Raw genomic sequence first — 53501 nt, 5'->3', positions numbered from 1 at the left:
CCCGTCAACGCAATGCCTTGCAATATTGGCTGAGCCAGCGCACCCGTTTGCCCGACACGCGGCATTGGGCTGGCTGGGCAGACCTGCGCGATGCCGGCGCCGATGCCCAGCCAGTCTGGTCGCTTGCCGATGGGCGGTTGCTGCGTAGCCAAGGGCGCGTCTGGTGGTTGAGTGGCGATTGGCTGAAGACACCCACCGGCCAGCTGGCTTGGGCTGATCCTGACGAGCCGTTGCTGTTGCCGGGCAATGGTAGTGTGCGTCTTGTTGGCGCAGGCCAGCTCGATGGGTTGCGCATCGCCTACCGCCTGGGTGGTGAAATGCTGGAGATCCCCGGCCGTGGACGGCGCGACCTCAAGCGCCTGCTCAACGAGCAGCAAGTGCCGCATTTCCTGCGTTCGCGCCTGCCGCTGCTGTATCGGGGCGAACGCCTGCTGGCAGTGGCCAACTTGCCCAGGCAGGTGCAGGCGGATTGCCAGCTGCATTGGCAGTTACCGACGAACGCGCAAGGTTTGAGCTGAAGGGTACATTCCGGTAGACTACCCTCCCTTCTTGATACAACTTCTGTGGGTTCCGCGAAAACACAGGGGTTGCCGATTACCAAGCAGTTTTTTGCTGGGCTGATTCTGGAAATGACGAGCGAGCTCCATGCCGGGGATACCCCTGGTCTGTACAGACGCGGCAGTTTTTCGAGATGCACTGTGATTGACGCAGGTGATCGGGGGCTTCGGCCTTCCTTCGCTTTCTCCGGCGGCGCTGGCCGCCTTAACGCAGACTTCTAGGGTTTTTCATGACGCGCTACATATTCGTCACGGGCGGTGTTGTTTCTTCATTGGGGAAAGGCATTGCCTCGGCTTCCCTGGCGGCCATCCTGGAAGCGCGGGGCCTGAAGGTCACCATGCTCAAGCTGGATCCGTACATCAACGTCGATCCGGGCACCATGAGCCCGTTCCAGCATGGTGAAGTGTTCGTCACCCACGATGGCGCCGAGACCGACCTCGACCTGGGCCACTACGAGCGGTTCATCCGCACCACCATGACCCAGAACAACAACTTCACCACCGGCCGTATCTACGAGCACGTTCTGCGCAAGGAGCGCCGTGGTGATTACCTGGGCGCGACCATCCAGGTCATCCCGCACATCACCGACGAAATCAAGCGTCGCATCATCAAGGGCGCCGGCGATGCCGACGTGGCCCTGGTGGAAATCGGCGGTACCGTGGGTGACATCGAGTCGCAGCCGTTCCTCGAGGCCATTCGCCAGCTGCGCGTCGAAGTGGGCTCCAAGCGTGCCATGCTGATGCACCTGACCCTGGTCCCGTACATCGCCACCGCTGGCGAAACCAAGACCAAGCCGACCCAGCACTCGGTCAAGGAGCTGCGCTCCATCGGCCTGCAGCCTGATGTGCTGATCTGCCGCTCCGACCACCCGGTCGATGCCTCGTCGCGTCGCAAGATCGCGCTGTTCACCAACGTTGAAGAGCGTGCGGTGATTTCGCTGGAAGACGTCGACACCATCTACAAGATCCCGGGCGTACTGCACGCACAGGGCCTGGACGACTTCGTCGTCGAGCGCTTCGGCCTGCAGTGCAACGGCGCCGACCTGTCCGAGTGGGACAAAGTGGTCGATGCCAAGCTCAACCCAGAGCACGAAGTGACCATTGCCATGGTCGGCAAGTACATGGAACTGCTGGATGCGTACAAGTCGCTGATCGAGGCAATGAGCCACGCCGGCATCACCAACCGCACCAAGGTCAACCTGCGCTACATCGACTCGGAAGACATCGAGAACCAGGGCACCAGCCTGCTCGAAGGCGCCGATGCCATCCTGGTGCCTGGCGGTTTCGGCCTGCGCGGCGTGGAAGGCAAGATTACCGCGGTGCAATACGCCCGTGAGAACAAGGTGCCGTACCTGGGTATCTGCCTGGGCATGCAAGTGGCGGTGATTGAGTTCGCCCGTAACGTGATGGGTTGGAAAGACGCCAACTCCACCGAATTCGACCGTAACAGCGGCCACCCTGTGGTCGGCCTGATCACCGAGTGGGCCGATGCCACCGGTGCCGTCGAGACCCGCGACGAGGCTTCCGACCTGGGCGGTACCATGCGCCTGGGTGCTCAGGACTGCCAGCTGGCTGCCGGTTCCAAGGTGCACGACTGCTACGGCAAGGACGTGATCACCGAGCGTCACCGTCACCGCTACGAAGTGAACAACAACCTGCTGCCGCAGCTGGTCGACGCAGGCCTGGTGGTTTCCGGTCGTTCCGAAGACGGCGCGCTGGTGGAAGTGGTCGAGTCCAAGGACCACCCATGGTTCGTCGCTTGCCAGTTCCACCCGGAATTCACTTCGACCCCACGTGACGGCCACCCGCTGTTCAGTGGTTTCGTCAAGGCAGCTCTGGCTCAGAAGAACAAGGCCTGATCAATGACCCAGAAGATCATTCGCGTCGGTAACATCGAGATCGCCAACGACAAGCCGTTCGTCCTGTTCGGCGGCATGAACGTCCTGGAATCCCGTGACCTGGCAATGAAGGTCTGCGAAGAGTATGTGCGGGTTACCGAAAAGCTCGGTATCCCGTATGTGTTCAAGGCCAGCTTCGACAAGGCCAACCGTTCGTCGGTGACGTCCTACCGTGGCCCAGGCATGGAAGAGGGGCTGAAGATCTTCGAAGAGATCAAGCGCACCTTCAACGTGCCGGTGATTACCGACGTACACGAGCCTTACCAGGCCGAGCCCGTCGCCAAGGTGTGCGACATCATCCAGTTGCCGGCTTTCCTGTCGCGGCAGACTGACCTGGTGGTGGCCATGGCCAAGACCGGCGCGGTGATCAACATCAAGAAGGCCCAGTTCCTCGCCCCCCAGGAAATGAAACACATCCTGGCCAAGTGCGAAGAGGCCGGTAATGACCAGTTGATCCTCTGCGAGCGTGGTTCGAGCTTCGGCTACAACAACTTGGTGGTGGACATGCTCGGCTTCGGCATCATGAAGCAGTTCGAGTACCCGGTGTTCTTCGACGTGACCCACGCCCTGCAAATGCCGGGTGGCCGCAGCGATTCGGCGGGTGGCCGCCGTGCCCAGGTCACCGACCTGGCCAAGGCCGGCATGAGTCAGGGCCTGGCCGGGCTGTTCCTCGAGGCCCACCCCGACCCGGACAACGCCAAGTGCGATGGCCCATGCGCCCTGCGCCTGGACAAACTGGAGCCGTTCCTGGCCCAGCTCAAGCAATTGGACGACCTGGTGAAAAGTTTTCCGACGGTAGAAACCGCGTAAAGCTCATTTCTCGGGTAAAGTACCGCCCGATCCACCCCTGACCAGTCGGTCAGGGGCTCCCTTCACCTGGCCTGCCCAAAGCAAGTCCGCCCGGTGAACGGCAAGAATTTCCTAAGCTAAGTTGTTTTCGTCAAATTCTGGAGTGCTTACAACAATGGCAAAAATCGTCGACATCAAAGGTCGTGAAGTTCTCGATTCGCGTGGCAACCCCACCGTGGAAGCCGATGTACTGCTCGACAACGGCATCATCGGCAGCGCTTGCGCGCCGTCCGGTGCTTCCACCGGCTCGCGCGAAGCGCTGGAGCTGCGTGATGGCGACAAGAGCCGTTACCTGGGCAAGGGCGTGCTGAAGGCCGTCGCCAACATCAACGGCCCGATCCGTGAGCTGCTGCTGGGCAAGGACCCTTCCGACCAGAAGGCCCTGGACCGCGCCATGATCGAACTGGACGGTACCGAGAACAAGGCCAAGCTGGGCGCCAACGCCATCCTGGCTGTTTCCCTGGCTGCCGCCAAAGCTGCCGCCCAGGACCAGGACCTGCCGCTGTACGCGCACATCGCCAACCTGAACGGCACTCCTGGCCAGTACTCGATGCCGGTGCCGATGATGAACATCATCAACGGTGGCGAGCACGCCGACAACAACGTCGACATCCAGGAGTTCATGGTTCAGCCGGTTGGCGCCAAGACCTTCTCCGACGGCCTGCGCATGGGTACCGAAATCTTCCACCACCTCAAAGCCGTGCTCAAGGCCCGCGGCCTGAACACCGCCGTAGGTGATGAAGGTGGTTTCGCGCCTAACCTGGCTTCCAACGAAGACGCCCTGGGCGCCATCGCCGAAGCGGTCGAAAAAGCCGGCTACAAGCTGGGCACCGACGTGACCCTGGCCCTGGACTGCGCGGCTTCCGAATTCTACGAAGACGGCAAGTACAACCTGTCCGGCGAAGGCAAGTCGTTCGACGCCGAAGGCTTCGCCGAGTACCTGAAAGGCCTGACCGAGCGCTTCCCGATCATCTCGATCGAAGACGGCCTGGACGAGTCCGACTGGGCTGGCTGGAAAATCCTCACCGACAAGATCGGTGAAAAAGTCCAGCTGGTCGGTGACGACCTGTTCGTGACCAACACCAAGATCCTCAAGGAAGGCATCGAGAAGGGTATCGGTAACTCGATCCTGATCAAGTTCAACCAGATCGGCTCGCTGACCGAAACCCTGGAAGCGATCCAGATGGCCAAGGCTGCTGGCTACACTGCAGTGATCTCGCACCGTTCCGGTGAAACCGAAGACTCGACCATTGCCGACCTGGCCGTGGGTACTGCCGCGGGTCAGATCAAGACCGGTTCGCTGTGCCGTTCCGACCGCGTTTCCAAGTACAACCAGCTGCTGCGCATCGAAGAGCAACTGGGCGCCAAAGCGGTTTACCGTGGTCGTGCCGAGTTTCGCGGCTAAGCAAGAGATGGTAAAAAGACAGCAGCCGGAGCGGTAGGAACGTTCGTACTGAACTTAACTACGTTCCAACGGGTTTCTGTCAACGAAGCCTGGCCTCGGCCAGGCTTCGTGCTATTCGAGGCCCCGTAAAAAAGTATGCGGCAGCCTTTTTAACCTGGATAACGTGATGCGCAGTCCCTATTGGGTGTTCCTCGTTCTGCTCCTGCTGCTGGGTGGCCTGCAGTACCGCCTGTGGGTGGGTAACGGCAGCCTGGCGCAAGTGACCGAGCTGAAGCAGCAGATTGCCGACCAGCATGCCGAAAACGAGCGCTTGCTTGAGCGTAACCGCGTGCTCGATGCCGAAGTGCTGGAGCTGAAAAAAGGCATGGAGACCGTTGAAGAACGGGCTCGCCATGAATTGGGGATGGTCAAAGAGGGCGAAACCCTCTTCCAGTTGCCACAGAAATGATCAATACCTTGCCGGCCTTCTGGGCCGTGATTCCTGCTGCGGGCGTTGGTGCCCGCATGGCTGCCGACCGCCCCAAGCAATACCTGGAGCTGGCTGGGCAGACCCTTCTCGAGCACAGCCTCGATTGTTTTCTTGGCCACCCGGCGCTTGCAGGGGTGGTAGTCAGCATTGCCGATGACGACCCGTATTGGCCTGGCCTGCGCTACGCCAGCGACCCGCGCATCCAGCGCGCGGCAGGTGGGCGTGAGCGCGCTGACTCGGTGCTCAACGCCTTGCTGGTGCTGCATGCCCAAGGGGCCTCGGACAGCGATTGGGTACTGGTGCACGATGCCGCGCGGCCAAACCTGGCGCGCAGCGACCTGGACAAGCTGTTGTCGGAATTGGCAGACGACCCGGTGGGTGGCCTGCTGGCGGTGCCGGCGCGCGATACCCTCAAGCGTGCCGATGGCAATGGCCGGGTGAGCGCTACCGTGGACCGCAGCACCATCTGGCAGGCGTATACGCCGCAGATGTTCCGCCTGGGTGCGTTGCACCGTGCGTTGGCCGAGTGCCTGGTGTCGGATGTCGTGGTGACCGATGAGGCTTCGGCCATCGAGTGGTCCGGTCAAGCGCCGCGGCTGGTTGAAGGGCGAAGTGACAACATCAAGGTGACCCGGCCGGAAGACTTGGAGTGGTTGCGCCAGCGTTGGGCAGGGCGTCGCTAAGGCTTTGGACCAGTGCTGGCTTCTTCACGGGCATGCCCGCGAAAGGGCCAGTACAAGCAGCGCACTCCTTCAGCCGAGACGATATTCCGGCAACCCCGCCAACCCTTCCTTCAGGTAATCCACCAACCGCCGTACCTTCGGCGAAAGGTGCCGCTGCTGCGGATATAGCGCCCATACCGCTGTATTTGGTGGCTGGTGCGCCTCTAGCAGTGACACCAGCGCACCGTTGTTCAGGTGTTCCAGCACGTAATAATCCGGCAGTTGGCACAACCCTATCCCTTGCAACGCCGCATCCAGCACCGCCTGCCCACTGTTGCAGCGCCAATTGCCCTGCACCCGCTGGCTGATTTCACGGCCATCCTGCTGCAGCGCCCACAAATCCGAACTGCCCACCAGGCAATTGTGCCGCGCCAGCTCCGAAAGGCTGTGTGGTCGGCCATAGCGCTCGAGATAGGCCGGCGAGGCGCACAGGTACATGCGCCTGGGTGCCAGGCGGGTGGCCACCAGCCGAGAGTCGGCCAGCCTGCCCAGGCGGATGGCCAGGTCCATGCCTTCATGCAGCAGGTCGAGGGTATGGTTGCTTAGTTCCACATCCACCCGCAGTTGCGGATACAGCGCCATGAACCGCGTTACCAGTGGCACGATGAAGCGCTCGCCATAGGCTACCGCGCAGGTCATGCGCAGCAAACCCTTGGGCTCGCTGGCCAGGTCGCCCATGGCGCGCAGGGCTTCCTCGCGGCCATCCTGCAGGCGCTGGCAATGCTGCAGAAAGGTTTGCCCGGCCTCGCTCAGGGTTACCCGGCGGGTGCTGCGGTACAGCAGGCGCGTCTGCAGGCGCTCCTCCAGGCGAGCGATCTGCCGGCTGATATGTGACGAAGATACTCCCAGCCGTTCAGCGGCCGCGGTGAACTGGCCTGATTCGGCTACGGCGACGAATTCGTCGATGCCTTCCCAGCGGCTGCTCATTGATTATCCCTGTATGGCAATAATGTTTTGTCTTTGCCCGGATTATTCATCAAAAGCGGCTGAATTACACTGCAAGTCTGAATCGACCCTCTGTCTGGAGACCTTTGATGATCAAGTCCCGTGCTGCCGTAGCCTTCGAGGCCAAGAAACCCCTGGAAATCGTCGAAGTCGACGTGGCCATGCCCAAGGCCGGTGAAGTGCTGCTGCGCGTGGTCGCCAGCGGTGTTTGCCATACCGACGCCTACACCCTGTCCGGGGCGGACCCGGAGGGTATCTTCCCGTCGATTCTCGGCCACGAAGGCGGCGCGATCGTCGAAGCGGTAGGCGAGGGCGTGACCTCGGTTGCCGTGGGTGACCACGTGATCCCGCTGTATACCCCGGAATGCGGCAAGTGCAAGTTCTGCCTCTCGGGCAAGACCAACCTGTGTCAGGCCATTCGTGCCACCCAGGGCAAAGGCCTGATGCCGGACGGCACCACGCGTTTCTCGTACAAGGGCCAGCAGCTGTTCCACTACATGGGCACGTCGACCTTCTCCGAGTACACCGTGCTGCCGGAAATCTCCGTAGCCAAAATCCAGAAGGAAGCCCCCCTGGAAAAGGTCTGCCTGCTGGGCTGTGGCGTCACCACCGGTATCGGCGCGGTGCTCAACACCGCCAAGGTCAAGCCGGGTGACACCGTGGCCATCTTCGGCCTCGGCGGTATCGGCCTGTCGGCGGTGATCGGTGCGGTCAAGGCCAACGCCTCGCGTATCATCGCCATCGACATCAACCCGGCCAAGTTCGAAATCGCCCGTCAACTGGGTGCCACCGACTGCGTCAACCCGAAAGACTACGACCGCCCGATCCAGGAAGTGATTGTCGACCTCACCGACGGTGGCGTGGACTTCTCCTTCGAGTGCATCGGCAACGTACAACTGATGCGCGCGGCCCTGGAATGCTGCCACAAGGGCTGGGGCGAGTCGGTGATCATTGGTGTGGCGGGTGCCGGCCAGGAAATCGCCACCCGTCCGTTCCAGCTGGTTACCGGCCGGGTATGGCGCGGTTCGGCGTTCGGCGGCGTGCGAGGCCGCAGCGAGCTGCCAAGCTACGTGGAAATGTCCGAGAAGGGCGAAATCCCGCTGGACACCTTCATCACCCACACCATGGGCCTGGAAGACATCAACAAGGCCTTCGACCTGATGCATGAAGGTAAGAGCATCCGTAGCGTGATCCACTTCTGAGGTACGCCATGAGCCTGGATAACATCTCCTGCCAGAAGAGCTTCGGCGGCTGGCACAAGCGTTACCGGCATCACTCCAAGGTGCTGGGTTGCGACATGGTGTTCGCCGTGTACCTGCCGCCGCAGGCTGAACAGGGTGAGAAGCTGCCGGTGCTGTACTGGCTCAGTGGCCTCACCTGTACCGACGAGAACTTCATGCAGAAGGCCGGCGCTCAGCGCCTGGCCGCCGAGCTTGGGCTGATCATCGTCGCCCCCGACACCAGCCCGCGTGGCGAGCAGGTGCCGGGCGACCCGGATGGCGCGTGGGACTTCGGCCTTGGGGCCGGCTTCTACCTCAACGCCACCCAGCAGCCCTGGGCCCAGCATTACCGCATGCATGACTATGTGGTACAGGAGTTGCCAGCCCTGATCGAAGCGCACTTCCCGGCGTCGGGCGAGCGCAGCATCAGCGGCCACTCCATGGGCGGGCATGGCGCGCTGGTGTGCGCCTTGCGCAACCCAGGGCGCTACCGTTCGGTGTCGGCGTTTTCCCCCATCAGCAACCCGATGGATTGCCCGTGGGGCGAGAAAGCTTTCAGCCGCTACCTGGGTGAAGATCGGGCGCGCTGGCGCGAGTGGGATGCCAGCGTGTTGCTGGCCGAAACCCCTGCTGGCGAGTGCCCGCCGTTGCTGGTTGACCAGGGCGACCGTGACGACTTTCTCGAGAAACAGCTCAAGCCCGAAGCGCTGGAGCAGGCCGCACGCAAAGGGGGCCATGCACTGACCCTGCGCCTGCAGCCGGGCTATGACCATAGCTACTACTTCATTGCCAGCTTCATCGAGGAGCACCTGCGCCATCATGCGGTGGCACTGGGGCGGGTGTAGCACCCTGGGCCAAAAGCCGCCAAACCCGCTGCAAAGCAGGTAGAATCACGCCCTGACTCATTCAGGGCGTTTTTCTATGCGTATTGGCCATGGCTACGATGTGCACCGTTTCTGCGACGGTGATTTCATTACCTTGGGCGGGGTGCGTATCCCCCACAAATACGGCCTGCTGGCCCACTCCGACGGCGACGTGCTGCTGCACGCCCTGAGCGATGCCTTGCTGGGCGCCGCGGCGCTGGGCGACATCGGCAAGCACTTCCCCGACACAGACCCGCAGTTCAAGGGGGCCGACAGCCGAGCGCTGCTGCGCCATGTGGTCGGCATCGTCAGGGCCAAGGGCTGGAAGGTCGGCAATGTTGACGCCACCATCGTCGCGCAGGTGCCGAAGATGGCCCCGCACATCGAGACCATGCGCCAGCTGATCGCCGAAGACCTGCAGGTCGAGCTCGACCAGGTCAACGTCAAGGCCACCACGACTGAAAAGCTGGGCTTCACCGGCCGCGAGGAGGGGATTGCCGTGCATTCGGTCGCCCTGCTGCTGCCAGCATGACCGAACTGGAACTGCTGGGCCCGCGCGCATCGGGCGAACCGTTGGGCACCGCCGTACTCAAGGCGGTGGCCGAGGATTTCCAGGTCGACGAAGTGCTGGATATCCCCCTGTCGGGGCAGGGCGAGCACCTGTGGCTGTGGGTCGAGAAGCGTGACCTGAACACTGAAGAGGCCGCCCGCCGCCTGGCCCGTGCCGCAGGCGTGCCCGTGCGCAGCATCAGCTATGCCGGCCTGAAGGACCGCCAGGCGCTGACCCGCCAGTGGTTCAGCCTGCACCTGCCGGGCAAGGCCGACCCGGACCTGTCGCGGGCCGAGGATGCCAGCCTGCGTGTGCTCAAGCAGGTGCGCCACCTGCGCAAGCTCCAGCGCGGCGCGCATTCGGCCAACGGTTTTACCCTGCGCCTGACGGCTCTGGCAGCCGATCACCAGGCGCTGGACACGCGCCTGGAACAGCTGAAGCAGAACGGTGTGCCCAACTATTTTGGCACCCAGCGCTTCGGCCACGGCGGTGGTAACGTGCATGACGCCCTCGAGTGGGCTGCCCGCAAGGCTTTGCCTGAGCAGCGCAACGTGCGTTCGCGGCTGCTTTCGGCTGGGCGCAGCTTCCTGTTCAATCAACTGCTGGCTGCGCGTGTCGCTGACGGCAGCTGGGCTCGCGCCCAGGTCGGCGACCTGCTGGCGTTCACTGACAGCCGTAGTTTTTTCCCGGCCGGTGAGGCGGAATGTGCCGACCCGCGCCTGGCGATTCTCGATCTGCACCCGACTGGCCCTATGTGGGGCGAGGGCGCCTCGCCTGCTGGCGCAGCCACTGCCCAGCTGGAAAACGCCGTTGGCGCACGGCAGCCGGCACTTTGCCAGTGGTTGGCCCAGGCGGGCATGGATCACGAACGGCGAATTCTGCGGCTCCCTATTAGCGGCCTGACGTGGCATTATCCCGAGCCTGATATCCTGCAACTGGAATTCGTCCTGCCGGCCGGATGCTTCGCCACCGTGGTGGTGCGTGAAGTCGTGGATCTGGTGTCGGCAGGGCAGACGGACAGCCCATGCGTATTCTGATTTCGAACGACGACGGTGTTACCGCACCCGGCATCGCCGCGTTGCACGCTGCGCTGGCGGATTACGCCGAGTGCGCGGTGATCGCCCCGGATCAAGACAAGAGCGGCGCCAGCAGTTCGCTGACGCTGGACCGGCCACTGCACCCGCAGACCCTGGCCAACGGCTTCATCAGCCTCAACGGCACGCCAACCGACTGTGTGCACCTGGGGCTCAATGGGTTGTTGCCACAGGCGCCAGACATGGTCGTGTCGGGGATCAACCTCGGTGCCAACCTGGGCGACGACGTGCTGTATTCGGGTACGGTCGCTGCGGCGTTGGAAGGCCGTTTCCTCGGCGGTACCTCGCTGGCGTTCTCGCTGTTGTCGCGCCAGCCGGACAACCTGCCGACCGCTGCCTATATCGCCCGTCGATTGGTCGAGGCACAGTCGCGCCTGGCGTTGCCGCCCCGCACCGTACTCAACGTCAATATCCCCAACTTGCCGCTGGAGCACATCCGTGGCATCCAGCTCACCCGCCTCGGTCATCGGGCGCGGGCGGCGGCGCCGACCAAGGTGGTCAACCCGCGCGGCAAGGAAGGCTACTGGATTGCCGTGGCCGGTGATGCCGAGGATGGGGGGCCGGGCACCGACTTCCACGCGGTCATGCAGGGCTACGTATCGATCACCCCGCTGCAACTCGATCGCACCTTCAATGATGCCTTCGAGCAGCTCGACGGTTGGCTGGAGGGCCTGCTCTGATGCGCGAGGACGATATGCTGCGGCGTGGTATCGGCATGACCTCCCAGCGTACCCGGGAGCGGCTGATCCAGCGCCTGTGCGAAGAGGGTGTGTCGAATACCAAGGTGCTCGACGTGATCCGTCGTACCCCGCGCCACCTGTTCGTCGACGAGGCGCTGGCACATCGCGCCTATGAAGACACCGCGTTGCCGATCGGCCACAACCAGACCATCTCGCAACCGTTCATGGTTGCCCACATGAGCGAGCTGCTGCTCGAAGCCGGGCCGCTGGACAAGGTGCTGGAAATCGGCACCGGCTCGGGTTACCAGACGGCGATCCTGGCCCAGCTGGTCGAGCGGGTATTCTCGGTGGAGCGCATCAAGGTATTGCAGGATCGGGCCAAAGAACGCCTGGTGGAGCTGAACCTGCGCAACGTGGTGTTCCGCTGGGGCGATGGTTGCGAGGGATGGCCGGCATTGGCGCCGTACAACGGCATCATCGTCACTGCCGTGGCGCCGGAAGTGCCGCAGGCATTGCTCGACCAGCTGGCACCTGGAGGCCGCATGGTCATCCCGGTGGGGCCGGCCGGCGAAGCGCAGCAACTGATGCTGATCGTGCGCGAGGAGCATGGGTTCTCCCGTCGCGTGCTGGGGGCTGTGCGTTTCGTGCCGCTGCTCAATGGTCCGTTGGCCTGAGCCCAGCTTGCATTGGCTGTTTGGGTAGGCACCACGCGGTATTTTTGGGCCTGCAGCGAATTCTTGCCGCTTCGCCCTGTCTATCTGGCGGGGCGAAGCGCCAGCGTACACCGGGGCTTTGCAACAGCCTATTGCTCCAGTCTGCCAATACCGGCTGGCTTGGTTATAATTGCAACAATATTGCATTTCTTGTCTTCATATCGTTTTCGGCACCATGAGGGGAGCGCGGGTGGGTCACACAGTCATTCGGCAGCGCAAGGACGGGTCAGGTTTCAAGCTTCTGGTGATTGCATTGGCCATGGGCACGCTACTGGTGGGTTGCTCGAGCACCAGCAGCAACAGCGCGCGGGTGGTCGACCGCAACAACAGCGTGCCCAAGCGCCCGGCGGTGACTTCCGGGCAATACATCGTCAAGCCTGGCGACACCCTGTTCTCCATCGCCTTCCGTTATGGCTGGGACTACAAGGAGCTGGCCGCACGCAACGGTATCCCGGCGCCTTACACCATCCGCCCGGGCCAAGCGATTCGTTTCAGCAGCGGTTCTAGCAGCAGTACCACGGTGGTATCCAACCCTTCCTCGTCGAGCCGCACCACGGTCACGCGGCGGCCTGTGGGCAGCCCCGCCACGGCGCCGGCCAGCACCAGCAAACCAGCTACTCCGGCCCCTTCCACCAGTGCGCCAGTGGTTGCCACCGTGCCGGCTGCGGAGCGCGCGGTAGGCGGCTGGACCTGGCCTGCCAACGGCGTGTTGATTGGAAAATTTGCTTCAAACGGTAGTTTGAATAAAGGCATTGATATCGCCGGTGATTTGGGACAGCCTGTTTTTGCTGCGTCTGATGGTGCGGTGGTTTACGCCGGGAGTGGTTTGAGGGGCTACGGCGAGCTGATCATCATCAAACACAGCGATACCTACGTCAGTGCCTACGGCCATAACCGCAGGCTGTTGGTTCGGGAGGGGCAGCAGGTCAAGGCAGGGCAGTCGATTGCTGAAATGGGGTCTACGGGCACAGATCGGGTGAAGCTGCATTTTGAGATTCGCCGCCAGGGCAAACCCGTCGATCCGCTCCAGTTCCTGCCACGCCGTTGATCGTTGTACCCGGCCTGTTCCTGTGATGTAGAGGGGACAGGCTCAAGCGCTGCCAGGGATAAAGGTGCCGCTCGAGTCTGAGTTCGAACTCAGCAAAGGACTATAACAATGGCTCTCAGTAAAGAAGTGCCGGAGTTTGACATCGACGATGACGTCCTCCTGATGGAGACGGGTATCGTTTTGGAAACGGATGTGGTGTCAGACGAACCTGCTGTATCTTCGGTTCGGACGAGGGCCAAGTCGGGCTCTTCACTCAAGCAACACAAGTACATCGATTACAGCCGGGCGCTCGATGCCACCCAGCTGTATCTCAACGAGATTGGTTTCTCGCCGCTGCTGTCGCCGGAAGAAGAAGTGCACTTTGCGCGCTTGTCGCAAAAGGGCGATCCTGCCGGCCGCAAGCGCATGATCGAAAGCAACCTGCGCCTGGTTGTAAAAATTGCCCGTCGTTACGTGAACCGTGGCCTGTCGCTGCTCGACCTGATCGAGGAGGGCAACCTGGGGCTGATCCGTGCGGTCGAGAAGTTCGACCCAGAGCGTGGTTTCCGGTTCTCGACCTATGCGACCTGGTGGATTCGCCAGACCATCGAACGGGCGATCATGAACCAGACCCGCACCATCCGCCTACCGATCCATGTGGTCAAGGAACTGAACGTCTACCTGCGCGCTGCACGCGAGCTGACCCAGAAACTCGACCACGAACCCTCGCCAGAAGAAATCGCCACGTTGCTGGAGAAGCCGGTCGCCGAGGTCAAGCGCATGCTTGGCTTGAACGAGCGGGTGTCTTCGGTGGATGTGTCGCTTGGCCCGGACTCGGACAAGACCCTGCTCGACACCTTGACCGACGACCGCCCGACCGACCCGTGCGAGCTGCTGCAGGATGATGACCTGTCGCAGAGCATCGATCAGTGGCTGGGTGAGTTGACCGACAAGCAGCGTGAAGTGGTGGTGCGGCGCTTTGGCCTACGCGGGCATGAGAGCAGTACCCTTGAAGATGTTGGCCTGGAGATCGGCCTGACCCGGGAGCGGGTGCGGCAGATTCAGGTAGAGGGGCTTAAGCGCTTGCGCGAGATCCTGGAGAAGAACGGCTTGTCCAGCGAGTCGTTGTTCCAGTAGCGAAGGCTCGTAACACAAAGCGCCCCGATGACCTCGGGGCGTTTTTGTGTGTGGCTAAAAGAGTTATCCCCATCCGAGATTGCAGGGCTGCAAAGCTGCCTCAAAACCTGGGCATAACAGATATCCAATGTGTATTGCGCTACCCCAGTAACATTCCATGTAAGCCTTTTCTTACTTGTTTTGTAAGCTATCTATGCAAGTCTCAGTAAATCATTGTCGTTTTCAGCCTATGTATTTTTCCAACTCATTGAAAAAAATGGCTTATTTTGCTGTGAGGGAATATGTCCCCGGCAATACCTTGTGAGGGTTCGCGCTTGCCCGTCCGGCTCAACCCGCTAGTATTCGAACTGTGCACAGGGACATGCACAGGCTTTCAGGACGAAGGCCAAGGACGTCGCAAGAAGCGATTTCATCAGGATGATGTTTGGGACAAGCAGGGACTACGGAAAAAATGTGGGCGGGTCAAACCGCCCCTTTTTTTTGCCCGCAGAAAACAAAAAAGGCCCCGAGGGGCCTTTTTCGCATCTGGGCGTTATCAGCGCTCCAGGTCGGCAATCTTGCCAGTCTTGCCATCCCACTCTTCGGCGTCAGGCAAGGCATCCTTACGCTCGGTGATGTTCGGCCAGACTTCCGCCAGTTCGGCGTTCAGCTCGATGAAGTTCTCCATCCCTGCAGGGATTTCGTCTTCCGAGAAGATGGCTTGCGCTGGGCACTCCGGTTCGCACAGGGCGCAGTCGATGCACTCGTCCGGGTGGATGACCAGGAAGTTCGGGCCTTCGTAGAAGCAGTCCACCGGACAGACTTCCACGCAGTCGGTGTATTTGCATTTGATGCAGTTGTCGGTGACGACGAAGGTCATTTCTAATTCTCTCCTCAGGCGACGGCGGCGGCCCTTCCTCTCAGGGCCGCGCGGTTTACAGGTATGTGGCTGCAGGCCAGGCTAATAACCTGCAGCACCAGCAAACCGCGGCGGATTCTATCAGCTTGTAGTGGGCGCCGTTATAACAGGTTCTTTAGTTGATATAGCATTTCGATAGCTTGACGCGGGGTCATGTCGTCCAGCTGCAGCTTGCCCAGCTTCTCGATGGCCGGGTGTGGCAGGCTGGCGAACAGGTCGCTTTGGTGCGGTACCTGCGGCGCATCCTTGGCTTTTGCGGCCGGGGGCTGCTCGTGCGGCAGGCTGGTGGTTTCCAGGCGCCCCAGGTGTTCGCGGGCACGCTGGATGACCACTGTCGGTACGCCGGCCAGTTGCGCCACGGCCAGGCCGTAACTCTGGCTGGCAGGGCCAGGCAGCACGTGGTGGAGGAACACGATGCGTTCGTTGTGCTCGGTGGCGTTCAGGTGCACGTTGGCCACCAGCGGCTCGCTCTCCGGCAGCACGGTCAGTTCGAAGTAGTGCGTGGCGAACAGCGTGTAGGCACGCAGCTGGGCCAGGCGCTCGGCGGCGGCCCAGGCCAGCGACAAGCCGTCGAAGGTGCTGGTGCCGCGGCCGACTTCGTCCATCAGCACCAGGCTGCGGTCGGTGGCGTTATGCAGAATGTTGGCGGTTTCGCTCATCTCGACCATGAACGTCGAGCGCCCGCCGGCCAGGTCATCGCTGGAACCGATGCGGGTGAAGATGCGGTCGACCAGCGACAGCTCGCAGCTGGCCGCCGGCACGAAGCTGCCGATGTGTGCCAGCAGCACGATCAAGGCGGTCTGGCGCATGTAGGTGGACTTACCGCCCATGTTCGGGCCAGTGATGATCAGCATGCGTGTGCTGTTGTCCAGGCCCAGGTCGTTGGCCACGAACGGCGTGGTCAATACCTGCTCCACCACCGGGTGGCGGCCTTGCTCGATGCGCAGGCACGGCTCGTCGACGAAGCGCGGGCAGTTCAGGTCAAGGTTCAGTGCACGTTCGGCCAGGTTGCTGAGTACATCCAGTTCGGCCAGGGCAGCGGCGCTGTCCTGCAGCGGCGCCAGGTGGCTGATGAGGGTTTCCAGCAGGGCGTCGTACAGCATTTTTTCGCGGGCCAGGGCGCGGCTCTTGGCCGACAGTGCCTTGTCCTCGAATGCCTTCAGCTCCGGGGTGATGAAGCGCTCGGCGCCCTTGAGCGTCTGCCGGCGAATGTAGTCGCCTGGGGCCTGCTCGGCCTGCTTGGTCGGCAGCTCGATGAAGTAGCCGTGCACGCGGTTGTAGCCGACCTTGAGGTTGGCAAGGCCTGTGCGAGCCTTTTCCCGGGCTTCCAGGTCGATCAGGAACTGGCCGGCGTTTTCGCTGATCGCCAGCAGGTCGTCCAGCTCATTGTCATAGCCGGCCTTGAGCACGCCGCCGTCGCGGATCACCGCCGGCGGGTTGTCGATGATCGCCCGCTCCAGCAGGCTGGCCAGTTCCGGGTAGGTGCCGGTGATGGCTGCCAGGCGCGCAAGGTGCGGTGCCTCGAGCTCGGTCATGGCGTTCTGCAGCTCGGGCAATGCGCCCAAGGCATCACGCAGGCGCGCCAGGTCGCGCGGGCGGGCATTGCGCAGGCCGATGCGAGCGAGGATCCGCTCGATATCGCCAATTTCCTTCAACTGCGGCTGCAGCTTCTCGAAGCGATAGCTGTCGAGCAGGCAGCGGATCGAATCCTGGCGTGCCTGCAGTACCTTGAGGTCGCGCAGCGGGCGGTTCAGCCAGCGGCTCAGCAGGCGGCTGGCCATGGCGGTCTGGCAGCGGTCGATCACCGACTGAAGGGTGTTGTCGCGCCCACCGGCCAGGTTGATGTCCAGCTCCAGGTTGCGGCGGCTGGCGCCATCGAGGATGACCGTGTCGTCCAGGCGCTCGTGGCGCAGGCTGCGCAGGTGGGGCAGGGCGGTGCGCTGGGTTTCCTTGGCGTAGGTCAGCAGGCAGCCGGCGGCACCGATGGCCAGGGTCAGCTTGTCGCAGCCGAAGCCTTTGAGGTCTTTGGTCGCGAATTGCTGGCACAGGGCTTTGCGCGCCGAGTCGCGGTCGAAGTCCCACGGTGCGCGGCGGCGGGCGCCAGGGCGTTTCTCCGCAGGCAAATCGCGCGGCCAGTCGTCCGGGATCAACAGCTCGACCGGGTTCAGCCGCTCGAGCTCGGCCAGCAGGTTTTCCCAGCCCTTGATCTCCTGCACGCTGAAGTTGCCGCTGGTGATGTCCAGTACGGCCAGGCCGAACAGGCGCTCGTCGCCGAGCAGCGCGGCAATCAGGTTGTCGCGGCGCTCGTCGAGCAGGGCCTCGTCACTGACCGTGCCAGGGGTGATGATGCGCACCACCTGGCGCTCCACCGGGCCCTTGCTGGTGGCTGGGTCGCCAATCTGCTCACAGATCACCACCGATTCGCCCAGCTTGACCAGCTTGGCCAGGTAGCCTTCGAGCGAATGGAACGGGATCCCGCACATGGGAATGGACTGGCCGGCCGACTGACCGCGGGCGGTCAAGGTGATATCCAGCAGTTTCGCGGCTTTTTTCGCATCTTCGTAGAAGATTTCGTAGAAGTCGCCCATGCGGTAGAACATCAGCTGGTCTGGGTGCTGGTTTTTCAGCTTCCAGTACTGCTGCATCATTGGGGTATGGTCGGAAAGACTGGACATTCAAGGCCTTACAGCTGTGCGTCTATTAGACAATTGCGAAGCGTCTAATACTACAGGCTTTTTTTCGGCATTGCTGGAGGCTGTGCGATGTCAATTTTACGCAGGCGCAGGTAGCGCTCGGTCATCTTAGCGTTGGTGTGACCGCCGAGTTTTTGAGCGTCGTTGCCCTGGTCGTCTGTGTCGGTCAGCGATTTCGCCCTGAGATCGTGGATGGTTGCCCCGGTCACCTTCGCTTTCTCGCAGGCCTTCTTGAAGGCGTCCTTCACCGTCTCATAGGAGACCGGCTTGCCGCCGCCCCGGGTGCAAAACAGCGTGAGCCCGCGCACCTTCCTGGGGATGGCCTTCGCCCTTGCGATCAGTTGCTCAAGATCCGGGGTCATGCCAACGATTAGTTTGGCGCCTGTCTTCTGCTGGTCGAAGGCGATACCCTTGTCTGTGATGTCCGAGAGTTTGATGGCCAGCACATCGCCAATGCGCTGACCCGTGAGGTAGCACATTTCGAGGATCGAGCGGATGTATGGCGATGCGGCGTCGCAGATTGCCGCGAACTCCTCGTCAGTGATGTACCGGTCCCGCTTCTTCTCGACGTGCCGCTTGATGCCGGTGCAGGGGTTTGAGTCGACAATCTGCTGTTCCAGCGCGTAGGCGAACACCATTCGTAGGAACGAGATCACCCGGTTGGCCATGTTCGGTGTGTCGGACATGTGCAGCTTGAGTGCGGCCACATGCCTCGGCAGCACCTGGCGTGGCTCAAACTCTGCCAAGTTCTTCTTGAGCTTCAGTGCTGCTGCCTCGTACTGCTTCACGGTGTTTTCCGCCAGCCGCCCACGCATCGCGTCCAGCGCGTCATCGATTAGCTTCGGCATTCCGCCCTGTCCTTTGCCGCCCATGATCTTGGCGTAGGCGAGCAGGGCGCCCTGGTAGTCCTTGTCCAGGCGCTCCCACTTTCCTTTCCTGACCAGGTAGTACGCCCCGTGCTTCATGTACATGCACGGGGGCAGGTGCCTGTCCTTCTTTCGCGGCCTCATCGGTCGTCCCTTCTATCAAAACCGGAGTTCCGGTCCTTTCTTCTCGGCATGCCCGCCCAGGCGGGCCAGCACGACTTGTCTAAGCACCTTCGGCTTGCCGTCGGCGCCCAGCACATACCCAAATTTCTCTGCCTGCAACCAGCGGACCTGGTCCTTGGGGCGGAGGTAGCCCGTCATGTCGGCTACCTCATCCGGGGTCATGAACATGGTTTCTCTCCACGCCGCCGGTGGCGGCAGGTTGGTGGTCAGTCGACCTGGTAGTAGACGTAGCAGTCGACACCTTGGGCGGTAAGCGACTTGTGCATGGCCTGCACTCCAGCGCTGTGCTGGTTGCCCTGTCCCGGCCAGGGGGTGTCCAGGTGAAGGCCTTGTCGGTGGTAGCCGTGCTTCTTCTGGATGTAGCCAGGCAGGCCGTGGTCTGTGTCCAAGCGCATCCCGGGCACCGGTATTACCACCCGATCGAGGTTGGCGCTCCCTCCGTCATTCGTGCATGCGGTCGCAGCGGCTTTGCCTGCCTCAAGAGCGATGGCAATCTTCTGCCCGAGGGCCTGCAGCTCTTCCTTTTTCATGGCAATAGCTCTCCATGCCCGCGAGCGTTTGCCGGCGGGCTGAATTAAGGGGGGGGTTACTTGGTCAGGTCGTGACCGAACGGCACTCGGAAACCGGAGGCGTTGCGGTGGCCACCACCGCCGTAATGCTTGGCGATTTCCGATACGTCCAGACCTTCGTCAGTGCTGCGCAGGCTGAAAACACGACCATCGGGGGTATCCCAATAGCAGGCGGCGAACGGCTCGCCCTGGGCCATTAGGTGACCCGCATCGCTGGTGAGCGTGTACGGCAGGCTGGCCACCGGTACATCGTGCCCGGCGATGACCAGGCGTCGCTTGGTCACGGCGACCAACTCGGCAATGTCCTTGTGGTGCTTACGTTCGATCGCAGCGCCGTCCGAACGGAGGGCTTCCACGTCGGCGGCCATGAGCTTGTCCCAGACCTCGAAGTCGTAGGGATAGCTGAACAGGTTGGCCTGAATCTCGCGGGTGCCATCCAGCTTGAACAGCCAGAGGTCGCGGTCCTCGATGTGGCGCAGCAGCATTGGCGGCTCTTGACCGGGGAAGAAGTGGTCCCAGGCCAGCATGGCGCCGCTGCGGTTCATGTCGAAGCAGCAGGCGATTGCCGGGGAGTTCTGCGAATACATGAAGGTGTGCGCACTTTCCCAGCCCAGCGCGGTAGATCCGTCGGCGTGCCGGCCATCCAACCGAACACCGGCATGGAAAGGTGGGAACTTGGCGAGATCCTCAGCCGCCGATTTGTGATGGTCCAGAACAATGATGCTCCGGGCTTTCCAGCTGATCCGTGCGAGAACGTCATATTTGTAGCTGAAATCGACGATGATTACGTCTTTGTCGGTCACATCTGGCGGCTCTTGTCCGTACACGCCGGCCACAAACTCGACCTGGTCGCCTAGAGCTTTGCGGACAACCCAGGCGGCACCGAAGCCGTCAGCACAGTTGCCGTGGTAGATGCACATCGTTTTTTGTTCAGACATAGGTTCTCCATGCCCGCGCATGTCGACGGGGGTTTATGGGTAGAGTTGTGAAAGCAGAGAAAGGTCAGCCGCGGCAGATGCTCAGCCAGCCCGTGATCAGCCACCAGAAGTCCTGAGCGGCCATGAATCCAAACCCGGCTGCGAAGCCGAGGATGAGTGCTTTCTGAGCCAGCTTCATCGCGGGGCTTTCCAGATCAGGTAGGTCATGTACATCAGGGGGAGGATCATTGGCATAGCTCCTTGGGCACCTGGACGGTATCGCCGAGCTTTGCCTGGGCTATTGCTCGGCAGGCAGCAGTCAGGGCATTCGGGCCGTCACCACTTGGAAGCACTTCCTGGCCCGTAGCCTTGCACACATAAGCGCACCAAAACTCTCCGGTTGGGCTTCGACTGAACCCGCAACCGTTGAAGCTGGTTTGAATATGGTGCTTGTCGATCAATGGACCACCGACCGCCCAGTCTTCCCAAGGGTTGAAGCGCTCAGCGCGCTCGGTCACCGTGGCGCGATACCGGGCGAACACCCTCCAAGGCACGCCGTTGTACCCGGGCGGCTCCAGGTACACGTCCAGCCCTTCGGCCTTGCCGACTGCCCATCCCAGCGCTTCACCGCAGAGGTTCGCCGCGCTCACTTCGATCAGGTCGGTCATGGCAGCGAGCCCTCTGACACTTCGAAGAACTGAAGCTGTCCCTTGAGCGGGATGAAAGGGATAGGCTTAGGATCTCGCAGCACAAACGCCTTATCTCCCGAGTACCAAGGAGAGTCGCTGCTATCAACAGAGTCGACCAGTTCGACCGAACCGATGATTCCGCCGCGCTCCAGGTCTTCAAATGGCGGCACTTCGACGCCAAGCGGCCCGAACACCCACGTCGCCTCGTTGTATTCGGCACGGGTCATACCCTTGGACGCATGAACCAGAAACCGCCCGCGCAGCTTCGTGTGCCAGGTTCGGTTCTCGACGTCCTTCCCACCGTGAATGATTAGCCAGGCCCATGGCTGTTTGATTGATAGTGCTTTCACAGCCGATACCTCTCATCTATCCAGCGCCCAGGTGCCAGAGCGGGTGTAGGTTCGGGTTGGGTTTCGTGCGGGGAGAGCTGGCGCTCGTTGCCGGCCTGGTAGTTGCTGCCGGTGACCCCGCTCTGTTGCGAGCAGTTCTTCCCACAGCTCTCTTCCCACTGGGTAGAGCCGGCGCAGTTTGTGAAGTACCGGGCCCGGCCGCCGTCGCTGAACCGGTAGACGGTGCAGCCATCGAGTTTGAAGAGCCGGTCGACCTTGAAGTCGGAGCCGGCGCGCGTGGTTGATTCGGCTTCCCCTTGGCAGCCGGCCAGGGTGGCCAGCAGCAGGAGGCAGAGGGCGAGGCGGGTCATGGCTGCACCGCCGGGAACTCAATCAGCGTCGTGCTTCCTTCCTCCGGGTATTCATCGGTCGCGATGTGCAGCCCGTGGACCTTGGTCCCATCGTCGTCCAGCACGTAGCCGACCCACAGCCGGCCATCGGTGTACTGCCCGAACTGGCCACCTTCTTCCTGGTCGGTGTCGCCACAGTGGAAATTGATAACGCCGATGACGTCCTTGCTGAGCAACATGCTTTGCGGCACCAAAGCGAAGCCGTCCGGCACTCGCGGCTGCTGCAGAATTTGGCGCAAGTTGCGCACTTCTTCGATCATGGTCAGAACTACGGCCGGGTCAGCCAGGACCAGGTAGCGCTCATCGGTTCCCAGCAGGTCGGCTTCTTCGATCATTCCCTTCCAGCCGTGGGAGCGGATCACATCCTCGGCAGCGGCCTTGGCGGCGGCATGCAGGGCGTCCAGATCGATGGGGGCGAGAGCAGTTTTTTCTACAGGCACGGTCGTTCCTTGGCCGCCATATCGCGGCAGTGAATAGAGGGGAGAGGGGTTACAGCTGGGTGGAGTACAAATGTGCCCCTGTCAGCCTTTCGCTACCGGGCGGTATTCGACTGGAGAGCGAGACCCTTCACGGCCTCGCTGTAGATGAACTTGATCTTTTCCCACGGGATTATGTGGCTCTGCCCGTACTCGCCTTCGCCGTCGCATATCTCGCAGCCTTCTGCCGGCTCTTCGAGTTCGCGGCACTCCGGGCATTCGCGTGTGACCTCCAGCTTGAACTCGCCAAGCAACAGGGCTTTGGCACCATTCTCGGCGGTGAGCCCCCTGGGCATGAGGCAATATCCGTCGGGGATCGATACAGCCGGCGAGCTCGATTCCGTCATCGGACCAAGACCCACGACCGGCAGGCCAACCTCTGCCGCATCCCTCTCTGCCTCTTCTTTGGTCCACCAGAAGGCAGTACCAACCATCCAGGCCATAGGCTCGGGGCGGGGCTGCGGGGCTGGCGGCTCGCTGCAGAACACTTGAGCATGGGCCGGCTGGCTGGCGCGCTGCGCAATAGCCATCAGCAGCGTCGACAAGGGCGAGCCTTGGCCGACTAAGGTGCCCGGCGGCAGCTTCACTTCGCACGGCAGCGCCTGGGGCACCTCTGCCTGCTCAACCGCGTCGGTTATTGCCTGCCAGGCGGCAGGGCCGAGGCGCATTTCTTCTTTGATGCGGTCGATGACCCACATCGGCAGGATGGCCAGTTTGCTGTTGGGGCGGGTTTCTGTGGTCATGGCTTAGCCTCGTGCGCCCGTCAGCTGCGGCTGTGTTTCACCGCCTGTGGCCAGGCCTGGGTTCAGCTCAACGCGCAGACCTGCGAGCAGTCCGGCGATCTGGGCATTCAGGTCAAGTTCGAGCTCGCGGGCCTTTCGGGCTTTACCAATCTCCCTATCTGCCAGGTACTGCTCGATCAATGCCTTGTCCTGCGTCTCGACTGCTACCAGATCACGGCCGTCGGAGTGCTGGGCAAGGACCGGATCCTCCTCGCCACGCGGTACTAGCTCGTGAATCTTCCCGTGCACCGCCGATACCCAGGCAAGTGCAAAATGGTTGCCGGCGGTTTCTGGCGAGTACGCGCTGCGCCGCTTGCCTGCCTGAACCTGCAGAACGTATTCGCGCCGAGCGAGGGTCAGCTTGGTCAGTAGTGCCTCGTATGCGTATAGCGCGATCTGCGGCGCCGGTGTCACGCCTACGAACATGGCGCGATCAACCATCCGGCGGTCTGAATCGCACCAGTGCCGGCGAGACAATGACCGAACTCCGAAGGCGCTGGCGACAATCGCGCTCAGATGGCGGTCCCAGGTCGGGCGGCGGTTGGCACGGGCTTTTTCCGATTCAACCTCACCAACGTCGCTGAGGCGAACGTCCATTTCTGTGAGGCGATACTCGCGCATGAGCGATTGCGCTTGGCGCATGGCCGTGGCCGCCTCGTTCTCGTTCGAGCTTTTGGACAGTGCCAGGCAGCGCTTGATCTTGCGGATGACCCGCTCGAGCTTGCTCTCGTCGTGCTGTTGTTCGGTCATGTTGTGGTCCTTGCGTGCAGGCGCCGCCCTCGCCGGGGAGGCGTTATCGTTGAATAGGGGAAGGCGCTGGCGGGCAGCGCGGGAGTGTCAGGCGGCGAGTCGTTTCTTCTCGGCGCGCTCTTTGGCCATGTGCTGGCGTAGCGCATCTTTGTAGCTGGCCTTGGCCTCCTTCAGGGTCGGAGCCCATTCACCGGCAACATCAAGCGTCTGGTAGGGTGACCAGTAAGCGAAACGGGTAGGTCGGCGATGCTCGCAGTAGGCGCTACCTCGCGGGTAGCGGACCATACGGTACTCGTAGTTACCCCAGCCGCCGCGCTGCTGGTACTGGGGTTGGTTGATACCGAGGAAATGGGCGAAGCCTTCATAGCATTCGCACTCATCGAGGTAGGCATCGAACCTGGTGTACTTTCGAGGGGGCGGCGGTGGTGGCAACTTGGAAAGCGCAAACTGCTTGCCTTCAGGTGTTGCCCGGTACACCACGTCATCAGCATCACAGAAGGCCGGCGCCTTGCCGCGCGTCATCAGGCCTGCCTCTACCAGCACATCCAGGTTGTTGGCGTCGTCATAGCCTGGGCTGGTGAGGAAGTGGTTTCTGTTGCCGGTGCGGCATCCTGGGTTCAGGCCCAGCGTGTGCCAGAGCAGATTGAGCTGCTTCTCGGTGGCTTCGATCATGGCTTTCTCCATGCCAGGGTGACGGCCCCGGTGTCGGGGCCGCCCTACGAGTTACTTGGCGTCAAAGGTGCCCAAGGATAGCTTCGCGGCGCTGCCGACCTTGGTGTCCAGAACCGCCTTGAACTCCTGCGCAATGGCCTCGCGCTGGGCTTCTTCGCCGATCCAGCGCAGTTTCAGCACCGGTTGCGCACCGCCGGTGATGACGGAAACACGCAGGCGAATCACTTGCTCGCCCAGGCCTTCAAACGGAATGACTTTGAAGTCCAGCCAGGCCGGCAGGGTTTCTTTGCTGCTCGCCTCGATCTGGTCCATGGTGCTGCGGCTGGCGCGGGTTTCACCTACGGCGTGGTCGCTCTCGGACGATGCCTTCACGGTGATGGTGCGAACAGCGGCGATCGCTTTGGCGATGCTCATGGTCTGGCCATTCTCATCGGTGGCCGACAGGTGCTGGTTCCAGTCTTCGATCCAGTCGCTCATGGCCTTCTGCACCAGGCTTTGGCCGCACACTGCCTGAACGGCTGCATACGCTGCGGATGCCTTCAGGCGCAGCACGGCGCGGTCATCGGCATGGCCTGGCTCTTCGGCGGTACCGATGTTGAACAGCACGATGCAGCTCATGCTGTCCTGATCGATGAAGCCGCGCGCTGCTGGCGCCGACCGTTCGACAACGTAGGCGCTGTAGTCAGCCAGCGAGTGGGTGGCGTAAGTGCCACGGAAGCGGTTTCGGCCAGCCTGGAAGCGTTCCAGGTCAACCACATTGAAGGTCTGCGGGAGGACGGCAACCTGGCCGAGGGCCGGCAGCGTGATGCGAGCTGCAGCGACGGCGTTTTCTTGGATCAGTTCGAGAGCTTCTTTGCTGAGGGACATGCGCTTTTCCTTGTAGGTGCAGTGAGTTACGAGCGTGGGTGTACAGGTGCTTCGTCACGGGTGAAGAGCTGGTCGTGTTTTTCGGGGAACAGAGAGATGTTGCCGCCAGTGCCGACGTACATCGGCGTGTCGAGGCTGGTGTTCTCGCTGCGCGTGCCGCGCTTGGTGGGCACCTTGTAGTCGAGCTTGTGTTTGATCTTCACCTGGTGGGAGTCGCCGATCTGGCTGAAGTCCAAGGTGATGGTGATCTTTCCGGCCTTGCCGTGATCGACAACGCCCGCAGCTACCTCGGAGAGGGCGTGGCCAATCTGGCTGGCGAAGGCGCCGCCGTTGAGCTCCTGCAGGAACTCGGTGGTGTCAGTGGGCTTGGACATTGCTGCGTCTCCTGATGAACGATGCCGCTGGGCGGCAGATTGATGTGTTGCTGGCGCCGGCCGTGGCGGGCGCGTGCGGTGGTGCGGTTCATGCTGCTTTCTGCTGATTCCAGGCCCCGACAGCGGCAAAGATCTTTGCGGCCTCTGCTTCGTCGAGCGTTGTGTCGGTGGGTATGGCGATCCAGCCGGCCGCGACCAAGTGGTTAGGGTTGGCCGTGGCCCGCAGGTCGGTGTAGGTAGTCTCGATTACGTCGGTCAGGTGGTCGGCCCGGTAGTTGCCCTGTGGCGCGACCTCAATCGACTTGTGGTACCGCTCGCCGAGCTCTGTTCGGCACAGCACGCTCAAGTAGATGGTCCATCGGTGCGGGATGTCGCACACGGCATCAACCACCTGGCGCACGCAGATTTGCTTGAGGTTTTTCCAGTTGATCAACACCTGCTGGCCGCTGGGGTCAATGTTCACGACGGCCGCGTGGTTGGCCGAGACCAAAGCCCGGCAGGTCCGCTCCAGCCGGGAGCGCATGTTGTGCGGCTTACGCTTGCTCATTGCCGCGTGCCTGTCTTGCTCGCCGCCCCGGCTTCCATTGCATCCACGAATCGCAGCGCGGCTCGATAGCTGAAGGCGAATCCCTGAACAGTGCCAGTGGCAATCTCCACCACATCCCAAGTGCCGCCTTTGCCGGATGCTTGGTAGCGCGGCGTTCCTTGGGCTATTCGGGCGAAAGCTTCGTTGCGCGCTTCCTGGCTTCGTTCAAGCAAGGCAGCGAGCACCATCCGCTTGTCCTCGAAAGCTTTATGCACGGCTGTTTGCATGAGTTGGTCCTCAGTGGGTCAGGCGTGGAGCTCGAAGGCCTCGGCCTTGCGAACGATTCGAACTTGGGCGGTGCGTCGCTCCGGAGCGCGGCGGTCGCGGCGCATGGGGTCGCTGTCGTTAATGGCTGCGTGCATGGTGATGAAGCAGGCCAGCATGAAGCAGAGCGGGGTGATGATCTTCTGACGTGCCGCCTCTGCCACCAGAGCGGTGCGGCGTGGGACCTTCAGCTTGAGCATCGCGTCGCCGAGGCGTTTTTCTACGCCGCTCTCGCTAATGCCGAAGCTTCTAGCGATCTCTTTAGAGGTCAGCCCGCGAGCAACCTCCAGAAGACATTGCAACTCGCGAGGCGCCAGGCCTCGGCCAAGGTGGCCTATCCATGCGCCGATAGTGATCGTGTCCATTGTTGATCTCGGTGTTGGCTGCATTGGTCGTGACGCTCGCTGCCGTCTACCTCCCGGACCAGGGGAGGGCGAGCGTCACGACCAATTCAGCCGACTTAAAGTTCATGGTGGTGGATGTTATGAGCTGTAAAGCGCACGGGGGACGCCTTAAGGGCTGCATTGGTGTGTGATCTGCATGACGTTTGCCGTCCATTGCTCTCGCGCTGGACGACGGTACTCAGATCACACACCGATGCAGCCTGGTGATGGGGAACCAGGTAGACCGGGCAGTTAACGTCAGGCTGACGCGGAGCTACTGCTGGGTGCGCAGTTCGTTGCGTGGCACCCATCCGCTGGTGGTCTTCACCATGCAGCCGACGAATGCGGCGTAGCGGGTGTCGCGCTCGGTCTGGTGGCCGTACCAGGCGCAGGTGCCGTAGTCGATGCCACGCATGACCAACCACACGCCGGCGACGATCATGATCGCGAACGAACCGATTCGGATCACAGGTAGTCCTTGAGGCTGAGGCCCATCAGCTTCGCCGACTTCTCAAGGACGGCCATTTCCTTGTCGTCGATGTCGCCCGAGGCCTCGGCAATGGTCAGCATGACGTTGATGACGATTGCCGCTTCTTCGGGCGAGTGGGCCAGGTCCTTCAGTTCCTTCTCGGCGTTCATCCGCAGGATGCGGTGGCCGCCGTCGTGGAAGTCTTTCTCGGCCCGGTCCATGGTGTTGGACAGCTCCGGACCGAAGCCTTTGAGCTGAGGTGTGTTGGCGATCAGCTTTTCGGTCTTCTTGATTTCGTCTTCGCCGATATCGCCATCGGCGGCTGCGACGTAGAAGGCGCCGTACACGATCGCCTGCATCAGGTCGCGGTTCTGAACCACCTGCATTGCAGCGCGGGCTTCACGACCTTTCTTGCCGAACAGTTTTCCAAGCATGGGGTGTTGCTCCGTGGGGTTGATTTCCCGTCTGGCCCTGTCGCCAAGGCCAGCCAGTGAAATCGGTGTTGCTCAGCAAACCTGCGGGCCGACATGTCGAGCGAGGAAGCTTGCTGTGTTGCGTAACGTCCACCAGAACTCAATCGCCGGCTTCACTCGGCGCCTGGTGGCTCATCTGCTGGTTTTTAAAGAGCGGTGGCATGCGGGAATGCCTCTGGATCTGGCCGGTGTTGATCCGGCGATGAAGTGAGTATGAGTTTGCTCATATTTGCTGTCAATGGGGATTCTCATAAAAATATGATCTGACCCATATTCATTTTTGTCTGGACGAAAAAAAGCCCGCGCTAGGCGGGCTCAGATTTTTGGGCTTAAGACTAAAGCCTGCTCAATACCTTACTGGGGGCAAGGATGTTGCCGACGTAGTGAATCTTCTCGACGTCAGCCCAGGCGATCACTCTTCGCTCGCCATAGGCAGAATTGACTGAAGCTAAGTTCACGCCTTCTTCGTTCTCGAACAGAAGCTCCTTGACCATGCTCTGCCCGTCAGTAGTGGTAACCATGACATATTCGCCGGGCACCAAGCGGTGATTCGGCTCACACACCGCTATCCAGCCGCTTCGTATAGCAGGAGCCATCGAGTCGCCTTTCAGCCTGAGCGCGTATGCGTCTTCGTCGCGAGACCAGGTCTCAACCCAGCCTTCAGCGTTATCTAGCCCTAGCCAGTAACCGTCATTTCCAAGCTGGGCTGTGCCCACGATCTCAATCCTTCGAGTGGGTGAGGTGATTGGCGGGCCAGGCAGTACGTTGCCGTCGTTGTTCAGCATGCCCCCGCTACCATCGGCCAGCCATAGGGCGCTTACGCCGCACGCGCTGGCGATCTGGGCAATGAAGCTCGTCCCTTGGGATTTGCCACGCTCAAGGTTGGATATGGATGTCTGGTCCATGCCGACCTTGAGCGCGAGCTGACCCTGAGTGAGGTTGGCATGGGCTCTAGCTGCTTTGATTCGGTCTTTAAGTTCCATTGCGGAAGTATCAGGGGCGCTCCCATATCCTTGCAAATGACTGTTCCCATGGAATATCTTATGAGAATTCCCATATGGAGAGGCGCTATGAGCCCCATCTACAAAGAACTCGTCGCCCACTTCGGGACGCAAGAGGTTACCGCCGAGAAACTCGGAGTTGACCAAAGCACTGTCTCCGGATGGGTGCGAGGAAAGCACGGGATGTCTCCAGTAGTCGCAAAGCGCGCCGAGAGGCTGACCGCCGGCAAATTCAAAAAAGAAGATCTGTGTCCGGCGTTCCCTTGGGGAGACGTCGCCTGATGGTCCGGATTATCCCAAGTCTGGCATTGCGCCAGTAGTGGTGCCGCCCAGCTGTTCAAGCATCCAGTAGCTGAACAGCAGACGAAAAAAAACCGCCTGGCAGGGCGGCTTTCTCTACAGCAATTTACGAGGTCGATTATGCACTCAGCAACGGATGCTAGCAACACCGCACCATTGTTCGCTTCACACCTGAAATCCTTTCACCAGTCCGCCGCACTCAATGCCGCGCGAATGATTCGCCACCAGTACGCAGCCACCTCGAAAGCCGCACTCCGTCGAGAGTGTGTCGAGCACCTGCGGGCATCGCTGTGCGGAGGTGACGCGTGAGCACCGTCACCCCAATCCAACCGAAAAGCGGATTCACCCGAATGGACAACGACCTGTACGAGGCCTTGATCGGGGCTGAGCTGTCAGGCCGCGAGCTTCGTGTCGCCCTGGCAATCCACCGTCAAACCGCTGGTTACAACCTGGAGAGCGCCTGCATTGCGGCGTCGTACATCGCCCAGATGTCCGGAATCCGCCGTGAGGACGTGTCCCGAGCAATCTCCGAGCTGCTTCGTCAGGGTGTTATTCACCGTGAAGGCGGTAGCCGCAGCCCGATCGGTTTTGCCCCGGTCGGCGAGTGGAAGATCGATAAGAAAAACACCCATCCGAACAAGCCAAAAGAAGTGCCACAGTGTGGCGTTTCTAACACGTCCAATGTGGCGTTCCTGCCACACAATAAAGACAGAAATACAAATACCAATGCTAACGCATTGGTTGTCGACGCATCCGCATCGACCGGTGCCGAGGAAGGTGATCACGGCAACGACAAGGTCACCCCTCCAGCAGGCCAGCCCAAGGCTGCCAAAGTCGACAAGATCCCATATGCCCGGATTGTCGAGATCTACAACCAAACCTGCGGCCACGCGCTGCCCCAGTGCCTGAAGCTCAACGACAAGCGCCGCACTCGCATCCGGGCTTGCTGGAACCTGCAAATCAATGGCGTCCACCCGTTCCGCAAGAGTGAATTCTGGGCCGCGTATTTCTCCGACTGCCTTGCGGTCAAGCACTACACCGGCAGCAATGACCGTGGCTGGACTGCCGACATCGAGTTCCTGACCCGCGAAGCCACCGTGCTCAAGGTGCTGGAGGCGCAGCAATGATCGCTACTCGCCCACTGGTTGCCGAGGAAGCCGAATTCGGCGTCATTGGCTCGCTGATGCACCAGCCGTCCCTGATCGAAACCATCGGCGCCAAGGTTTCGCCCATGCACTTCCACCAGCAGGATGCCGCCGAGCTGTTCAGCATGATCCTTGCTGCACGGTCAGCAGGCCGCCCGGCAGACCCTGTGTCCCTCGCTGATATCCGGCCAACGCTGAGCAGCGGGGAGATGACGCTGGTGCGAGCCGCCGAGATCATGCGCAACACCGTCAGCGTGGCCAACGCCAACGAGTACGCGCGGATTGTCGTCGAGCGCTCGAAGGCCCGCATCGTCAACGATCTCGGCAAAACCATCATCGACCTGGCGTCACAGGCTCGACCCATGGCCCAGATCATCGCTGAGGTGCAAGAGGCCGCACTTTCGCTGAACAGTGAAGACGATGAGCCAGATGTGATCACGCTCGCCGAGGCGCTCGGGCCCGTGATTGACGAGATGGACGATCGATTCAATGGCAGGGGTATCAACGGTCTTTCTACCGGCCTCGCCGATCTGGACGGGCTGATTCAGGGGCTTCGCGGCTCGCACGTCATCATCGTTGCCGGTCGTCCAGGCACCGGCAAAACCACCCTTGGCCTGGGCATTGCCGAGTACCTGACCATTCGCGAGAGCAAGTCCGCGCTGGTGTTCTCTCTGGAGATGGCCGGCAAGGAGCTGGCCAAGCGCAGCCTGGCCTCGGCCTCGTCGGTTACCACCGGCAACATCGATACCGGCAAAGCCATGGGCGACGGCGAGCAGATCCAGAAAATCACTGCTGCCGTTGGGCGTATGCGTGATGCCGACCTGCGCATCTGCCAGAAGGGCGGTCTCCCGCTGAGCAGAATCCGCAACATCGCCCGCTTCCAGCACAAGGCCAAGCCGCTCGATCTGATCGTCATCGACTACATCGGCCTGATTGCGCCGGAGCCGGGCAGCCGCCAACAGAACAGGAACCTTGAGTTGGGTGCTATCAGCCGCGGCATCAAGGCCATGGCCAAAGAGCTGGACGTGCCGGTGATCGTCTTGGCGCAGCTCAACCGTGGCATCGAGACGCGCACCGCCAAGAAACCCCAGATGTCCGACCTGCGCGACTCGGGCGAGATTGAGCAAGACGCCGACATCATCCTGATCGCCCACCGCGATGCCGATTCGGACTTGGGCCAGAGCGGCGTTACCGAGATCGACGTGGTCAAGCACCGGCACGCGCCTGTCGGCCATTGCCTGCTGCAGCACCAGGGCGAGTTCGCCCGGTTTGCCAACTATGCCGGAACCCGCGAGCAGCAGCAGGTCGCGGCCCATCCGGCGCGCAAATCATCCCGCTCGCTACTGAACGACTTCAAACCTGGAGAAAGATTCTGATGCGCCAGTCCAAACTGACCAAGGCCGCGCGCGGCCGGGAGTGCCAGGTGCGCATCCCGGGCGTGTGCAATGGCAATCCCGAAACTACCGTGCTCGCTCACTACCGCCTGGCCGGTACCTGCGGCGTTGGCAAGAAGCCGCACGACATGCAGGGCGCCTGGTGCTGCAGTGCCTGCCATGACGCCTGCGACGGCCGCAGCAAGGCCGTAGATCGCGACACCGCTCGCCAGTACCACGCCGAGGGCGTCATGCGCACCCAGGCTGCGCTGATCAACGAGGGGGTGCTGGTCGCATGAATGCTCCTGCCCTTCGCCCGTTCAAGGCCAAAGCTGCCCGTGCCAAGCCCGTCGACCGGGAAGGGCAGGAGCAGGCCGCGCTGATGCAGGAGCTGCAGATGCGCTACCCGCAGGCCTACAAGCTGATCTACCACGTCCCGAACGGTGGGCATCGGGTAAAGGCCGTGGCCGCCAAACTGAAAGGGCAGGGCGTGAAGGCCGGTGTTCCTGACCTGGTGCTGCCGATGGCGCGCGGCGGTTACTTCGGTCTGTACATCGAGTTCAAGGCCATGCCGCCGTTCGATGCGCCGGTCTCGCCCAGTCAGGACGCCTACCTGCAGGCGCTGGCCGACCAGGGCTATCTGGCTATCGTGTGCCGGGGCAACATCGACGCCGTCGAGGCCATCCGCGCCTACCTGCTCCTGCCTGCAACGGTGGCTGCATGACGGTCGTGGTCGCGCTTTCCGATGCCGAGCTGCGCCGCCGGGCGCATGATCTGGACGCTGTGCTGCTGCGCGACCCGCGCCACCCTGGCCTGTACCTGCGCTTCACCGAGGATCGCCCGCGCGGCACCTGGTACCTCGTGGTGCGCAAGCAGTGGAACAAGATCGGCACCTACCCGGACCAGTCGGCCAAGGTGGTACTGGCTTCGCTGCCGGAGGTTCGCCAACGCCTGCTGAGCGAGGGCAAGGCCGCTGTCTCTGGCTGGGAGACGGTCGGCGAGCTGCTGGAATGGTTTGCCGACCGAGTCGAGCGCACCCGCAACCTGTCGAAGAGCCGGCGGGCCACGGCCAAGTCGGCCATTGCCTGCCACCTGCTGCCGCGTATTGGTAGCCTTGCTCTGGCCGATATGAGCCACAGCACCCTGGACAACCAGCTGGTCTGGCCGATGCAGGAACAGCTGTCGCTCGAGTACGTGCGCCTGGTGTTCGGCCTGTTGATCGACGCCTTCCGCAAGGCTCACGCCCTGGGCTTGGTCGCCCGCAACCCGATGGCCGGGATCAAGTTCAGCGACTTCACCAAGGCCAAGATCAAGGCCCGACCAGCGCGCCTGCGCGGAGTACAGATCGAGGACCTGCTGAGCCAACTCGCCGAGGTGATCGCCGACGAGCCCGCCGATGCCATGCTGGCCCTGCTGATGCTGTGCCACGGCAACCGCCTGGGCGAGACCCGCCAGGCCCAGTGGCCGCACATCGCCTTGGCCATCCGTAACTGGCACCTGCCGGCAGAGAACACCAAGACCCGTGCCGAGCACTCGCTGCCGCTGACTGAGCAGGTGTGCGCGCTGCTGACCTGGTACCGCGAGACCCAGAGGGCCAAGGGCTACACCGGCCAGTACCTGTTCCCGGGCAAGAGCGGCAAGTGCCTGAGCGAGAAGCAGGCATCGGAGGTGTTCACCCGCCTGGGGCAGGGCGAGTGGACCAGCCACGACCTGCGCAAGCTGGCCAGGACCTGCTGGGCGGAGCAGGGCATCGACTTCCTGATCGGCGAGCTGCTGATCAACCACGCGATGGGCCATAACGTGCAGGCCTACATCCAGACCACCGCCGAGGAGCGCAAGCGTGCTGCCCTGGAGCAGTGGCATGCGTTTCTAGACAGCAAGGGTTTCGACCGTATTCACGGGTTGAAGGAGGGTAGAAACGCAATTTCGGGTAAATGCCCGGAGGCCAAGCAGCACGCGGCCTGCGGCGTGATTCAGGAATCAACCATAAGCGAGGATTCGAAATGACGGATACCGACAAAAGCCGCGCCGAGTTCGAAGCCGCATTCGTCGAGGAGCAGGTTCGCTTGCACGGCGAAGGGTTCCGTGGGTCGGCGGTTCACATGATTTATCAGGACACGGTCAACGTGCAGGCAGCCCGCTGGGCGTGGCAGGCCAGTCGCCAGGCCTTGCGCGTCACCAATCCGTTTCCAGTCTTGATGGGCTGCCCGGATTCAGCGTGGGCTCGTGAGGTTGCTGAGAAGTCGCTTCGGGCTCAAGGGCTGAAGGTGGTCGGCTGATGAAGAAGCACGGTCCAGCCTTCAAGAAGGCCGTGATCGAGTTGGCTCAGTGCCCTTTGTGCCGTGGGAGAGCGGTCACCAAGAGCCTGTTTTACGAACTGCCATGCGACCACTGCAACGCCTCGGGCTTTGTGGCGGCTGCAACTGGCGAGGCCCTGGCCCTGGATGAACTGGTGACCCAGCTCAGCCTGGCCCTGCATGCAGCGCACCGGCAGATCGAGCAATTGAAGAACCCTCAGGCATCCGGGCCTGAGGCTACATATCAGGGAAGCAACCGGCGCGGCGCCGGCGGCACCAACTACACCGGCGATTGAGGGGAAGGACATGAGCAACGTAGAAAAGTCGGCTGAATACCTGCTGGAGCACTGGGGCCGCTGGGTTGTGCTTGGCTCGGGCGTTTCGTGCTGCGCATCGCGGGAAAACACCATCCTCGATCCGATGATCACGGATGATGATGCGCTGTTCATTGACCGCCTGGTTGGCCGGCTCAGTAAGCGGTACCCCGAGTGCGGCCAGGTCATCATCAAGTACTACACCTCCCGCGACACCTCGCTCAGGGATGTTGGCAAGAAGCTTGGCTTTGGTGAGGAGAAGACCCGCCAGCTGTGGAAGGCAGGTGTGGCCTGGATTGATGGTGCGATCGATATTCGTCGTGAAGCCGCTTGACAGCCCCGGTCCTCGCCCGTATCTTTCGTGTTACTTTGCGGTAGGTGCGCGAGAGCAAACTCGCCATCGCCAGCAGCCTCCTTAGAGCCTCGGCATTCGCCGGGGCTTTTTCGTTTTCGGCTCCACCACACCCATCGCCCCGAGCTGGGAGTGCTGTTGGGGCCGAACCTACTCCGCTCCCCAAAAGGGAGGAATCGAGATGCCAAACATGCCCGAGAAGGATCCTGGCCTGTGGGCCGTTGTGGTCGCCTGGTTGTTCGCCCATCAGCCTCAGCTGTATGCCGCTGGACTTTCTGTCGCGATCGCCGTCCTCAGGGTGGTGTACGGCGGCGGAACGCGCCGGCAGATGTACCTCGAAGGTGCACTGTGCGGGCTTGTAACGCTGTCCTTGGTGCCGCTTCTCGAGTGGCTTGGCCTGCCTCAAAGCATGGCCACGTTCGCTGGTGGTGCTGTTGGATTCCTTGGCGTCGAGAAGGTGCGTGGCTACTACGATCGCACTGCAACTCGGCGGGTAGAAGGCGGTGGCCTGTAGTGGATGCGCCACGCGGCGCGAATGGATCAATAAGTGGACAAAGGTGGCGTATGAGCGGGCCAGATCACTCTTCGATGTTAACCCTCGCCGAGATCAAGGTGACGCCGGAGCAGATGGCGATGATCCAGGGGAATCAGCAGGCCTTTCTGTCGATCTTCAAGCAGATGCTGGCCGAGCAGGCCAAGACCAATGAGCTGCTGGCCGGCTTCCTCCAGGCGCTGGCCGAAGACCAGGGTGATGAGCCTGATCCCGACGCAGCGCCCCAAACCTACTTGAGCGGCGAGCCCGTTCTAGGCGGTCGGTGATGGCCAAGCTTCCCACCCTGAAGTCGAGGCTGAAGCCGGTTGAAGGCCGCAAGCTGTCGACTACCAACACCTCGGAGCGCCGGATGACAGGCAGCAGGCTTCAATCTCGGCGCCTCCGGTTGTGGAAGGCATCCCCGACCTGCGCTGCATGCGGACGCGTTGTTGTCTATCCGCATGGCTTTGAGCTTGACCACCGCGTCCCGCTGCATCAAGGCGGCGCCGACACTGACGAGAACTGTCAGATCCTGTGCTGCGGGCCTGACGGCTGCCACCTGAAGAAGACGGCCTCAGATGGGGCCGAGCTAGGCGTGCACCAATCTGGCGCGGAATAGAGGACTTGAGGTGCTAGAGCCGGGGGGAGGGTAAAACCTCACAGCCTTCCACGCTCGGAAACCTCGCCCCCTCCCATTCGCAGATTTTTTCCCCTTTCACGGAAAAGTTAACCATGGCTTTAACCGACAAGAAGCGACGGTTTGCTGACGCTTTGCTGTCGGGGGCGTCAAATCGAGAGGCGGCAATCGCCGCTGGATATTCAGAGAAAACCGCGTCGCAAGCAGGCTCCAAGCTCGCGAAGGACCCGGACGTCATCGCTGCAATCGGTCGCCACCTGCGTGACCGACAGGCTGAGTCGACAGAAGTTAAACCAGGTCGAAAAGTTAAAGCTCCGCCGCCTGACGATGGCGCTGTTGGCGAACTCGACCTAGGCGACTTCGACGACCCGATGGATTTCCTGAAGGCTGTCATGAACGAGCAGGCCGCCGAGCCCAAGCTGCGCGTCGATGCCGCAAAAGCCTTGCTCCCCTACAAGCACGGCAAGGTCGCCGACCAGGGCAAGAAAGATCAGAAGGCCGCTGCGGCCGATCAAGCCAGCAAGGGGCGCTTCGGAGCCCGTCCGCCACCGAAGCTGGTGGTCAACAACAAGGGGTGATGCATGGAGTGGACGACCGCCTGCCCAGACTGGGAGGCTCGGATCGTTGCCGGCCAATCGCTGATTCCCTTCAAGCCGCTGTTTCCCGATGAGGCCCAGGCCGCGCTTGAGGTGTTCAAGGCGCTCAAGGTCGTCGACCTGCCAGGCCAACCGACATTCGGCGAGTGCTGCGATGAGTGGGTGTTCGACTATGTTGCCGCCATCTTCGGCGCATACGATGCCGATCGCGGCAAGCAGTTGATTCGTGAGTTCTTCCTGCTGATTAGCAAGAAGAACACGAAATCCACGATAGCCGCCGGCATCATGCTGACGGCGCTAATCTTGAACTGGCGGCATGACGAGGAGCTGCTGATCATCGCGCCGACGATCGAGGTCGCGGCCAACAGCTACAAGCCTGCCGCCGGTATGGTGCGTGCTGATCCAGAACTCAGCGAGCTGCTGCATGTGCAAGACCACATCCGCACCATCACCCACCGGGTGAACAATGCGGCGCTGAAGGTGGTGGCTGCCGATACCGACACGGTCTCTGGCAAGAAGTCCGGCAAGATCCTGATCGACGAGCTGTGGGTGTTCGGCAAGCGCCCGAATGCCGATGCCATGTTGATGGAGGCTACAGGCGGCCAGATTTCCCGCGACGAAGGCTTTGTCATCCTGCTGTCGACGCAGAGCGACGAGCCGCCGGCCGGGGTTTTCGAGGAGAAACTGAATTACTACCGGGATGTGCGCGACGGGGTGGTCGAAGATCGTAAGTCTTTGGGCGTCCTGTACGAGTTTCCCGAGGCCATGGTGAAGAGCAAGGCCTACCTCCAGCCGGACAACTTCTACGTCACCAACCCCAATATGGGGCGGTCGGTGAGTCGGGAGTGGCTGGAAGACGAACTGGCGAAGAACCTCCGCAAGGACGAGGGGAGTCAGCGCAAGTTCTTGGCCAAGCACCTGAACATTCAGATCGGCATGAACCTGCGGGCGAACCGCTGGGCCGGTGCCGATCACTGGGAAGGCCAGGGCGACAAAAAGCTAACCCTGGACGAACTGCTGCGCAGGAGCGAGGTGGTAGTGGCCGGCATCGACGGTGGAGGCCTTGATGACCTGCTGGGACTAAGCCTTATCGGGCGCGAGAAGATCACCAGGAAGTGGCTGCACTGGGCGCACGCTTGGGCCCACAAGATCGTGCTGGAACGCCGGAAGGACATCGTCAGCGTGCTGAAAGACTTCGCTGCAGATGGAGACCTAACCATCGTCGACTTGCCAGGAGACGATGTGCGGGATGTTGCTGACATCATCTGTCAGGTGCGTGACGCAGGTCTGCTGCCTGAAAAACAGGCAATTGGCGTAGACGCCTCGGGCATCGGCGACATCATTGACGAGCTCACCACCGAGGAGCGAGGCATCACTATGGAGCGTATCGCTTCGGTGTCCCAGGGCTGGCGACTTAACGGCGCGATCAAGACCACCGAACGCAAGGTTGCTGGTGGCGAATTCATTCACGGCAACTCCCGGCTTATGGCCTGGTGCGTGGGCAACGCCAAAACCGTTCAAGTCGGCAACGCCCTTGCCATCAACAAGCAAATCAGCGGTACCGCAAAGATTGACCCGCTGATGGCGACATTCGATGCGGCAACCCTTATGGCACTCAATCCTGCGGCTTCTGTCGCAGGCGACTTTCTCGACTTCCTGTCAAAACCATTGAGCATGTAATGGCCGATACCGATTACAGCATTGACTTGCGGACCCGGAGCCCATTCTGGGCGCGCCTGGCGAGCTTCTTCGTGGGTGGCCGACTTGTAACCCCGGAGAAAGGCTCGCAGGGTGGCCCGGTATCAGCCAGTGGCACGGTGGGCGACTCGGTGATCACCGACGAGCGGGCGCTGCAAATCTCAACCGTTTTCGCCTGCGTCCGCTTGATTTCCAGCGTGACCGCTAGCTTGCCGCTGGATGTGTACGAAACCCAGGGCAATGACCGACACAAGGTCGGCTTGGAAAATCCGCTGGCAAGGCTGTTGCGCTACAGCCCAAACCGTTTCATGACGGCCGTGGAGTTCCGCACGGCCATGACGATGCAGTTGTGTTTCTATGGCAATGCTTACGCCTTGATTGAGCGTAATGGTGCTGGCGACGTGATCAGCCTCATACCGCTTATGTCGGTGAACATGGACCCGCGCCTGGAGAATGGCCGGATCGTCTACCGCTACCGCCGCGACACCGAGTATGCCGACTTCAAGCAGGCGGAAATCTTCCACCTGAAGGGTTTCGGCTTCAACGGCCTGGTAGGTCTGTCGCCGATCGCGTTCGCGGCCAAGACCGCAGGGGTAGCGGTGGCGATGGAGGATCAGCAGCGCGACTTCTATGGCAATGGCGCGAAATCACCGCAGATCCTCATGACGGGAGACAAGGTGCTCAGCAAGGAGCAGCGCGGCCAGCTGGAGGAGAACTTCAAGGAGATTGCCGGCGGGCCGGTGCGTAAGCGGCTGTGGATCCTGGAGGCGGGATTTTCCACCCAGTCCATCGGCGTCAGCCCGCAGGATGCCGAAACCATGGCATCCCGCAAGTTCCAGGTCAGCGAACTGGCCAGGTTCTTCGGCGTCCCTCCGCATTTGGTGGGTGACGTGGAGAAGTCGACGAGCTGGGGCTCTGGCATCGAGCAACAGAACTTGGGTTTCCTGCAGTACACCCTGTCGCCTTATCTCGACTGGTGGGAGCAGTCCATCTGGCGGTGGCTGGTGAAGCCAGCCGACCTTAGCCGATATCACGCCGAGCACAACCTGGACGGTTTGCTTCGCGGTGATTCGGCAGCCCGCGCGTCTTTCATGGGCACGCTGGCAGACAAGGGGCTTCGGACCATCAACGAACTGCGACGGCTGGACAACATGCCGCCCTTGCCCGGCGGCGATGTGGCCACCCGGCAATCGCAGAACGTGCCAATCACCCAACTCGGTAACCCAGACCCCGCACCCAGCGGGGTTTGATTTTTCTGGAGGCAGCAAATGCCCAGCGTTTGCAAAACCCTGGCCTTCGATCAGGCCGCAATCAAATTCGCCAACGGTGGCGCTCAGGGCGTCTTCGAGGGCTACGCCAGTGTGTTCGGTGTTGTGGACAGTGACGGCGACATTATCGAGCCGGGCGCATTCGCCCAGGCGCTCAAGACGCAGACCCGTGCTGTGGCCATGTTCTTCAACCATCGGCGCAACGAAATCCCGGTCGGCAAATGGCTCGACCTGGCAGAGGACAGCAAGGGGCTGTATGTCCGAGGTGAGCTCACGCCCGGCAACCCTCAGTCGGAGGCACTCAAGGCCGCGATGATCCATGGAACCGTGGGCGGCATGTCCGTCGGGTTCAGTGCGGCTAAACAGGACGTCACTTCGATCGCAACTGGCTACTCCTTCCGGAACGTGACGCGCTTGAGTGAGATCAGTGTGTGCACCTTTCCGGCCAACGAATCGGCCACCGTCTCCACGCTTAAGAGCATGGAGACCATTGAAACCATACGCGACGCGGAGAACTGGTTGAGAGATTCAGCCGGCCTTTCCAAGTCCGAAGCGCAGGCGTTCATTGCCTGCATCAAGTCCGCAGTTCGGAGCGAGTCCGAAGGCGGCGACGACATCGCCGCGCTCATCGAGCGCATCAACACCTTCCCGAAACTCTGAACCGAGGATCTATCCATGTCCGAACTGGCCCAAGTCCAGAAGGCGATCGAGACCGCACAGACTCGTATGACCGAGCTGTTCGATGCTCAGAAGAAAGAAATCGAGGCGACCGGCGCCGTCAGCAAGCAGTTGCAGTCCGATCTGACCACCGTGCAGGAAGAGCTCAAGACCGCAGGCACCCGCCTGTTTGATATCGAGCAGAAGCTGGCCGGCGGCAACCCGGACAATCCGGAAAACAAGAAGTCCTTCGCCGAGCGCACCGCCGAAGACCTGAAAAAGAGCTGGGACGGCAAGTCCAGCAAGGTTGACGTGAAGAGCTTCAACAAAGCCCTGGGTAGCGGAGCTGCGTCGGCTGGCGTGCTGGTCCAGCCACAACAACTGCCCGGCATCCTGATGCCGGGTCAGCGTCGCCTGACCATTCGCGACCTGCTCGCCCAAGGCCGCATCAGCTCCAACTCCATCGAGTACGTTCGCGAGAATGTTTTCACCAACAGTGCGGCACCGGTGGCTGAGGGCAACCTCAAGCCAGAATCGAACCTGACCTTCACCAAGCATACCGCCGGCGTGAAGACCATTGCCCACTGGATTCAGGCCTCTCGCCAGATCATGGACGATGCGCCCATGCTCGAGTCCTACGTCAACAATCGCCTGCTGTACGGCCTGGCCCTGGTTGAGGAAGGCCAGCTGCTGAACGGCGACGGTACCGGCGACAACCTGGAAGGCCTGAACCACGTCGCTGACGAGTACGACGAAGATCTCGACGCCACCGGCGACACCCGGGCTGACAAGATCGCTCACGCGATTTTCCAGGTGTCGGAGTCGGAGTTCGATGCGTCCGGCATCATCCTCAATCCGCGTGATTGGCATTCCATTGCCATGTTGAAGGATGCCGATGGCCGCTACATCTTCGGCGGGCCAGCCGCATTCGCTGCCCGCGTGATGTGGGGTCTTCCGGTCGTTCCGACCAAGGCTCAGGCGCAAAACACCTTCACCGTTGGTGGCTTTGACCTGGCCTCGCAGGTCTGGGATCGCATGGATGCCACTGTTGAGATCAGCCGCGAGGATCGCGACAACTTCGTGAAGAACATGCTGACTCTGCTGTGCGAGGAGCGCTTGGCCGTGGCTCACTACCGCACCAGCGCGATCATCACCGGCCAGTTCGGCACCCCAACCCCTTGATGACTGAGGCGGGGCGGGCAACCGCCCCGGCATGCAGATGAAGAAAATCCGAGCGTTGCGCCAGTTTTCTCACTATCACGCGGGCAACTTCTCGCAAGGCGAGTCGCGCAAAGTGTCCGACTCTGCCGCCGAGGCGCTGGTGGGAATGGGGCTTGCGGTATGCGTGGACGCCCCGCAGGCTGCTGACCAGCAGCAGGACCAGCAGCAGGACCAGCAGCAGGACCAGCAGCAGGACCAGCAGCAGGACCAGCAGCAGGACCAGCAGCAGGACCAGCAGCAGGACCAGCAGCAGAAAGAAGCTCCGGTCACCGAAGCCAAGGCAGGTAAGAAAAAATGACCATCACGGCACTGGAACTGCTGCCGATCGGCATGATTCGCCAGCACCTCCGTGTCGATCACGAAGACGAAGATGAGCTGATCGAGCTATATGCCGAGTCGGCGCTGGCCTGGTCGTTGTGGTACTGCGACAACCCGAAATTGACGCAACTCTCCGACTTCAAGGCCAGCTTCAAGACCGCCATGCTGCTGCTGATCGCCCATTCCTACGAGAACCGTGAGGCGGTGGCGGTAGGCGTCAGCGGGGACGAAATGCCGTTGGGCGTAACTTCCCAACTGTGGTCTTCCCGTGACCTCAGCTCGACCATCAAGGAGGCGCCCAATGAAAGCGGGTGATCTTCGGCACCGCATCGAACTGCAGCACAAGGTCACGCCACGCGACCCGTCGACCCTGGAGTTCGGTGCGCCCGAGTGGCAATTGTTCGCAAAGGTGTGGGGTAAGGTAACACCATTGTCCGCTCGCGACTTGATTGCCGCGCAGGCCGCTCAGTCCGAAGCAACTGCCCGCATGGTGATCCGGTACCGGCCTGGCGTGCTGCCGACCATGCGAATCCTCTACCGAGGAGAGTTGTATAGCATCGAAGGCCCACCGCTGGAGGACGCCAAGTCAGGCCTCGAGTACTTGACCATCATGGTTTCGAAGGGGGTAAAGGATGGCTGATGGCGTCGAGTTCAGCATTCTCGGCCTGGAAGACCTGCTTGGAAAACTGGGTGAGGTCAGCATTGACGTTCGTCGCAAAGGTGGCCGCGCAGCGCTCCGCAAGGCCGCGCAAGTGGTGGTGCAGAAAGCCAAAGAGGCCGCCGAGCGGGTCGACGACAGCGCCACCGGGCGGTCTATCTCGGACAACATCGCATTGCGTTGGAATGGCCGGCTGTTCAAGCGTACTGGCGATCTGGGTTTTCGGATCGGGGTGCAGCATGGCGCAGTGCTGGCTAAGAAAGGCGAAGGGGTCGATACCTCCACCAATGCGCCTACACCACATTGGCGCTTGATTGAGTTCGGTACCGAGAAGATGGCGGCTGCACCATTCATGCGTCCAGCGCTAGCGGACAACATCAGCCTGGTGACCAACACCTTCGTCACTGAGTACGAGAAGGCAATCGACCGTGCCATCCGGCGCGCAGCGAAAAAGGCAGCATCCTCATGACACCACCGATCGTCCAGGCCTGCTTGAACAGTCCGGCCGTGACCGCGCTGCTTGGCGTTGGCACCGCCATGCGTCTCTACTCGTTTGGAGAAGCGGAGCAGGGCGTGGCCAAGCCATATGCCGTATGGCAGATCGTCAACGGCACTCCAGAAAACTACCTGGCTGGCCGCCCTGATCTGGATGGCTTCACCCTGCAGGTTGACGTCTACGCCACCACCGGAGATTCCGCGCGCAAGGTCCGTGATGCCATCCGTGACGCGGTTGAGCTTGAGGCCTACGTCACCCGCTGGGGCGTTGAAGGCCGCGACCCGGAAACTAAAAACTACCGTGCCAGCTTCGACGTGGACTGGATGGTCCTGCGGTAGCGTGCTCGCATCGCAACCTAAGACCCGGAGAGACATCAATGACAAGAAGCATCGACGAAATAATTGCCGAAAACGCCAGATTAAAAAACTTGGAGCAAAGTGTTTTCCGCATGGCCGAATCCATCCGCAACCGAGAATGGGATGTGTCGGCAGAGACCGGTGCCGCCGGCGAGATTCATGCAGCGATTACGTCGTTGTATCTGGATTTAGAGAGCGAAGCTGAAGCACGAATGAGCTTAGAAGAGAAAATGGCCCAAGCAGGGCCACGCTTTTAAAGCGATTCCAAGTGGGCCATACCCATGGGGGTGATTCGTTCTGTGGCGGTCCACCTGATCATTAGATTTCCTGAAACCATGCGGGTCGCCTTACAGCTCAGAAGGCCCCGCCGCGCCAGAATTGCAATCCGCTCTTTCATCTCCGGCGAGCTCAGGTTGGAAGCACTGTCATCGCCCTCAATGAAATATCGGTGAATCTGCCTCAGTGCCTCGTCTAGCTGCTCTTGCGTAACAACTATGCGTCCTTTCATCTGATCTCCCAGGGTGTTATGCATGGCGCGCCATTATGCGCGGCAGGCAAAAAGCTACTACGTCCACAAGCTTCCGGGTACTGGGTTTCTATACAAGCTGGATGCCCGGACAGTTCCGCTCACATCATCAGCCCGCCTTGTGCGGGTATTTTTTTGCCCGCAATTGGAGAAACCCATGGCGATTCTCGCTCAAGGTACTCAGATTTATGCCCTGGTGCCCAAGGTCGGTACCCCGTCTCAGTTCGAAGTCATGGAGGTGGAGTGCGCAACCGCCTTCAACCCAGGTGGTAACCCGGCTGACCAAGTTGAGGTTACCTGTCTCAGCGACACCGTCCGCAAGTACCTGCGCGGCCTGCGCACCCCCGGCCAGGCTTCCCTGACCCTGAACGTCGATCCGCGCAACCCATCCCATGTACGCCTTCACCAGATCTCGGAAGACGACACCATCGAGAGCATCCGCTGGGTGGTTGGCTGGTCTGACGGCAAGGACATCAAGCCAACGGTCGGCGTTGCCGGCGCGCTGGCGGCGATCGAGCTGACCAATGGCGGTACCGGCTACACCTCGGCGCCGACCGTTGCGTTCTCGGGTGGCGGCGGCACCGGCGCTGCAGCCACCGCGATCATCGAAGACGGCAAGGTGGTTGGGTTCAACATCACCAACGCCGGCACTGGGTACACCAGCGCACCGAGCATTACGCTGACCGGAGGTGCCGGCTCTGGTGCTGCGGCTTCCGCAATCCTGGGCGATGCGGATGACTTCGTACTGCCTCCGACCCGCACCTGGTTCCTGTTCGACGGCTACGTCTCTGACTTCCCGTTCGACTTTGCCGCCAACGCGGCGGTCACCACGGCGGCCACCATCCAGCGCTCCGGCGGTTCCGCCTGGATTCGCAAGACCACTAACGTCTGAGGTAACGCATGAAACTGACACTCGACGCGCTCAAGGGCGTAGGTTCGTTCACTGGGCGGCCGGTAGAGAAGGAAATCAAGTGGCGCCAGAATGGTACGGACTACACCGCAACCGTCTACGTCCGCCCAATGGGCTACCAGACAGCGGTGAGCGATGTACTCTCGGTCAGTAGCAAGCAAGACAGTATTGCCGGCCGCATTGCAGCTTCTATCTGCGACGAGCATGGCTATCCAGTGTTCAGCAGCCCGATGGACATCACTCATGGCCCGCTCGATCCGGTTGAGCTTGAAAAGGACCCAGAGAGTCAGAAGCGCCTGGGATCCCTTGATGGAAATCTGTCCGTAGCTCTGTTGTTCGCTATCCAGGAGGTCAACGACCTGGGAAAGACGAAGAGCTCACCGAGCGAGACGAAGTCTGGCACGAACTCGTCCTCTCCGGCGTCGGGGGGGCGACGATCGCGCAAGCCAAGGAAAACCTCAGCCTGAGCGAATTTCGGTCTTGGGTGAAGTACCGGAAACGTCGCGGCACGCTTCATCTGGGCATGCGAGTGGAGCGATCGGTGGCCATGCTTGCGGCGCTGACGGCCAATCTGCACCGTGACCCGCAGAAGACGCCGACGCCCTACAGCTGGAAGGATTTCGCCCTGCATGAGGATGAAGAGGGGCCCATCTCCCTTCAAGAGGCCATGGCTTCTTGGGCGTAGGCATTCAACCCTGCCGGTAATGATGGTAAATTGCCGTCCTTCAATGAAAGGGATTGCAGGGAGCCCAAGCCATGGCAGTAAACCCAGAACCATTTAATGCCGTGCCGATGCTGATAGGGATGACGGCTTTGTACTTTCTACCATTCCTGATTTCAGTGGTACGAGGGCATCACAACAAAGCTTCGATATTCTTTCTGAATCTGTTTCTTGGCTGGACTTTTATAGGTTGGATTGCGGCGCTTATATGGTCAGTGTCTGCGATAAAAAGTCATGCTCCAGTCAAGCACAAGGAGATATTGGTGACGCGGCCAGACAGGGACGATCCGTACTTGAAGCTTGAGAAATTGGCCGAGCTGAGAGATCGCGGACATCTCACCGCCGAAGAGTTTGAAGCGGAGAAGTCCAAGGTTCTTAGTCGATAGTTACAATCATGGTAATGAGCCCGCCAAGTGCGGGCTTTTTTATGCTCGGAGAAAAAGATGGCCTCAAGATCGCTGGGCACTTTGACTCTGGACGTTATTGCGCAGGTTGGCGGATTTGTAGCCGGCATGGACAAGGCGGAGCGTAGTTCCGCCAAATGGCGGAAAGAGGTTGAAAAGAGTGCCAAGGCAGTAGGGACTGCCGTTGGAGCTGGGGTTGCCACCGCCGTCACAGCCTTCACGACGATGATGGTGTCAGCGGTAAACTCAGCGTCTGAGATATCCAATCTTGCTGCAGTAGCGAACGTTAGCGTCACTGATTTCCAAAAGATGGCCGTAGGGGCCAAGACCGTAGGGGTCGAGCAAGACAAGCTTTCCGACATTCTCAAGGACGTGAATGACAAGGTCGGTGACTTCCTGAACACCGGCGGCGGCGGGATGGCGGACTTCTTTGAACAGATTGCGCCGAAGGTCGGAGTCACGGCTGACCAGTTCCGTAATCTGAGTGGCAGCCAGGCCCTCGGGCTTTATGTATCCAGCCTTGAGAAGGCTGGCGTCAGCCAGTCAGAAATGACCTTCTATCTTGAGGCTATAGCCAGTGATGCTACGGCGTTGCTGCCACTGTTGCGGAACAACGCCGAAGGTTTCAAAAAATACGGCGATGCCGCCGAAGCTGCTGGCTCCATAATGGACGAAACGACCATTCTGGCGGCCAAGCAGTTCAGCAATGAGCTAACAGTGCTTGGCACTTATTTAGGAGCAGTGAAAACTACGCTGGCGGCTGAGTTCATGCCTGTATTGGCACAGCTTTCCAAGGACTTGGCAAGCAGCACTCAAGAAGCCGGAGGGTTGAAATCACAGATCAGTGCCCTTGCTGACTCAATGATTGAGACTGTAGCTGTTACAGCTAGCATCGGTGACGGCATTGCTCGTGCGTTCAATATCACTGCACAGACCTTGGTCGGTAGTTTTGATACGGCCATGTATTATCTGAATTCTATTGGCGCTGCCGGTAACGAAATTCTCGGGAAGATTACTTTCGGTGAGACCTCGCGAAATTTCAAAACAGCCGCCGAGAACATGCGCCAAGACGCACTGGTCAATTTTGGAAACGCACGGGTAGCAATTGAAGAAATAAATAAAGAGCTTGCCAAGCCGCTTGCGGGCGACAAAATTCGACAGTATGTAATTGACGCAAAAAAAGCCGCTGCGGCGCTTGGGGGCACCACCCCTACGGGCACATTCACTCCAACCACACCAGCCCAGCAAGAGGCCGCGAAAGCTGCGGAAGCCGCAGCGAAGAAACTGCAGGGCCAGTTCGATACCGCCGAAGAGGGCTACAAGCGGCAGATCGCGCTGATCAACACCGAGACCGACAAACGCAAGGAGGCCACCGAGGTCGCTAAGCTCCAGTTTGAATTGGAGTCTGGAAACCTCACCGGCCTGAGCGCCAAGCAGCAAGAGCGCCTGAAAGGTCTGGCCGCCGAGCTTGATCAACTGAAAAAGCTGAAGCAGGCAAAGGAGGATGACAAGGCGGTCGCGGCATTCGATGCGAGCGTGAAGCGGCAGTTGGACATTGACCAGCGCGCACTGGATGCGCCCCTGCTGAATGCCTACAGCAGCGATGAGATGAAGCAGCGCGCCTTGGACCTGCTGGCCATCGAGCAGGACTACCAAGATCAGCTTGAGGACCTCCGGCAGCGGCATGAGGCTGGCGACGTGTCCGACTCGGCATACGAGCGCGAGACGGCGATTCTCAACGACGCACTCGAGAAGCGCCGGGCTATGCAGGAGAAGTACTACGAGGACATCGACAAGCTGCAGCAGAACGCCGGCGCTGGCTTCATCAGCGGCTTCGCGAGCCAGGCCGACGCGGCGATGGACCTCTACAGCAATATGCAGAGCGTCGGCGCGGATGCATTCAGCTCGCTGACGGATATGGTTACCGAGTGGGCCGAAACCGGGAAGATGAACGTCAAGGGCTTCGCGGCAACCTTCATGCAGTCGATCGGCCATGCACTGATGTCCTACGCAGCCGCCCAGGTCGCCATGGCGGCATTGAGCGCGTTCACAGCAATGATCGGCGTTCCGTTTGTTGGGCCAGTGATTGCACCCGGGGCAGCGATCGCCGCAGCGGGTGCTGCTGGCGTACTCATGACGGCAGTGGGCGCGGCGCTGGACGGCCAGGCTCACGACGGCATCGACTACGTTCCGGCCGACGGTACCTGGAACCTCAAGAAGGGCGAGCGGGTAACCACCGAGAAGACCAGCGCCAAGCTGGATCGGACGCTGAGCAGCATTCAGTCCGATCAGGATAGCCGTGGGCAGAAAGGTGCAGGGCAGGCCCCATCGGTCAATGTTTACGAGGCACCACCCGGAACTCAGGCGACCGCCAGCTGGAAAAATGAGCAATGGGTGATCGATGTCATTTGCGGCAGTGCCGCCCAGGACGGGCAGGTCCATGACGTGTTGTCACAAAAATACGCGCTTAGCACGGTGGGACGATGAACGACGCAACCATTCAGTACCCCCGGCAGTTGCCTAAACCGCTCCAGGACGGGTACCAGCTAGAAACAGTCAGCCCGAAGATGTCGACGACCATGGCGTCGGGCAGGGTTCTTGAGCGCCGCAGGGCGGTCAGTGTGCCTACCCGGCCCAGGGTGCGGTGGCTCATGAATGGAAATCAGGCCGCGTTCTTTGAGGCCTGGTTTTCTCGGGTGCTCAATGAGGGAACGAAATGGTTCGACATGGAGTTGCTCACCACTCAGGGCCTGATGGTACGGACCTGCAGGATTCTTGGCATGTACGAGGGGCCCAAGCTTGTCAGTGGTCGATTCTGGGAGTTCTCCGCGACCCTCGAGTTGCAAGAGCGGCCGCTGATCCCGCCAGGCTGGGAGCAGTTCCCCGACTACTGGTTCAACATGGATATCTTCGACCTGGCCATGGCCGGCAAGGGCCACTGGCCGGAGGCATGATATGGATCCTTTGGAGGTAGCGTTTGCATCGCCTTCTGGTGCAGAGGTTCTGATTCCGGCGCTCGAGCTGACCAGCAATGCGTGGGCTGAGCCAGTCCTGCTTACCCATATGTTCACGGACATCACCGCTGTCGATGAGGTTGGCCGGGTTCTCACCTATGAGGCCGGCGGTATCGACGTGTCGATGCCGAAGAAGGACAACACCGGCAGCCAGGCGATAACGTTCGCCATTGACGGTGTCACGGGTAAGGCTCAGGGGCTGGTCAAGCAGGCTATCGATCAGGAGGAGGTGGTCCGTCTGACCATGCGGCTGTACCTGAGCACCGACCTCTCCAAACCGGCCCGCCGGCCGTACTACATGAAGGTGGGGGGCGGAAAGCTGGAGGTGGATCACGTTGAGGTCCAGGCCAAGTACTTCGACCTGATCACCATCAAGTTTCCCCGGGACGACTTCAACTCCCAGACCGCGCCCTGCATCAAATACGAAGGCTGACCCATGTTCAATCGATATCTCGCTGCGATCTACCAAGATCGCGGGCGCGAACTGCCGCGCGTGGACTGCTGGGGCCTGACCCGGCTGGCTCGGCATGAGCTCTATGGCCTGCCACTGCTGGCCAGCTTCGGCGGCGTCGTCAAGACAAGCGCGGTTTCGTTCCAGCGCGCTTATCGGCGGCAGGTTGAGGCGGCGCTGGAGGAGTGTCAGCCGTTCGCAGGCGCTATAGCAGCAGCAATGGATGGAGATTCCTGCGTGCATGTCGCCCTGGTAATTGCCAAGGATGGGCGCCTCCAGGTTCTGGAGATCAACCCGGATTCCGCAGCCCGGATCGTCCGGCTGCAGGACTTCATGGAAAACTTCAGCAGAGTGATTTTCTACCGTGATCGAATTCTTCGCGAACAAGCTTGATCCGCAGCCGTTGCAGCGTTATCCGGTCAAGCGGGAAACCACGCTCGACGCCTGGTTGCGCGGGAATGTGGCCAATTACCGCCGCAACCGCCGTCGGATTCGCCGAGGTGAGCTGCAGCCGGTCAGCGTCACGGTGAATGGTGATCTGGTGCATGTCAGTGCCTGGCGCGTAACGGACATCGGGCCTGACGACGATGTACGGATCTGGCGCGAACCCAAGGGCGTCGACCCGATCACCATCACCATTGCCACGATCAAGGCGGCCCAGGCCGTCTTCAAGCTGTTCATGCCCCGCATCAAGATGCCCAACACGCAGGGTGCACGGCAGGGCGACCCACTGGAGAGCTCGCGCACCAAGGCGAACCAGGTGCGCTATGGCGACATCATTCGCGAGGCCTTTGGGCGAAACAAGATCTACCCCGATTACATCGTCCCCCAGCGCCGCAGCTTCCCTACGGAGCGTACCGAGTGGGTGCAGATGCTGCTGGCAATAGGTGTCGGCGAGTTCGATATCCAAGCCAGCGATATCATGATCGGGGATACCCCCATCATTTCGCTGGGCAGCAACGCCCGCTATAAGATCTACGGCCCGGGGGAGAGCGTAGCGCTCGATCCTGCCGCCCAGTGGTGGTATGCGGTCTCCGAGGTTGGCGCTACGTCCACAGGCACGGCCGGCATCGACCTTCGGACTACAGTACCGGCCACGCCGGCAGCTGCAGCTCAGGCCTATCAGTTCGACGGTGACCTGGTGGCGGTTCCAGAGGGCGCCGGCGCCCTGCCGGACGACTGGGCCGCCGGCATGCTTCTTCGTGTCGAGGTCATGTACCCGTATGAGGTCACTGCCGGTACGGGGGTTGGTGGGCGCGACACCATCACGGGGCCGCTGGGCCAGCTTGGGGCGTTCCCTGGCATGGTCATCGAGGTGGTGGGGGCCAACGAAGGGCGCTATATCGTCAACGACTTCACGCCGTCCACGCTCACAGAGCCGGCGGCGATGACGCTCAACACCACCGACGGAGCCCCTGTTTCCGGTTTGCAGTACGGCACGGGCTGGGCCTGCATTGGCTACAACGGCCTGCGCTACCGGATATCTGCGGCCAACACAGCGCAGATCGCGCTCGAGCGCCTTACCGACACCGGCGACGCCGATGAGGATTGGCCAGGTTTCGACTACATCGAAAGCAACTCGGCCTCACTGCGGCTGGACAGCTCAACCCTTGAGGGGGATTGGGCCGGATCATTCGCGGGATGCCCCGTAGGCGAACTGGCTTCCACCATCGAGGTGGACGTGATGTTTCCGCAGGGGCTCGCCAGCGTCGACAAAAAGGGTCGCGTCAATGAGATGTATGTGACCTTCGAGGTCCAGTACCGCGACATTGCGACAGCAGGGGCGTGGTCCTCCTACAGCGAGACCATCACCCGAAACACCCTGGACCAGATCGCTTTTACCCGCGCTATCGCTCTGCCGTACCCGATGCGGCCAGAAGTCAGGATGCGTCGGATCGGCGCAAAGTCGAGCGACACCAACGTCCAGGATACGATCCAGTGGTACGGCCTGCGATCCAGGCTTCCAAGTCCCGCTTCTTACCCAGGTATCACCACCATCTCGGTGGCGGTAGCAGGTGGTGGCCGGCTCGGCGCCCAGTCAGAGAATCGGGTTTCTGTGGTCGGCACCCGCATCCTGCCCACGCGCGAAGACGGGCATTGGACCGAGAAACGGCCGGTGCGCGACCTGGTGGCGCCATTCTGCTACGTGGCCAAGAAGGTCGGGTATGAGGATGCAGATCTCGACCTGATGGAAATCGACGCCCTGGCAACTGTATGGAAGGCTCGGGGGGATACCTTCGACTTCCAATACGACTCGGCCAGCACGGTGAAAGAAGTGCTGGGCGACATTCTCGCCGCCGGCTTCTCGGAGCTCACCACCGGGCGCGGCAGGCTTCGGCCTGTGCGCGACGGGCTCCGTGAAGGTGTGGATCACAACTACACCACCCCGGCAGCTGATGGCGAGGTCTGGGCCTACTCGGCGCAGAGCATGACTGGATCGCTCTCGCGGGCCTTCACCTCGCCGGCGCCGGATGACAATGACGGCGTCGACTGCGAGTACATCGACAGCCGCACATTCCAGAAGCAGGTGGTGAAGTGTCGGCTTCCTGGTGATCAGGGGCGTCGGGCAGAAAAGGTCAGCGCAATCGGGATCACCGACCGTGACAAAGCCTACCAGCACGGCATGCGCCGGCGTTCGGAGCAGCGCTATCGCCGCTGGACGTACAGCTTCGATACGGAGCTTTCGGCCAACAACAGCGATTACCTCAGCCTTGCCGGCGTGTCAGACGACACCCCAGGGAGCGGGCAGAGCACCTTGCTGAAGTCCTTCTCTGCGGACGCCGACGGCGTGGTGCTGGAGTGCTTCGACCCTATCGACTGGGAGTCGATGCCAATGGCACAGGTCGCACTGCGCAAGCAGGACGGCCGTATCGATGGTCCCTGGAGCGCTACCCGAATCGACGATTACCGGATGCGCGTGCCGCAGATCGGGTTTACGCCGGATGTGAGCTGGGAGCGCGAGCCCCCGCACTTGCTGTTTGGCCGGATCCATCCGGTGCTGGTGACCAGCGTAGACCCCAAAGGCTTGGAAAGCTGCTCTACCAAGGGCGTCAACTACGACGACCGGGTTTACCTATTCGATAGCGCTCTCGCGCCCGCTGACGCTTAACCATTCGATGAGCCCCGCCCAGTGCGGGGTTTCATTTTAGGAGTATCCATGCGCTACAACACCAAAAACCCGGTTGAGCCGAATGGATCGTCCGACTTCCGCGATGCTTTCGACAACACCGCGAACCTCGACCTTGCTGCGAACGGTGATGCGGAGATCTGGGTTGACCGGAAGGGGCGAAACAGAACCTCGGTGAAGGGGATGGAGAACCGCTTCGATGCTTCCCAAGGGCAGCGCGATGTGGAGTTCCAACAAGCCCAGGCCACCCGTGATGTCCAGTATCAGCAGAAGCTGGCCTCCATGGGCTGGTCGACCATTGGCGACTACGCCGCCGGCCTGACCATCACTACCAGCGACCAGGTATTCCGCCGTGATGGGGAGTACTGGAAGCCAAAGCCATCGACGGCGCTTCCCTACACGACGACTGGAGTGTGGGCCAGCGAGTCGAGCAAGTTCGCCCCGATCGGTGACGGTGTGTTGCGTCAGGAGATGGCGCAGCCTGATGGCGACACCCTGATGCACACCCGGGGAAATCGAACTCAGCGGCAGAAAAACGACGACCAGGTCAGCATTGCCGACTACGGCGGTACCGGTATCGGCGACGATACAGTGGCCTTCAACACAGCGGCCCTTGCAGCCAATGGCCGTGAAATCCTGATCCCGTTCCCGGCTGTCACCATCACCTCGGCGAGCAATGCCCAGGGCTGCATGGTGCGCGGGCAGAACACGGTGGTGGATGGCCATATCCGCAACTGCGCTGGACTGACGGGTATCTCGATCCGTGGGCACCGTCAGGATCAGGTCAACAACTTCATGCAGGAGCCTGGTACGCGACGAAAGATGCTGATTCGCCGGGCCACCGACGCCGCCTACTTCGTGGCTACCCAGAAAATCGGGTCGAAAAGCGGCTCAGTCGTGTTCCAGCTGCTCAAGGACTTGTCGACCCCGACCAACAGCTTGGGCGGAGCACAGCAATTCCTGCGCTGTGGCTATGTGCACAATTGCGTCGGCGTCTACGGCACCAGACTGCAGGGTGCCACCACCACCGTCGGCACCTGGGACACCTACAATGTGCCGCCTGGCAACCTTGGGCATACCGCAGCAGAGGCCTGGAGCCCTCTGGTGATTCGCCAGTCCACCAGTGCAAACGCCGCGCTTACCTACTCGGTGACTGTGCCACGAAGCGGAAAGATCACCTTGGCCATTCTCGGCAGCTCCGGGTCGCCATCGGCCGTCGAGTTGTCCGTGGATGGAGTGGTGCAGAAGACGGTCAACCCGCAGACCTGGATTGGCATTATCAACAGCATCACCCTCGAAGCGCTGCCCGGCGCTCGTAGCATCAGGATCCGCAATGCCAGCGGCACTGGC

Annotated in this window: 70 protein-coding genes and 2 pseudogenes (1 of these 72 running past the window's edge); 49 read left to right on the top strand and 23 right to left on the bottom strand. The window is 61.2% G+C overall.

Going from position 1 to position 53501, the window contains the following annotated elements; all coding sequences use genetic code 11:
* The 6 genes from tilS to ispD form a co-directional block, all read left to right on the top strand.
* A protein-coding gene (tilS, locus tag APH35_RS17485) for a tRNA lysidine(34) synthetase TilS (RefSeq protein ID WP_060515195.1) crosses the window boundary here: on the top strand, positions 1 to 518 show its final stretch. Its footprint begins 766 nt before the window's first position; only the last 518 of its 1284 coding nucleotides appear in the window; its start codon lies off the left edge, out of view; the stop codon is at positions 516 to 518.
* Between the two features lie 269 nt (positions 519 to 787).
* The gene (locus tag APH35_RS17480; protein WP_012270851.1) at positions 788 to 2416 is read left to right on the top strand and encodes a CTP synthase; all 1629 of its coding nucleotides are present in this window, start codon (positions 788 to 790) and stop codon (positions 2414 to 2416) included.
* Between the two features lie 3 nt (positions 2417 to 2419).
* Complete coding sequence (gene kdsA, locus APH35_RS17475) at positions 2420 to 3265, top strand: 3-deoxy-8-phosphooctulonate synthase (protein ID WP_012270852.1); 846 nt, start codon at positions 2420 to 2422, stop codon at positions 3263 to 3265.
* Between the two features lie 154 nt (positions 3266 to 3419).
* Positions 3420 to 4709, top strand: a complete 1290-nt coding sequence (gene eno, locus APH35_RS17470) for a phosphopyruvate hydratase (RefSeq protein ID WP_012270853.1) — start codon at positions 3420 to 3422, stop codon at positions 4707 to 4709.
* Positions 4710 to 4875: 166 nt separating this feature from the next.
* On the top strand, positions 4876 to 5157 hold the full coding sequence (gene ftsB, locus APH35_RS17465; RefSeq protein WP_012270854.1) for a cell division protein FtsB: 282 nt from the start codon (positions 4876 to 4878) through the stop codon (positions 5155 to 5157).
* Complete coding sequence (ispD, locus tag APH35_RS17460; RefSeq protein ID WP_012270855.1) at positions 5154 to 5861, top strand: 2-C-methyl-D-erythritol 4-phosphate cytidylyltransferase; 708 nt, start codon at positions 5154 to 5156, stop codon at positions 5859 to 5861. Before ftsB ends, ispD begins: the two co-directional genes overlap by 4 nt.
* 69 nt (positions 5862 to 5930) lie before the next feature.
* Here ispD and APH35_RS17455 read toward each other — a convergent pair whose 3' ends face one another.
* Positions 5931 to 6827 (bottom strand): LysR substrate-binding domain-containing protein, encoded by an 897-nt coding sequence (locus APH35_RS17455; RefSeq protein WP_012270856.1) that lies wholly within the window; start codon positions 6825 to 6827, stop codon positions 5931 to 5933.
* Between the two features lie 107 nt (positions 6828 to 6934).
* Here APH35_RS17455 and APH35_RS17450 point away from each other — a divergent pair, with 107 nt between their 5' ends.
* From APH35_RS17450 to rpoS, 8 genes are all read left to right on the top strand, one after another.
* On the top strand, positions 6935 to 8047 hold the full coding sequence (locus tag APH35_RS17450; RefSeq protein WP_060515194.1) for an S-(hydroxymethyl)glutathione dehydrogenase/class III alcohol dehydrogenase: 1113 nt from the start codon (positions 6935 to 6937) through the stop codon (positions 8045 to 8047).
* 8 nt (positions 8048 to 8055) lie between these two features.
* Positions 8056 to 8910 (top strand): S-formylglutathione hydrolase, encoded by an 855-nt coding sequence (fghA, locus tag APH35_RS17445; RefSeq protein ID WP_012270858.1) that lies wholly within the window; start codon positions 8056 to 8058, stop codon positions 8908 to 8910.
* A gap of 76 nt (positions 8911 to 8986) precedes the next feature.
* Positions 8987 to 9460 carry a 2-C-methyl-D-erythritol 2,4-cyclodiphosphate synthase gene (gene ispF / locus APH35_RS17440; RefSeq protein WP_060515193.1) on the top strand — a complete coding sequence of 158 codons (474 nt, stop codon included), beginning with the start codon at positions 8987 to 8989 and terminating at the stop codon, positions 9458 to 9460.
* Positions 9457 to 10515, top strand: a complete 1059-nt coding sequence (truD, locus tag APH35_RS17435) for a tRNA pseudouridine(13) synthase TruD (RefSeq protein ID WP_060515192.1) — start codon at positions 9457 to 9459, stop codon at positions 10513 to 10515. The genes ispF and truD overlap by 4 nt, the downstream gene beginning before the upstream one ends.
* A complete protein-coding gene (surE, locus tag APH35_RS17430) occupies positions 10503 to 11252 on the top strand; it encodes a 5'/3'-nucleotidase SurE (protein ID WP_012270861.1) in 750 nt (249 codons plus the stop codon). Before truD ends, surE begins: the two co-directional genes overlap by 13 nt.
* 35 nt (positions 11253 to 11287) lie before the next feature.
* Complete coding sequence (locus APH35_RS17425) at positions 11288 to 11926, top strand: protein-L-isoaspartate(D-aspartate) O-methyltransferase (protein WP_003252348.1); 639 nt, start codon at positions 11288 to 11290, stop codon at positions 11924 to 11926.
* Positions 11927 to 12155: 229 nt separating this feature from the next.
* The gene (locus APH35_RS17420) at positions 12156 to 13013 is read left to right on the top strand and encodes a peptidoglycan DD-metalloendopeptidase family protein (RefSeq protein WP_012270862.1); all 858 of its coding nucleotides are present in this window, start codon (positions 12156 to 12158) and stop codon (positions 13011 to 13013) included.
* A 108-nt stretch (positions 13014 to 13121) separates the two neighbouring features.
* On the top strand, positions 13122 to 14129 hold the full coding sequence (gene rpoS / locus APH35_RS17415) for an RNA polymerase sigma factor RpoS (RefSeq protein WP_003252351.1): 1008 nt from the start codon (positions 13122 to 13124) through the stop codon (positions 14127 to 14129).
* Between the two features lie 535 nt (positions 14130 to 14664).
* On the opposite strand, the gene fdxA is transcribed toward rpoS, so the two are convergent.
* From fdxA to APH35_RS17315, 20 genes are all read right to left on the bottom strand, one after another.
* Positions 14665 to 14988 carry a ferredoxin FdxA gene (gene fdxA, locus APH35_RS17410; protein ID WP_012270863.1) on the bottom strand — a complete coding sequence of 108 codons (324 nt, stop codon included), beginning with the start codon at positions 14986 to 14988 and terminating at the stop codon, positions 14665 to 14667.
* A 140-nt stretch (positions 14989 to 15128) separates the two neighbouring features.
* The gene (gene mutS, locus APH35_RS17405; protein ID WP_060493769.1) at positions 15129 to 17702 is read right to left on the bottom strand and encodes a DNA mismatch repair protein MutS; all 2574 of its coding nucleotides are present in this window, start codon (positions 17700 to 17702) and stop codon (positions 15129 to 15131) included.
* Between the two features lie 50 nt (positions 17703 to 17752).
* Positions 17753 to 18730, bottom strand: a complete 978-nt coding sequence (locus tag APH35_RS17400) for a tyrosine-type recombinase/integrase (protein WP_060515191.1) — start codon at positions 18728 to 18730, stop codon at positions 17753 to 17755.
* A 15-nt stretch (positions 18731 to 18745) separates the two neighbouring features.
* The gene (locus tag APH35_RS17395; RefSeq protein ID WP_039614784.1) at positions 18746 to 18937 is read right to left on the bottom strand and encodes a DUF4224 domain-containing protein; all 192 of its coding nucleotides are present in this window, start codon (positions 18935 to 18937) and stop codon (positions 18746 to 18748) included.
* Between the two features lie 38 nt (positions 18938 to 18975).
* Complete coding sequence (locus APH35_RS17390) at positions 18976 to 19299, bottom strand: hypothetical protein (protein ID WP_060515190.1); 324 nt, start codon at positions 19297 to 19299, stop codon at positions 18976 to 18978.
* Between the two features lie 56 nt (positions 19300 to 19355).
* Positions 19356 to 20276, bottom strand: a complete 921-nt coding sequence (locus tag APH35_RS17385; RefSeq protein ID WP_256213781.1) for a phosphohydrolase — start codon at positions 20274 to 20276, stop codon at positions 19356 to 19358.
* Positions 20277 to 20500: 224 nt separating this feature from the next.
* The gene (locus APH35_RS17380) at positions 20501 to 20923 is read right to left on the bottom strand and encodes a phage protein NinX family protein (RefSeq protein WP_060515189.1); all 423 of its coding nucleotides are present in this window, start codon (positions 20921 to 20923) and stop codon (positions 20501 to 20503) included.
* Positions 20920 to 21294, bottom strand: a complete 375-nt coding sequence (locus APH35_RS17375) for an ASCH domain-containing protein (RefSeq protein WP_060515188.1) — start codon at positions 21292 to 21294, stop codon at positions 20920 to 20922. The genes APH35_RS17380 and APH35_RS17375 overlap by 4 nt, the downstream gene beginning before the upstream one ends.
* A complete protein-coding gene (locus tag APH35_RS17370) occupies positions 21291 to 21644 on the bottom strand; it encodes a DUF4884 domain-containing protein (protein WP_060515187.1) in 354 nt (117 codons plus the stop codon). Before APH35_RS17370 ends, APH35_RS17375 begins: the two co-directional genes overlap by 4 nt.
* Complete coding sequence (locus tag APH35_RS17365; protein WP_060515186.1) at positions 21641 to 22123, bottom strand: hypothetical protein; 483 nt, start codon at positions 22121 to 22123, stop codon at positions 21641 to 21643. Before APH35_RS17365 ends, APH35_RS17370 begins: the two co-directional genes overlap by 4 nt.
* Positions 22124 to 22215: 92 nt before the next feature.
* The gene (locus tag APH35_RS17360) at positions 22216 to 22902 is read right to left on the bottom strand and encodes a hypothetical protein (protein ID WP_060515185.1); all 687 of its coding nucleotides are present in this window, start codon (positions 22900 to 22902) and stop codon (positions 22216 to 22218) included.
* Positions 22903 to 22905: 3 nt separating this feature from the next.
* On the bottom strand, positions 22906 to 23691 hold the full coding sequence (locus APH35_RS17355; protein WP_060515184.1) for a DUF2786 domain-containing protein: 786 nt from the start codon (positions 23689 to 23691) through the stop codon (positions 22906 to 22908).
* 87 nt (positions 23692 to 23778) lie between these two features.
* Positions 23779 to 24363, bottom strand: coding sequence for a hypothetical protein (locus APH35_RS17350; protein WP_082425816.1), 585 nt, complete (start codon positions 24361 to 24363; stop codon positions 23779 to 23781).
* A gap of 51 nt (positions 24364 to 24414) precedes the next feature.
* Positions 24415 to 25230: a DUF2303 family protein gene (locus APH35_RS17345; RefSeq protein ID WP_060515182.1), complete on the bottom strand. Its 816-nt coding sequence runs from the start codon at positions 25228 to 25230 to the stop codon at positions 24415 to 24417.
* Between the two features lie 26 nt (positions 25231 to 25256).
* Positions 25257 to 25604, bottom strand: coding sequence for a hypothetical protein (locus APH35_RS17340; RefSeq protein WP_014756073.1), 348 nt, complete (start codon positions 25602 to 25604; stop codon positions 25257 to 25259).
* Positions 25605 to 25692: 88 nt separating this feature from the next.
* Complete coding sequence (locus APH35_RS17335; RefSeq protein ID WP_016712891.1) at positions 25693 to 26151, bottom strand: hypothetical protein; 459 nt, start codon at positions 26149 to 26151, stop codon at positions 25693 to 25695.
* Positions 26148 to 26417 carry a hypothetical protein gene (locus APH35_RS17330; RefSeq protein ID WP_060515181.1) on the bottom strand — a complete coding sequence of 90 codons (270 nt, stop codon included), beginning with the start codon at positions 26415 to 26417 and terminating at the stop codon, positions 26148 to 26150. The genes APH35_RS17335 and APH35_RS17330 overlap by 4 nt, the downstream gene beginning before the upstream one ends.
* A gap of 18 nt (positions 26418 to 26435) precedes the next feature.
* Positions 26436 to 26819: a response regulator transcription factor gene (locus APH35_RS17325; protein WP_060515180.1), complete on the bottom strand. Its 384-nt coding sequence runs from the start codon at positions 26817 to 26819 to the stop codon at positions 26436 to 26438.
* Between the two features lie 292 nt (positions 26820 to 27111).
* Positions 27112 to 27306: a hypothetical protein gene (locus tag APH35_RS17320; protein WP_060515179.1), complete on the bottom strand. Its 195-nt coding sequence runs from the start codon at positions 27304 to 27306 to the stop codon at positions 27112 to 27114.
* The gene (locus tag APH35_RS17315; protein ID WP_008099709.1) at positions 27303 to 27740 is read right to left on the bottom strand and encodes a tellurite resistance TerB family protein; all 438 of its coding nucleotides are present in this window, start codon (positions 27738 to 27740) and stop codon (positions 27303 to 27305) included. The genes APH35_RS17320 and APH35_RS17315 overlap by 4 nt, the downstream gene beginning before the upstream one ends.
* 115 nt (positions 27741 to 27855) lie before the next feature.
* Here APH35_RS17315 and APH35_RS29430 point away from each other — a divergent pair, with 115 nt between their 5' ends.
* Positions 27856 to 27990 carry a hypothetical protein gene (locus APH35_RS29430; protein ID WP_256213779.1) on the top strand — a complete coding sequence of 45 codons (135 nt, stop codon included), beginning with the start codon at positions 27856 to 27858 and terminating at the stop codon, positions 27988 to 27990.
* A gap of 124 nt (positions 27991 to 28114) precedes the next feature.
* Here the strand turns inward: APH35_RS29430 and APH35_RS17310 are convergent, their stop codons facing one another.
* Positions 28115 to 28762, bottom strand: coding sequence for an XRE family transcriptional regulator (locus tag APH35_RS17310; RefSeq protein ID WP_060515178.1), 648 nt, complete (start codon positions 28760 to 28762; stop codon positions 28115 to 28117).
* An 87-nt stretch (positions 28763 to 28849) separates the two neighbouring features.
* On the opposite strand from APH35_RS17310, the gene APH35_RS17305 reads away from it, so the two are divergent.
* The 29 genes and pseudogenes from APH35_RS17305 (at position 28850) to APH35_RS17165 (ending at position 48046) form a co-directional block, all read left to right on the top strand.
* Complete coding sequence (locus APH35_RS17305; RefSeq protein ID WP_060515177.1) at positions 28850 to 29062, top strand: Cro/CI family transcriptional regulator; 213 nt, start codon at positions 28850 to 28852, stop codon at positions 29060 to 29062.
* A 323-nt stretch (positions 29063 to 29385) separates the two neighbouring features.
* Positions 29386 to 30207 carry a replication protein gene (locus tag APH35_RS17300; protein WP_060515176.1) on the top strand — a complete coding sequence of 274 codons (822 nt, stop codon included), beginning with the start codon at positions 29386 to 29388 and terminating at the stop codon, positions 30205 to 30207.
* Positions 30204 to 31601, top strand: a complete 1398-nt coding sequence (locus APH35_RS17295; RefSeq protein ID WP_060515175.1) for a DnaB-like helicase C-terminal domain-containing protein — start codon at positions 30204 to 30206, stop codon at positions 31599 to 31601. Before APH35_RS17300 ends, APH35_RS17295 begins: the two co-directional genes overlap by 4 nt.
* Complete coding sequence (locus tag APH35_RS17290) at positions 31601 to 31897, top strand: DUF1364 domain-containing protein (RefSeq protein WP_060515174.1); 297 nt, start codon at positions 31601 to 31603, stop codon at positions 31895 to 31897. The genes APH35_RS17295 and APH35_RS17290 overlap by 1 nt, the downstream gene beginning before the upstream one ends.
* Positions 31894 to 32322 carry a VRR-NUC domain-containing protein gene (locus APH35_RS17285; protein ID WP_060515173.1) on the top strand — a complete coding sequence of 143 codons (429 nt, stop codon included), beginning with the start codon at positions 31894 to 31896 and terminating at the stop codon, positions 32320 to 32322. The genes APH35_RS17290 and APH35_RS17285 overlap by 4 nt, the downstream gene beginning before the upstream one ends.
* Positions 32319 to 33605, top strand: a complete 1287-nt coding sequence (locus tag APH35_RS17280) for a tyrosine-type recombinase/integrase (RefSeq protein ID WP_060515172.1) — start codon at positions 32319 to 32321, stop codon at positions 33603 to 33605. The genes APH35_RS17285 and APH35_RS17280 overlap by 4 nt, the downstream gene beginning before the upstream one ends.
* A complete protein-coding gene (locus APH35_RS17275; protein ID WP_060515171.1) occupies positions 33602 to 33877 on the top strand; it encodes a hypothetical protein in 276 nt (91 codons plus the stop codon). Before APH35_RS17280 ends, APH35_RS17275 begins: the two co-directional genes overlap by 4 nt.
* Positions 33874 to 34191 (top strand): hypothetical protein, encoded by a 318-nt coding sequence (locus tag APH35_RS17270; protein ID WP_060515170.1) that lies wholly within the window; start codon positions 33874 to 33876, stop codon positions 34189 to 34191. The genes APH35_RS17275 and APH35_RS17270 overlap by 4 nt, the downstream gene beginning before the upstream one ends.
* A gap of 10 nt (positions 34192 to 34201) precedes the next feature.
* Positions 34202 to 34543, top strand: coding sequence for an antiterminator Q family protein (locus APH35_RS17265; RefSeq protein WP_010952642.1), 342 nt, complete (start codon positions 34202 to 34204; stop codon positions 34541 to 34543).
* A 199-nt stretch (positions 34544 to 34742) separates the two neighbouring features.
* Complete coding sequence (locus APH35_RS17260) at positions 34743 to 35075, top strand: phage holin, lambda family (RefSeq protein ID WP_060515169.1); 333 nt, start codon at positions 34743 to 34745, stop codon at positions 35073 to 35075.
* 74 nt (positions 35076 to 35149) lie between these two features.
* Positions 35150 to 35380, top strand: a complete 231-nt coding sequence (locus tag APH35_RS28850) for a hypothetical protein (RefSeq protein WP_060515168.1) — start codon at positions 35150 to 35152, stop codon at positions 35378 to 35380.
* Positions 35380 to 35712 (top strand): HNH endonuclease, encoded by a 333-nt coding sequence (locus tag APH35_RS17250; protein ID WP_060515167.1) that lies wholly within the window; start codon positions 35380 to 35382, stop codon positions 35710 to 35712. Before APH35_RS28850 ends, APH35_RS17250 begins: the two co-directional genes overlap by 1 nt.
* A 113-nt stretch (positions 35713 to 35825) precedes the next feature.
* A complete protein-coding gene (locus tag APH35_RS17245; protein WP_060515166.1) occupies positions 35826 to 36308 on the top strand; it encodes a terminase small subunit in 483 nt (160 codons plus the stop codon).
* A 3-nt stretch (positions 36309 to 36311) separates the two neighbouring features.
* Entirely contained in the window at positions 36312 to 38006 is a 1695-nt protein-coding gene (locus APH35_RS17240; RefSeq protein ID WP_060515165.1) for a terminase large subunit, read from the top strand.
* On the top strand, positions 38006 to 39274 hold the full coding sequence (locus APH35_RS17235; protein ID WP_060515164.1) for a phage portal protein: 1269 nt from the start codon (positions 38006 to 38008) through the stop codon (positions 39272 to 39274). Before APH35_RS17240 ends, APH35_RS17235 begins: the two co-directional genes overlap by 1 nt.
* Before the next feature lie 18 nt (positions 39275 to 39292).
* Entirely contained in the window at positions 39293 to 39952 is a 660-nt protein-coding gene (locus APH35_RS17230) for an HK97 family phage prohead protease (protein WP_060515163.1), read from the top strand.
* A gap of 15 nt (positions 39953 to 39967) precedes the next feature.
* Entirely contained in the window at positions 39968 to 41131 is a 1164-nt protein-coding gene (locus tag APH35_RS17225) for a phage major capsid protein (RefSeq protein WP_060515162.1), read from the top strand.
* 37 nt (positions 41132 to 41168) lie between these two features.
* Positions 41169 to 41468, top strand: a complete 300-nt coding sequence (locus APH35_RS17220) for a hypothetical protein (protein ID WP_156341224.1) — start codon at positions 41169 to 41171, stop codon at positions 41466 to 41468.
* Complete coding sequence (locus APH35_RS17215; protein ID WP_060515160.1) at positions 41465 to 41803, top strand: head-tail connector protein; 339 nt, start codon at positions 41465 to 41467, stop codon at positions 41801 to 41803. The genes APH35_RS17220 and APH35_RS17215 overlap by 4 nt, the downstream gene beginning before the upstream one ends.
* Positions 41790 to 42128, top strand: a complete 339-nt coding sequence (locus APH35_RS17210; protein ID WP_060515159.1) for a phage head closure protein — start codon at positions 41790 to 41792, stop codon at positions 42126 to 42128. The genes APH35_RS17215 and APH35_RS17210 overlap by 14 nt, the downstream gene beginning before the upstream one ends.
* Positions 42121 to 42615, top strand: coding sequence for an HK97-gp10 family putative phage morphogenesis protein (locus APH35_RS17205; RefSeq protein ID WP_060515158.1), 495 nt, complete (start codon positions 42121 to 42123; stop codon positions 42613 to 42615). The genes APH35_RS17210 and APH35_RS17205 overlap by 8 nt, the downstream gene beginning before the upstream one ends.
* Positions 42612 to 42980, top strand: coding sequence for a DUF3168 domain-containing protein (locus tag APH35_RS17200; RefSeq protein ID WP_060515157.1), 369 nt, complete (start codon positions 42612 to 42614; stop codon positions 42978 to 42980). Before APH35_RS17205 ends, APH35_RS17200 begins: the two co-directional genes overlap by 4 nt.
* 38 nt (positions 42981 to 43018) lie before the next feature.
* Positions 43019 to 43255: a hypothetical protein gene (locus APH35_RS17195; RefSeq protein WP_060515156.1), complete on the top strand. Its 237-nt coding sequence runs from the start codon at positions 43019 to 43021 to the stop codon at positions 43253 to 43255.
* A 273-nt stretch (positions 43256 to 43528) separates the two neighbouring features.
* Positions 43529 to 44020 (top strand): annotated as a pseudogene (locus APH35_RS29425) (phage tail tube protein); the annotation flags it as partial.
* Positions 44021 to 44143: 123 nt separating this feature from the next.
* On the top strand, positions 44144 to 44416 hold the full coding sequence (locus APH35_RS29420; protein ID WP_256213783.1) for a phage tail tube protein: 273 nt from the start codon (positions 44144 to 44146) through the stop codon (positions 44414 to 44416).
* A gap of 8 nt (positions 44417 to 44424) precedes the next feature.
* Positions 44425 to 44901: a phage tail assembly chaperone family protein, TAC gene (locus APH35_RS17180; protein WP_060515153.1), complete on the top strand. Its 477-nt coding sequence runs from the start codon at positions 44425 to 44427 to the stop codon at positions 44899 to 44901.
* A gap of 17 nt (positions 44902 to 44918) precedes the next feature.
* Positions 44919 to 45119, top strand: coding sequence for a hypothetical protein (locus APH35_RS29855; RefSeq protein WP_060515152.1), 201 nt, complete (start codon positions 44919 to 44921; stop codon positions 45117 to 45119).
* 71 nt (positions 45120 to 45190) lie between these two features.
* On the top strand, positions 45191 to 45541 hold the full coding sequence (locus tag APH35_RS17170) for a superinfection immunity protein (protein ID WP_060515151.1): 351 nt from the start codon (positions 45191 to 45193) through the stop codon (positions 45539 to 45541).
* A gap of 57 nt (positions 45542 to 45598) precedes the next feature.
* Entirely contained in the window at positions 45599 to 48046 is a 2448-nt protein-coding gene (locus tag APH35_RS17165) for a phage tail tape measure protein (RefSeq protein ID WP_060515199.1), read from the top strand.
* Between the two features lie 13 nt (positions 48047 to 48059).
* Here APH35_RS17165 and APH35_RS29415 read toward each other — a convergent pair whose 3' ends face one another.
* A complete protein-coding gene (locus APH35_RS29415; RefSeq protein ID WP_256213778.1) occupies positions 48060 to 48212 on the bottom strand; it encodes a hypothetical protein in 153 nt (50 codons plus the stop codon).
* Between APH35_RS29415 and APH35_RS29410 the strand changes: the two genes are divergently transcribed.
* From APH35_RS29410 to APH35_RS17140, 5 genes and pseudogenes are all read left to right on the top strand, one after another.
* Positions 48211 to 48513 carry a hypothetical protein gene (locus tag APH35_RS29410; RefSeq protein WP_256213777.1) on the top strand — a complete coding sequence of 101 codons (303 nt, stop codon included), beginning with the start codon at positions 48211 to 48213 and terminating at the stop codon, positions 48511 to 48513. The two genes, APH35_RS29415 and APH35_RS29410, sit on opposite strands and share 2 nt — an antisense overlap.
* A 1-nt stretch (position 48514) precedes the next feature.
* Positions 48515 to 49006 carry a DUF1833 family protein gene (locus tag APH35_RS17155; RefSeq protein WP_060515149.1) on the top strand — a complete coding sequence of 164 codons (492 nt, stop codon included), beginning with the start codon at positions 48515 to 48517 and terminating at the stop codon, positions 49004 to 49006.
* A 3-nt stretch (positions 49007 to 49009) separates the two neighbouring features.
* Positions 49010 to 49417 carry a hypothetical protein gene (locus APH35_RS17150; protein ID WP_060515148.1) on the top strand — a complete coding sequence of 136 codons (408 nt, stop codon included), beginning with the start codon at positions 49010 to 49012 and terminating at the stop codon, positions 49415 to 49417.
* Complete coding sequence (locus APH35_RS17145) at positions 49389 to 52133, top strand: host specificity factor TipJ family phage tail protein (RefSeq protein ID WP_060515147.1); 2745 nt, start codon at positions 49389 to 49391, stop codon at positions 52131 to 52133. The genes APH35_RS17150 and APH35_RS17145 overlap by 29 nt, the downstream gene beginning before the upstream one ends.
* 48 nt (positions 52134 to 52181) lie before the next feature.
* Positions 52182 to 53501, top strand: a pseudogene (locus APH35_RS17140) (hypothetical protein); the annotation flags it as partial.

The sequence above is a fragment of the Pseudomonas sp. NBRC 111132 genome (assembly GCF_001320565.1).
In the GTDB taxonomy this organism is placed as follows: Bacteria; Pseudomonadota; Gammaproteobacteria; order Pseudomonadales; family Pseudomonadaceae; genus Aquipseudomonas; species Aquipseudomonas putida_P.
The sequence above is the reverse complement of the archived record's forward strand: the minus strand, read 5'-3'. Positions and strand labels throughout refer to the sequence as shown.

Bases quoted from the DNA above. Each gene is read 5' to 3' on its own strand.
- rpoS (WP_003252351.1), top strand. From the start codon at position 13,122: ATGGCTCTCAGTAAAGAAGTGCCGGAGTTTGACATCGACGATGACGTC.
- APH35_RS17395 (WP_039614784.1), bottom strand. From the start codon at position 18,937: ATGTTCATGACCCCGGATGAGGTAGCCGACATGACGGGCTACCTCCGC.
- APH35_RS17455 (WP_012270856.1), bottom strand. From the start codon at position 6,827: ATGAGCAGCCGCTGGGAAGGCATCGACGAATTCGTCGCCGTAGCCGAA.
- APH35_RS17275 (WP_060515171.1), top strand. From the start codon at position 33,602: ATGACGGATACCGACAAAAGCCGCGCCGAGTTCGAAGCCGCATTCGTC.
- APH35_RS17385 (WP_256213781.1), bottom strand. From the start codon at position 20,276: ATGTCTGAACAAAAAACGATGTGCATCTACCACGGCAACTGTGCTGAC.
- APH35_RS17170 (WP_060515151.1), top strand. From the start codon at position 45,191: ATGGCAGTAAACCCAGAACCATTTAATGCCGTGCCGATGCTGATAGGG.
- APH35_RS29415 (WP_256213778.1), bottom strand. From the start codon at position 48,212: ATGAGCCACCGCACCCTGGGCCGGGTAGGCACACTGACCGCCCTGCGG.
- APH35_RS17340 (WP_014756073.1), bottom strand. From the start codon at position 25,604: ATGTCCAAGCCCACTGACACCACCGAGTTCCTGCAGGAGCTCAACGGC.
- APH35_RS17200 (WP_060515157.1), top strand. From the start codon at position 42,612: ATGACACCACCGATCGTCCAGGCCTGCTTGAACAGTCCGGCCGTGACC.
- APH35_RS17390 (WP_060515190.1), bottom strand. From the start codon at position 19,299: ATGAAAAAGGAAGAGCTGCAGGCCCTCGGGCAGAAGATTGCCATCGCT.
- APH35_RS17345 (WP_060515182.1), bottom strand. From the start codon at position 25,230: ATGTCCCTCAGCAAAGAAGCTCTCGAACTGATCCAAGAAAACGCCGTC.
- APH35_RS17195 (WP_060515156.1), top strand. From the start codon at position 43,019: ATGACAAGAAGCATCGACGAAATAATTGCCGAAAACGCCAGATTAAAA.
- fdxA (WP_012270863.1), bottom strand. From the start codon at position 14,988: ATGACCTTCGTCGTCACCGACAACTGCATCAAATGCAAATACACCGAC.
- APH35_RS17150 (WP_060515148.1), top strand. From the start codon at position 49,010: ATGTTCAATCGATATCTCGCTGCGATCTACCAAGATCGCGGGCGCGAA.
- surE (WP_012270861.1), top strand. From the start codon at position 10,503: ATGCGTATTCTGATTTCGAACGACGACGGTGTTACCGCACCCGGCATC.
- APH35_RS17295 (WP_060515175.1), top strand. From the start codon at position 30,204: ATGATCGCTACTCGCCCACTGGTTGCCGAGGAAGCCGAATTCGGCGTC.
- APH35_RS17165 (WP_060515199.1), top strand. From the start codon at position 45,599: ATGGCCTCAAGATCGCTGGGCACTTTGACTCTGGACGTTATTGCGCAG.
- APH35_RS17480 (WP_012270851.1), top strand. From the start codon at position 788: ATGACGCGCTACATATTCGTCACGGGCGGTGTTGTTTCTTCATTGGGG.
- mutS (WP_060493769.1), bottom strand. From the start codon at position 17,702: ATGTCCAGTCTTTCCGACCATACCCCAATGATGCAGCAGTACTGGAAG.
- APH35_RS17315 (WP_008099709.1), bottom strand. From the start codon at position 27,740: ATGCTTGGAAAACTGTTCGGCAAGAAAGGTCGTGAAGCCCGCGCTGCA.
- ftsB (WP_012270854.1), top strand. From the start codon at position 4,876: ATGCGCAGTCCCTATTGGGTGTTCCTCGTTCTGCTCCTGCTGCTGGGT.
- ispF (WP_060515193.1), top strand. From the start codon at position 8,987: ATGCGTATTGGCCATGGCTACGATGTGCACCGTTTCTGCGACGGTGAT.
- APH35_RS17335 (WP_016712891.1), bottom strand. From the start codon at position 26,151: ATGAGCAAGCGTAAGCCGCACAACATGCGCTCCCGGCTGGAGCGGACC.
- APH35_RS17310 (WP_060515178.1), bottom strand. From the start codon at position 28,762: ATGGAACTTAAAGACCGAATCAAAGCAGCTAGAGCCCATGCCAACCTC.
- APH35_RS17450 (WP_060515194.1), top strand. From the start codon at position 6,935: ATGATCAAGTCCCGTGCTGCCGTAGCCTTCGAGGCCAAGAAACCCCTG.
- APH35_RS17400 (WP_060515191.1), bottom strand. From the start codon at position 18,730: ATGAGGCCGCGAAAGAAGGACAGGCACCTGCCCCCGTGCATGTACATG.
- APH35_RS17180 (WP_060515153.1), top strand. From the start codon at position 44,425: ATGAAACTGACACTCGACGCGCTCAAGGGCGTAGGTTCGTTCACTGGG.
- APH35_RS17355 (WP_060515184.1), bottom strand. From the start codon at position 23,691: ATGACCGAACAACAGCACGACGAGAGCAAGCTCGAGCGGGTCATCCGC.
- APH35_RS17285 (WP_060515173.1), top strand. From the start codon at position 31,894: ATGAATGCTCCTGCCCTTCGCCCGTTCAAGGCCAAAGCTGCCCGTGCC.
- APH35_RS28850 (WP_060515168.1), top strand. From the start codon at position 35,150: ATGTTAACCCTCGCCGAGATCAAGGTGACGCCGGAGCAGATGGCGATG.
- APH35_RS17280 (WP_060515172.1), top strand. From the start codon at position 32,319: ATGACGGTCGTGGTCGCGCTTTCCGATGCCGAGCTGCGCCGCCGGGCG.
- kdsA (WP_012270852.1), top strand. From the start codon at position 2,420: ATGACCCAGAAGATCATTCGCGTCGGTAACATCGAGATCGCCAACGAC.
- APH35_RS17305 (WP_060515177.1), top strand. From the start codon at position 28,850: ATGAGCCCCATCTACAAAGAACTCGTCGCCCACTTCGGGACGCAAGAG.
- APH35_RS17235 (WP_060515164.1), top strand. From the start codon at position 38,006: ATGGCCGATACCGATTACAGCATTGACTTGCGGACCCGGAGCCCATTC.
- APH35_RS29410 (WP_256213777.1), top strand. From the start codon at position 48,211: ATGAATGGAAATCAGGCCGCGTTCTTTGAGGCCTGGTTTTCTCGGGTG.
- APH35_RS17215 (WP_060515160.1), top strand. From the start codon at position 41,465: ATGACCATCACGGCACTGGAACTGCTGCCGATCGGCATGATTCGCCAG.
- APH35_RS17325 (WP_060515180.1), bottom strand. From the start codon at position 26,819: ATGGACACGATCACTATCGGCGCATGGATAGGCCACCTTGGCCGAGGC.
- APH35_RS17265 (WP_010952642.1), top strand. From the start codon at position 34,202: ATGAGCAACGTAGAAAAGTCGGCTGAATACCTGCTGGAGCACTGGGGC.
- fghA (WP_012270858.1), top strand. From the start codon at position 8,056: ATGAGCCTGGATAACATCTCCTGCCAGAAGAGCTTCGGCGGCTGGCAC.
- APH35_RS17330 (WP_060515181.1), bottom strand. From the start codon at position 26,417: ATGCAAACAGCCGTGCATAAAGCTTTCGAGGACAAGCGGATGGTGCTC.
- APH35_RS17220 (WP_156341224.1), top strand. From the start codon at position 41,169: ATGAAGAAAATCCGAGCGTTGCGCCAGTTTTCTCACTATCACGCGGGC.
- eno (WP_012270853.1), top strand. From the start codon at position 3,420: ATGGCAAAAATCGTCGACATCAAAGGTCGTGAAGTTCTCGATTCGCGT.
- APH35_RS17230 (WP_060515163.1), top strand. From the start codon at position 39,293: ATGCCCAGCGTTTGCAAAACCCTGGCCTTCGATCAGGCCGCAATCAAA.
- APH35_RS17240 (WP_060515165.1), top strand. From the start codon at position 36,312: ATGGAGTGGACGACCGCCTGCCCAGACTGGGAGGCTCGGATCGTTGCC.
- APH35_RS17360 (WP_060515185.1), bottom strand. From the start codon at position 22,902: ATGACCACAGAAACCCGCCCCAACAGCAAACTGGCCATCCTGCCGATG.
- APH35_RS17210 (WP_060515159.1), top strand. From the start codon at position 41,790: ATGAAAGCGGGTGATCTTCGGCACCGCATCGAACTGCAGCACAAGGTC.
- APH35_RS17350 (WP_082425816.1), bottom strand. From the start codon at position 24,363: ATGATCGAAGCCACCGAGAAGCAGCTCAATCTGCTCTGGCACACGCTG.
- APH35_RS17205 (WP_060515158.1), top strand. From the start codon at position 42,121: ATGGCTGATGGCGTCGAGTTCAGCATTCTCGGCCTGGAAGACCTGCTT.
- ispD (WP_012270855.1), top strand. From the start codon at position 5,154: ATGATCAATACCTTGCCGGCCTTCTGGGCCGTGATTCCTGCTGCGGGC.
- APH35_RS17250 (WP_060515167.1), top strand. From the start codon at position 35,380: ATGGCCAAGCTTCCCACCCTGAAGTCGAGGCTGAAGCCGGTTGAAGGC.
- APH35_RS17225 (WP_060515162.1), top strand. From the start codon at position 39,968: ATGTCCGAACTGGCCCAAGTCCAGAAGGCGATCGAGACCGCACAGACT.
- APH35_RS17245 (WP_060515166.1), top strand. From the start codon at position 35,826: ATGGCTTTAACCGACAAGAAGCGACGGTTTGCTGACGCTTTGCTGTCG.
- APH35_RS17155 (WP_060515149.1), top strand. From the start codon at position 48,515: ATGGATCCTTTGGAGGTAGCGTTTGCATCGCCTTCTGGTGCAGAGGTT.
- APH35_RS17260 (WP_060515169.1), top strand. From the start codon at position 34,743: ATGCCAAACATGCCCGAGAAGGATCCTGGCCTGTGGGCCGTTGTGGTC.
- APH35_RS17380 (WP_060515189.1), bottom strand. From the start codon at position 20,923: ATGACCGACCTGATCGAAGTGAGCGCGGCGAACCTCTGCGGTGAAGCG.
- truD (WP_060515192.1), top strand. From the start codon at position 9,457: ATGACCGAACTGGAACTGCTGGGCCCGCGCGCATCGGGCGAACCGTTG.
- APH35_RS17370 (WP_060515187.1), bottom strand. From the start codon at position 21,644: ATGACCCGCCTCGCCCTCTGCCTCCTGCTGCTGGCCACCCTGGCCGGC.
- APH35_RS17290 (WP_060515174.1), top strand. From the start codon at position 31,601: ATGCGCCAGTCCAAACTGACCAAGGCCGCGCGCGGCCGGGAGTGCCAG.
- APH35_RS17425 (WP_003252348.1), top strand. From the start codon at position 11,288: ATGACCTCCCAGCGTACCCGGGAGCGGCTGATCCAGCGCCTGTGCGAA.